Raw genomic sequence first — 57,671 nt, forward strand, 5'->3', positions numbered from 1 at the left:
GGGAGTGGGGCGCCCTCACGGCAGGAGGGCCCCCTCAGGGGCGCGGGGAACTGCGCGACAAGCCACGGTGGCGGCGCACCCAACCGGCAAGGGGAGCCCCCCACACGGGGAGCGGGCACCCAACCGGCAAGGGGAGCCCGCGCACGGGGAGCGGGCACCCAACCGGCAAGGGGAGCCCGCGCACCGGGGAGTGGGTACCCCCGCACGGGGAGGGGCGCCGGGGGGCGCGAGGGCACCCTGGGGGCGGCTGAGCCCAGCGGAGCGTCACGCGGACATGGGGCGCTGCATCTTCACGGACTGCAGCATCCCTATGGCCACGAAATTCGCGAACATCGACGATCCCCCGTAAGAGACAAAGGGCAAGGGAATCCCCGTCACCGGCATGATCCCCAGCGTCATCCCGATGTTCTCGAACGACTGGAAGGCGAACCACGCGACGACCCCCGCCGCCACGATCGTGCCGTACAGATCCGTGGCGTTGCGGGCGATCGTGCAGGCTCGCCAGAGGATCAGCCCGATCAGGGCGACGATGAACGCCGCGCCGACGAACCCGAGTTCCTCGCCCGCCACGGAGAAGACGAAGTCCGTCTGCTGCTCGGGCACGAACTGACCGGTGGTCTGGCTGCCGTGGAACAGGCCCTTGCCGAGCAGCCCGCCGGAGCCGATCGCGATCCGCGCCTGGCTGGTGTTGTAACCGACCCCGGAGGGGTCCAGCGCGGGGTTGGCGAACGCCGCGAACCGGTCGATCTGGTACTTGTCGAGGATGCCGAGCTGCCAGACCAGGATGGAGCCGACGATCCCGGTGCCGATCAGCCCGAACACCCAGCGGCTGGACGCACCCGAGGCGAGCAGCACCCCGAGCACGATCGCGCCGAGCACCATCACCGAGCCGAGGTCCGGCATCAGCAGGATGATCACCACCGGCAGCGCGGCCAGCGCGAGCGACTGCGTCACCCGGCGGTGGTCGGGATGCACCTGATCCCCGGCGTCCACCCGGGCGGACAGCACCATCGCCATGCCGATGATGATGGAGATCTTCACGAACTCCGACGGCTGCACCGAGAACCCGCCGCCGATGATGATCCAGGAGTGCGCACCGTTGACGGTCGAGCCGAGCGGGCTGAGCACCGCGAGGATGCCGAGGATCGACAGCGCGTAGAAGAACGGCACGATGGTGCGCATCCGGTGGTGCCCTATGGCCATCGCACCGATGCACAGCGCCAGCCCGATCCCGGCGTTCATCACATGGCGGATCAGGAAGTAGTACTGGTCGCCGTGGGTGAGGCCGGTACGGTTGCGGGTCGCCGAGTAGACCAGCAGCGAGCCGATGAAGCACAGCAGCAGCGTGGCGAAGAACAGCAGCCAGTCCATCCGGCGCACCACGGAGTCCCGGGCGAAGAGCTTGCCCAGGGCGGAGCGTTCCGGGGTGAAGCGCCGGACCGAGTAGGTGTTCGCGCTCATCACGTGTACTTCCTGCCGTACAGCAGCTTCTCGGTGCGGGTCGGGGTGAGCGCGGCCAGTTCGGGGACGGGGGCGCCGCCCTGCGGTCCGGCCGGGCTGTTCGCGAACTGGTCGGTGGCGCTGGTCACGAAGGCCGCCTGCTGGGCACTGACCGCCGCGCCGTCCGCGGAGAACTTCGGCAGCGCGGTGACCGGCTTGGGCATGATGCCCTTCTTGGGGTCGATCTTCTGGCCGTCCTTCTGGATGCCGTACATCGCCTCGTAGATCCGGCGGACCGCCTCACCGGAACCGCCGGAACCGGTACCGCCCTGGGAGATCGTCATGACGATCGTGTAGTCCTTGGTGTACGTGTCGAACCAGGACGTGGACTGCTTGCCGGAGACCTCGGCCGTACCGGTCTTGGCGTGCAGCGGGATCGTGTCCTGCGGCCAGCCCTGGAACTTCCAGTCGGCGGTGCCCTCGGTGACCACGCCGGCCAGTGCCTGGTTGATGTACTTCAGCGTGGACTTGCTGTCGGGCAGCTTGCCGACCGCCTTCGGCTTGATCGGCGTGACCGTCTTGCCGTCGGGGCTTATCACGGCCTTGGCGATGGTCGGCTGGTACAGCGTGCCGCCGTTGCCGAGGGCCGCGTAGATCCGCGCCATCTGCACCGGGGTGACGAGCGTGTCGCCCTGGCCGATCGCGTAGTTGACCGAGTCACCGGCGCGCAGCACGTAGCCGTCGGGGCAGTTCTCGATCGCGATGGCTACCGCCAGCGACGGGTTCTTGTCGTTCTTGTGCTTCTTGGCCGTCGCGCACCAGTCGTCCTTGTTCTCCTCCCAGAAGTCCTTCTTCCACTGGCGGTCCGGGACCCGGCCGGTGACCTCACCGGGGATGTCGATCCCGGTCTTCGCGCCGAGGCCGAAGTCGTGGGCGGTCGTGTAGAACCAGTCCTTGGGGTGCTTGGGGTCGGTCCCGCCGTCCTTCTTCCACTGGTCGTAGGAGATCCCGTAGAAGACGGTGTCGCAGGAGACCTCCAGGGCGCGGGCCAGCGAGATGGGGCCGTAGCTCTCGTTCTCGTCGTTGTGGAAGACCTGGGAGCCGATGTTGAACGACGAGGAGCAGTCGTACGGGCCGTCCTCGGTGTAGCCGGCCCGGATCGCGGCGGAGGTGGAGACCACCTTGAAGGTGGAGCCCGGCGCCGACTCGCCCTGGATGGCGCGGTTGAGCAGCGGGTAGTTGGACTTCGCGTCGGTGAGTGCCTTGTAGTCCTTCGCGGAGATGCCGCCGACCCACTCGTTCGGGTCATAGGTGGGCTCGCTCGCCATGGCGACTATCTGACCCGTGTGGTTGTCCATCACCACCGCGGCGCCGGAGTCCGCCTTGAAGTTCTCGTGCGTGACCGGGTCGTACGTCGTGCGGGCGGCCTTCATCGCCGCGTCGAGTTCCTTCTCGGTCACCGCCTGCACCTTGGAGTCGATGCTGGTGACGAGGTTGTCGCCGGGGGTGGCCGGGGTGTCGCCGGCCTTGCCGATCACCCGGCCGAGGTTGTCGACCTGGTACGTGGTGACGCCGGCCTTGCCACGCAACTCATCGTCGTAGGTGGCCTCCAGACCGGACCGGCCGACCTGGTCGGAGCGCAGCAGCGGGTTGCTGGTCTTCTCGGAGGCGGCGACCTCCTTGTCGGTGACCGGGGAGAGGTAGCCGAGCACCTGGGCGGCGTTGGCCTTGTCCGGGCTGGGGTAGGTGCGCACCGCGGTGGGTTCGGCGGTGATACCCGGGAAGTCCTCGCGGCGCTCCATGATCTGCAGCGCCTGCTGGGTGGTGGCCTTGTCCGTGATCGGGATCGGCTGGTACGGCGAACCGTTCCAGCACGGGCGCGGCGTGTGCGCGTCGCAGAGGCGCACCTTGTCCATCACGTCCTGCGGCTTCATGCCGAGGACCGCGGCCAGCCGGGTGAGGACGGCGGTGCCGCCGTCCGACTGCTGGAGGAGGTCGGTGCGGCTGGCGGAGACCACCAGCAGGGTCTCGTTGTCGGCGATCGGCACGCCCCGGTCGTCGAGGATCGAGCCGCGCACGGCCGGGGTGACGACCTGCTGGATGTGGTTGCTGTTCGCCTTGGCGTCGTACTCCTGGCCGTTGCGGATCTGGAGGTACCACAGCCGGCCGCCGAGGGTCAGCAGCAGCGAGAAGACCAGCACCTGGAGGATGACCAGCCGGATGGTGACCCGGCTGGTCCGCCCGGTTTCAGGGATGTTGCTCATCTATTCGCTCTCCCGCATCGCCTGCGGCATGGGGGCGCCCCCATCTCCGCGCGCCCGGCCCGGAGCCGCGCGCTTCGTCGTCGTCTGCGGCCCGGGGGCCTGGTGTGCGCCGCGCGCCGTCATCGCCGCGCCCCCCTGGCCAGCACGCCGCTGAACTTGGCCCGGCCGAACAGGCCGCGCTGCGGGGTGATGCCACCGCCCACGCCCGCCTTGGGACGGGTCCTGCCGCGCGGCCGGAACCGACCGCCCGACCGGCCGCCACCGGACCGCCCGCCGCCGAAGCCGCCACCGAACCCGCCCGCGGCGTCGTCGGCGAGCGGGTCGCGGTCGAACCGTCGGGCCAGCGCCATGACGAGCGGAACCACGAAGGGTGCCAGCAGCAGGTCGTAGAGCGTCGCGGTGAACACCAGCTTGGCCAGGCCGACATGGGCCCCGGCGGTGTCGCCGACCAGGCTGCCGACGCCCGCGTACAGCAGCGTGGTGGCGATAGCGGCGCCGATGACCACCAGCATCGGGCCCGCGGCGGTGCGCAGTTGGCCGCTGTCGGGCTTGGCGAGGCCGGCTGCGTAGCCGATCACGCACAGCACCAGGGCGTAGCGGCCGACCGCGTGGTCGGCGGGGGGCGCGAGGTCGGCGAGCAGTCCGGCGAAGAAGCCGATCAGGCAGCCGCCGACGTGGCCGTAGGTGAGGGCCAGGCCGAGCACCGTCAGCAGCAGCAGGTCGGGGACCGCGCCGGGCAGGTGCAGCCGGGCCAGCACGCTGACCTGGGCGACCAGGGCGACCACCACCAGGACGGTGGAGAGCACGATCCGGTTCAGGCGCATGGGCTCAGCCCCCGCTGGTGTAGGTCGGGTTGGGCTGCTCGGTGCCCGGAGGGAGCGCGGTGCCGGTGCTGGTGTCGGACCCGGGGGTGTCGCCCGGCGACGGGGTGTTCGTCGGCTTGGGCTTCGTCGGGGGCGGCGGGGTGGTGGGCCGCGGCGGCAGCACGCTGTCGCGCGGATCGGTGCGCGGCCCGACCACGACCACGCCCACCACGTCCAGCCGGGTGAAGCCGACGTAGGGCTGCACCTCGACGGTCTTGGTGAGGTTGCCCGCCGACGGTTCGACGCTGACCACCTTGCCGACCGGGACACCTGGCACGAACGGCTTGTCCGCCTCCGAGCCGAAGGTGACCACCCGGTCGCCCTTGTGCACGTCGGCCTTGCCGTCGAGGAGTTGGACCCGCATCGGCCGGTTGCCCTGGCCGGTGGCGAAGCCGATCTCCTGGGTCTTCTCCAGCCGGGTGCCGACGGTGAAGTCCGGGTCGTTGGCCAGCAGCACCGTGGAGGTGGAGCGGCCGACGGTGGTGACCCGGCCGACGAGCCCGTCGCCGTTGATGACGGTCATGTCGCGCTTGAGGCCGTCACCGCTGCCGGCGTCGATGGTGACCGTCCAGGAGAAGCCCTGGGCGGCTCCTATCGCGATGACCTGGGCGCCCTTGACGGTGTACTGCCCCGCGCCGGCGACCTTGAGGAGCTTGTCCAGCTCCTTGGCGCGGGTGCGGGTGGTGTCGTTGCTGCCGAGTTGCTGCTTGAGAGCGGCGTTCTCGCGTTGCAGCCGCTTGATGGTGCTGCTGTCGTGGCCGGAGTCCCGGACCGCGTCGACGGCGTTGCCGACCGGGTCGACGACACCGGACACCGCGTTCTCCACCGGACCGAAGGCGGACTGGGCCGCCTGTCGCGGCCGGTCGAGCGGTGAGTTCTCGCCGCCGCGGATGTCGACGGTGATGAGCGCGAGCGCCACCACCACCAGCAGTACCAGCAGCAGCCGGCTCTCCTTTGTGTCCCTCACGGCCGCCAGTCCGTGCCTTCCTCATCGGACCCGCCGCCGCCGGGGCCGCGGCCGGTCAGAACTACTGTGCTGGATTGCGCCCGCATCCGTGGCCGCGGTGGATACCGCGCCTCCGGCGCTGGGGGCGGTTCAACTCTGCGTCATCTGCGGGGGGCCGCGTCGAGGACCTGCTGCAGCGCCTCGAACTCCTCCACGCACTTGCCCGCGCCGAGCGCCACGCAGTCCAGCGGGGACTCGGCGATGTGGATCGGCATGCCCGTCTCGTGGCGCAGCCGCTCGTCCAGGCCGCGCAGCAGCGCGCCGCCACCGGCCAGCACGATGCCGCGGTCCATGATGTCGCCCGACAGTTCGGGCGGGCACTTGTCGAGCGTGGTCTTCACCGCGTCGACGATCGCGTTCACCGGTTCCTCGATGGCCTTGCGGACCTCGGCCGCGGAGATCACCACGGTCTTGGGGAGCCCGCTCACCAGGTCGCGGCCGCGGATCTCGGTGTGCTCGTCGTCCTTCTCCGCGGCGAACGCGGAGCCGATGGTCAGCTTGATCTGCTCGGCGGTGCGCTCACCGAGCAGCAGGCTGTACTCCTTCTTGATGTGCTGGATGATCGCGTTGTCCAGCTCGTCGCCGGCCACCCGGATGGACTGGGCGGTGACGATGCCGCCGAGGCTGATCACCGCGACCTCGGTGGTGCCGCCGCCGATGTCGACCACCATGTTGCCGGTGGCCTCGTGCACCGGCAGCCCGGCGCCGATCGCGGCCGCCATCGGCTCCTCGATGATGTGCACGGTACGGGCACCGGCCTGGGTGGCGGCCTCGATCACGGCGCGGCGCTCCACGCCGGTGATACCGGACGGCACGCACACCACGACCCGCGGGCGGACCATGTAGCGGCGGCGGTGGATCTTGAGGATGAAGTAGCGGAGCATGCGCTCGGTGATCTCGAAGTCGGCGATGACGCCGTCCTTCAGGGGTCGCACCGCGACGATGTTGCCGGGGGTGCGGCCGATCATCTTCTTCGCCTCGGCGCCGACCGCCAGGATGCCACCGGTGTTGGTGTTGACCGCGACGACCGACGGCTCGTTCAGGACGATCCCGCGGCCCCTGACGTACACCAGCGTGTTGGCGGTCCCGAGGTCGACAGCCATGTCACGGCCGATGAACGACATGTTGTTCGCCATGTGGATACGTCTGGCCTTCCCGAGCGTGGGCGGAGGTTCCATCGTAGTCGCGCCGGGCTGGGCGCGGTGTCGGGGTTCCGACGCCATTGTCATCAGAACACACAGCGGACCTCAGTAATGGTGACGCCGTGTCGGAGTGTTTGGTTCCCGTTCGGCCCCGGTACCTGCCGGAACGGGCAAGGCCGGAGCGGCGGTCGGACCGTGTCCGCACCGACCCCCGGGACCTTACGCGCCGCCGCGGCGTTACGCCAAGGAGGGGAAGAAGAGCTTGATCTCGCGCTGCGCGGACTCCTCGGAGTCCGAGGCGTGCACCAGGTTCTCACGCGTGATGGTGCCGAAGTCCCCCCGGATGGAGCCGGGTGCGGCCGCGATCGGGTCGGTCGGGCCGGCCAGTGCGCGCACTCCCTCGATCACCCGCTCGCCCTCGACGACCAGGGCGACGGCCGGGCCGGACGCCATGAACTCCACCAGCGCCTCGTAGAACGGCCGTCCGACGTGCTCGGCATAGTGCTGCTCCAGGATGGCGCGGTCCAGCGTGCGCAACTCCAGTGCGCTGATGGTCCAACCGGCCTTGCGCTCGATCCGGCCCAGGATCTCGCCGACCAGGCCGCGGCGTACGGCGTCCGGCTTGAGGAGGACAAGGGTGCGCTGGGACACGGGGCGACTCCTGATGCGTATGACAAGCGAATGTGACGACGAGCCTACAAGGCGCGTGCGGGTCGGTTGTCAGGCGGCTTGCGCGGCATGCCGGGCTCTGATCTCGTCGACCTTGCGACCGAAGTGGATCGACGCCCACCACAGGGCGGCGAAGATCACGCCGAGCACGAACATCGTACCGACCACGAAGCCGCTGGCGATCAGCCCGACCTGCAGCGCCCAGCCGATGACGACCGCGCCCGGGCGGCTGAGCACCCCGCACAGCAGGATGCACAGCGCCATCGCGATACCGCACACCGTCCACACGGTGCCCATCGACAGGTCGGGATGCTTCATCGCGACCAGCCCGGCGAAGCCGATGACGAAGAACTCGCCGATCAGCGTGCTCGAACACAGGGTCCGCATGCCCGGGCCCCCTTCCCTCTCGCTCTCGTGTACGTCCGCATCCCCGCTCGCATCCCGCCGCCCGCCTACCTGCGGGCCAGCAGCAGCCGGGCCTGCCCGACGGTGATGACCGAACCGGTGACCAGCACCCCGGCGCCGGAGTACTCGCCCTCCTCCTCCGCGAGGGTGACCGCCGCCTCCAGCGCGTCGTCGAGCCGCGGCTCGACCTGCACCCGGTCCTCGCCGAACACCTCGACGGCCAGGGCCGCCAGCGCGTCGACGTCCATCGCCCGCGAGGTGGAGTTGCGGGTGACCACGATCTCCGCGAAGACCGGCTCGAACGCCTCCAGCAGGCCGCGCACGTCCTTGTCGCCGCTCGGGCCGACCACGCCGACCAGGTGGCTGAAGCCGAACACCTCGCTGATCGCGGCCGCGGTGACCTGCGCGCCGGCCGGGTTGTGCGCCGCGTCCAGCACGACGGTCGGGCTGCGGCGCACCACCTCCAGCCGGCCGGGCGAGGTGACCGCCGCGAACGCGCCGCGCACGGTGTCCAGATCGAGGGTGCGCTGGTGCACGCTGCCGACGCCGAAGAACGCCTCCACCGCGGCCAGCGCGAGGGACGCGTTGCGCGCCTGGTGCTCGCCGTGCAGCGGGAGGAAGACCTGGTCGTACTCGCCGCCGAGGCCGCGCAGGGTCAGCATCTGCCCGCCGACGGCCACTTCGCGGTGCAGCACGCCGAACTCGGCGCCCTCGCGGGCGACGGTCGCCTCCACCTCCACCGCGCGGCGCAGCAGTTCCCGCGCCGCGTCCGGCGGCTGCTGGGCGAGGACCGCGGTGGCGCCCTTCTTGATGATGCCGCCCTTCTCCACGGCGATCTCGCCCGGGGTGGAGCCGAGCCGGTCGGTGTGGTCCAGCGCGATCGGGGTGACCACGGCGACGGAGCCGTCCACCACGTTGGTGGCGTCCCAACTGCCGCCCATCCCGACCTCGACCACCGCCACGTCGACGGGCGCGTCCGCGAAGGCGGCGTACGCCATGCCCGTGAGCACCTCGAAGAAGGACATCCGGTGCGGCTGGCTGTCGTCGATCATGCCGATGTACGGCAGGATGTCGCGGTAGATCTCGATGAAGCGCTCGGCGGGGATCGGGGTCCCGTCCAGGCTGATCCGCTCGGTCACCGACTGCACATGCGGGCTGGTGTAGCGGCCGGTGCGCAGTTCGAAGGCGAGCAGCAGCCGCTCGATCATCCGCGCGGTGGAGGTCTTCCCGTTGGTGCCGGTGATGTGGATCGCCGGGTAGGAGCGCTGCGGCTGGCCGAGCACGTCCATCAGTGCGGCCATGCGCTCCAAGGAGGGGTCGAGCTTCGTCTCGGGCCAGCGGCCCATCAGCTCGTCCTCGACCTCGCGCAGCCGCTGGTCCAGTTCGGGGTCTTCCGGCCGGGACGGCACGTCGTCCTCGGGGGCGGGCGGGGTGACCTGGGCGCGCAGCGTACGGCTGCCGGCCTCGATGACCGCCATGTCCGCCTCGCGCGGCCCGTCGCCGTCCCCGCTGTCGTCGAACCTGTCGTCGCCGTCGGAGGTGTCCCCGTCGACGGCGTCGCCGGCGAAGCCGTCGTCCGGGAAGTCGTCGTCCTGCCGGTGCTCGCTCACGGCGTCCAGTCTACGGAACGGGCCCGGGCCTCTCGGCCCGGGCCCGTGCCGCGGCAGGCGGCGGGTCGCGCGGGGTCAGCCGGCCGGCAGCGCGGCCAGCTGGGCGGTGATCCGGGCGATGTCCTCGTCGGCGGCGGCCAGCCGGGTGCGGATGCCCTCGACCACCTTCTCGGGGGCCTTGCCGAGGAACGAGTCGTTCCCCAGCTTGCGCTCGGCCTGCTGCTTCTCCTTCTCCGCGGCGGCGAGGTCCTTGGCGAGCCGCTTGCGCTCGGCGGCCACGTCGATCGCGCCGGACAGGTCCAGGGCGACCCGCGCGCTGCCCACCGGGAGCGTCGCGGTGGCGTGGAAGCCCTCGCCGGCCGGCTGGAGCCGCAGGAGCTGCCGGATGGCGTCCTCGTGCGGCGGCAGCAGGGTGCCGGCCAGGGTCAGCTCGGCCGGGACCCGCTGGCCGGGCTGCAGTCCCTGGTCGTTGCGGAACCGGCGGACCTCGGTGACGAGCCGCTGGACCTCGGCGATCTCCGCCTCCGCGGCGGCGTCCCGGAAGCCGCTGTCGCGCGGCCAGTCCGCGGTGACCACGGTCTCCTTGCCGGTGAGGGTGGTCCACAGCGTCTCGGTGACGAACGGCACGATCGGGTGCAGCAGCCGCAGCGTGACGTCCAGCACCTCACCGAGCACCCGCCCGGAGACCCTGGCCGGATCACCGCCCTTGAGGAAGGTGGTCTTGGACAGCTCGACGTACCAGTCGAAGACCTCGTCCCACGCGAAGTGGTAGAGCCCGTCGGAGAGTTTCGCGAACTGGTAGTCGTCGTAGAACGCGTCGACCTCCGCGACGACCGTGTTCAGCCGGGACAGCACCCAGCGGTCGGTCGCGGACATCTCCTCGGGTGCCGGCAGCGGACCCTCGACGGTGGCGCCGTTCATCAGGGCGAACCGCGTCGCGTTCCACACCTTGTTGGCGAAGTTGCGGGAGGCCTGGACCCAGTCCTCGCCGATCGGCACGTCCGCGCCGGGGTTGGCGCCGCGGGCCAGGGTGAAGCGGACCGCGTCCGAGCCGTAGGCGTTCATCCAGTCCAGCGGGTCCACCGAGTTGGGGTTGGACTTGGACATCTTCTTGCCGAACTCGTCGCGGACCAGGCCGGTCAGCGCGATGGTGTGGAACGGCGCGACGCCGTCCATCGCGTAGAGGCCGAACATCATCATCCGGGCGACCCAGAAGAAGATGATGTCGTGGCCGGTGAGCAGGACGTCGGTCGGGTAGAACTTCGCCAGGTCCGGGGTCTGCTCGGGCCAGCCCAGGGTGGAGAAGGGCCACAGGCCGGAGGAGAACCAGGTGTCCAGGACGTCGGAGTCCTGGGTCCAGCCCTCGGCGGCCGGGGGCGGCTGCTCGTCGGGACCGACGCAGACCTGCTCGCCGTTCGGCCCGTACCAGACCGGGATGCGGTGGCCCCACCACAGCTGCCGCGAGATGCACCAGTCGTGCATGTTGTCGACCCAGTCGAAGTACCGCTTCTCCATCTCCTGCGGGTGGATGCGGACCCGGCCGTCGCGAACCGCGTCGCCGGCCGCGCGGGCCAGCGGCTCGACCTTGACCCACCACTGGAGCGACAGCCGCGGCTCGATGGTGGTCTTGCAGCGCGAGCAGTGGCCGACGGAGTGGACGTAGGGACGCTTCTCGGCCACGATCCGGCCCTGCTCGCGCAGCGCCTCGACGATCGCCGACCGCGCCTCGAAGCGGTCCAGACCCTGGAACGGGCCCGGGGCGGTGATCACCGCGCGCTCGTCCATGACGGTCAGCGACTCGAGGTTGTGCCGGCGGCCGATCGCGAAGTCGTTCGGATCGTGGGCCGGGGTGACCTTGACCGCGCCGGTGCCGAACTCGGGGTCGACGTGCTCGTCGGCGACCACCGGGATGGTCCGGTCGGTGAGCGGCAGCTTGATCCGCCGGCCGACCAGATGGGCGTACCGCGCGTCGTCGGGGTGGACCGCGACCGCGGTGTCGCCGAGCATCGTCTCGACCCGGGTGGTGGCGACCACGACGGTGTCGTCGCCCTCGCCGTAGCGCAGGGAGACCAGCTCGCCGTCGTCGTCCTGGTAGTCCACCTCGATGTCGGAGATGGCGGTCATGCAGCGCGGGCACCAGTTGATGATCCGCTCGGCGCGGTAGATCAACTCGTCGTCGTAGAGCTTCTTGAAGATGGTCTGGACGGCCTTGGACAGGCCCTCGTCCATGGTGAAGCGCTCGCGGGACCAGTCGACGCCGTCGCCGAGCCGGCGCATCTGACCGAGGATGCGGCCGCCGTACTCCTCCTTCCACCGCCAGGTGCGCGCGACGAACTCCTCGCGGCCCACGTCCTGCCGGGACTTGCCCTCCTCGGCGAGCTGCTGCTCCACCTTGTTCTGCGTGGCGATGCCCGCGTGGTCCATGCCGGGCAGCCACAGCGCTTCGTACCCCTGCATGCGCTTGCGGCGGGTGAGGGCGTCCATCAGCGTGTGCTGGAAGGCGTGGCCGAGGTGGAGGGTTCCCGTGACGTTCGGCGGCGGGATGACGATGGTGTACGGCGGCTTGTCGCTCTTGGCGTCGGCCTCGAAGTAGCCGCGCTCCACCCACCGCTCGTACAGCGGCCCCTCTACCTCGGCCGGCGTGTACTGGGTCGGCAGATGGGGGTCGCTGTGCTGCCCGCTGTCGGGGCGCGGATGAGTGTTGTCGGTCACGATGCCGATTCTAGTGGGCCCGCGGCTTTGCTCCCGACTGCTTATCCACAGGGCCTCCACAGGGCGGTCCGGGGCGGTCCGCGGACTTCGTACCGAATCGGTCGCGGGCGCCAGGGGCCGCGCGAACGCGGGGTGCGGGAGGATGAGCGCAATCGTCAACGGAGGGGACGAACCATGAGCTACAACGAGCCGCCGCCGAACCCGTACGGCAACCAACCCCAGGGTGGCGGCTACGGCCAGCCCCAGCCCGGCCCGCCGCAGCAGGGCGGCTACGGGCAGCCCCCGCAGCAGGGCGGTTACGGCCAGCCCCAGGCGCAGCCCGGCTACGGCTACCCCCAGCAGGCCCCGCCGCCCACCCCGCCGTACGGCGGCCAGGCACCCCAGCAGCCCGCGTACGGCCAGCAGCCCGGCTACGGCCAGCAACCGCCCTACGGCCAGATACCGCAGCAGCCCGGCTACGGCTACCCGCAGCCCCCGCAAGGCGGGAACGGCAAGCGCAACGGCCTCATCATCGGCATCGTCGTCGCGGTGATCGCGGTCGGCGCCGGCGTCTACTTCGCCACCAGCGGCGGCAGCGGCAACTCCTCCTCCCTGCACGACGACGGCAAGAAGTACACGCTCACCACCCCCGACACCGTCGCGGGCGAGTACCAGAAGAACGACGACTTCTCCGACGACTCGGCCTTCGAGGACGACAACATCACCAAGCTGGAGGCGCTCGGCGTCAGCAGCCCGAAGCAGGCCGGCGCCGGATACCTCAAGGGCGACGAGAGCAGCGGGAACGTGCTGGACTTCGGCGGTGTCCACGGCACCGTCAAGGACCCGGCCAAGGCGCTCGACGGGACCTTCGAGATGCTCGACAAGGGCACCCAGGAGGACGCCGAGAAGGGCACCAAGGTCGAGGTCGTCGGCAGCCCCCAGACGGTACACCCGACCGGGATGAAGACCGACGCCCTGATGAAGTGCCAGCGGGTCAACGAGACCGAGGTGGACTCCGGTCAGACCATCACCATCCACACCACCGTGTGCGTGTGGGCGGACTACAGCACCGTCGGGTACATCATCCCGATCGACCTCGCCTCGGCGATCAGTGGCGGCGGCACGGCCCCGGCCCTGAACGACGCCGCGAACCTGACGGCCAAGGTGCGCAACGACGTCGAGGTCCCCGCCTGAGTCGAGGTCCCCGCCCAGAGCGCTCCGCCACCACCCGCCGGGGGCGCAACCGGTCCTGAACCAGGCCGTCATGACGACACCTGTTACGGATCGGTTGCGCCCCCGGGGTCGGGAAGGGGCACGCCATCCGGGAGGATGGGCGGACTCGTTAACGGAGGGGACGAACCATGAGCTACAACCAGCCGCCGCCGAACCCGTACGGCAACCAACCCCAGGGTGGCGGCTACGGCCAACCGCAGCCCGGCCCGCCGCCGCAGGGCGGCTACGGCCAGCCCCCGCAGCAGGGCGGCTACGGGCAACCGCAGCAAGGCGGTTACGGCCAGCCGCAGGCCCAGCCCGGCTACGGCTACCCCCAGCAGGCCCCGCCCCCCGCCCCGCCGTACGGCGGCCAGGCACCTCAACAGCCCGCGTACGGCCAGCAGCCCGGCTACGGCCAGCAACCGCCCTACGGCCAGGTGCCCCAGCAGCAGGGCTACGGCTACCCGCAGCCGCCGCAGGGCGGGAACGGCAAGCGGAACGGCCTCATCATCGGCGTGGTCGTGGCCCTGGTCGCGGTCGGCGCAGGCGTCTTCTTCGCCACCAAGGGCGGCGGCAGCAGCTCGTCGTCGCTGCACGACGACGGCAAGAAGTACACGCTCACCACCCCCGACACCGTCGCCGGCAGCTACACCAAGAGCAACGACTCGGGCAGCGACGGCTTCGACGACGACGACCTCACGAAGATCAAGGCGCTGGGCGTCAGCGACCCGACGCAGGTCAGCGCCGCCTACACGAAGGGCAGTTCGGCCCTGGCCAGCCAGCTGCTGGAGTTCTCCGGTGTCTACGGCACCGTCAAGGACCCCAACAAGGTCGTCGACGGCATGTTCGCGATGCTGAAGCAGGGCACCGAGGAGGACAAGAAGGACGGCACGAAGGTCGAGACCTCGGGCAGCCCGCAGTCCGTCAAGCCCGCAGGCATGAAGAGCGACGCGATCATGAAGTGCCAGACGATCAAGGAGACCGGCCAGGATTCCGGCCAGACCGTCACCATCAACACGACGGTCTGCGTGTGGGCCGACTACAGCACGGTCGCCTACATCCTGCCCGTCGACACCGCCGCTGCCGTCGCCGGCGGCGGCAGCGCCCCGTCCATCAGCGACGCGGCCGACCTGACGAGCAAGGTCCGCAACGACGTCGAGGTGGAGGCCTCCTAGCCGCACCTGCGACGCGCACACCACGAAGGGGGGCACCCCGGTCGAAGAACCGGGGTGCCCCCTTCGTGTGCCGCGTCGCCAACCCCGCGGGGCCGGCGGTTGTTACGCGCTCTTCTGCTCGCCCTGGCCCGCGATGCGCGGGTCGCGCGGCACGAGGGTCGGGTTGACGTTGGAGTGCACGACGTCGGCGGTGACGACGACGCGGGCGACGTCCTGACGGGACGGCACCTCGTACATCACCGACATCAGCACCTCCTCCATGATGGCGCGCAGGCCGCGGGCGCCGGTCTGCCGCAGGATCGCCTGGTCGGCGATGGCCTCCAGCGCGCCGCGCTCGAACTCCAGCTCCACGCCGTCGAGTTCAAAGAGCTTCTGGTACTGCTTGACCAGGGCGTTGCGCGGCTCGACGAGGATCTGGAGCAGCGCCTCGCGGTCGAGGTTGTGCACGTTGGTGATCACCGGCAGGCGGCCGATGAACTCGGGGATCATGCCGAACTTCACCAGGTCCTCCGGCATGATCTCGGAGAACTGGTCGGCCATGTTCAGCTCGCGCTTGGAGCGGATGGTCGCGCCGAAGCCGATGCCCTTGGCGCCCGCCCGGGCCTCGATGATCTTCTCCAGACCAGCGAAGGCGCCGCCCACGATGAACAGCACGTTCGTGGTGTCGATCTGGATGAACTCCTGGTGCGGGTGCTTGCGGCCGCCCTGCGGCGGCACGGAGGCGGTGGTGCCCTCCAGGATCTTCAGCAGCGCCTGCTGGACGCCCTCGCCGGAGACGTCGCGGGTGATCGACGGGTTCTCGCTCTTGCGGGCGACCTTGTCGATCTCGTCGATGTAGATGATGCCGGTCTCGGCCTTCTTGACGTCGTAGTCCGCCGCCTGGATCAGCTTCAGCAGGATGTTCTCGACGTCCTCGCCGACGTATCCCGCCTCGGTAAGGGCGGTGGCGTCGGCGATGGCGAACGGCACGTTCAGCATGCGAGCGAGGGTCTGCGCGAGCAGCGTCTTGCCGGAGCCGGTCGGGCCGAGCAGCAGGATGTTGGACTTCGCCAGCTCGATGGCGTCGTCGTGGCCGGGACGACCGCTCTCACCGGCCTGGACCCGCTTGTAGTGGTTGTACACCGCGACCGACAGGGCCTTCTTGGCCGGCGCCTGCCCGACGACGTAGCTCTCCAGGAACTCGTAGATCTCCCGCGGCTTGGGCAGGTCCTCCCAGCGCACCTCGGAGGACTCGGCGAGCTCCTCCTCGATGATCTCGTTGCAGAGGTCGATGCACTCGTCGCAGATGTAGACACCGGGACCTGCGATGAGCTTCTTCACCTGCTTCTGGCTCTTTCCGCAGAACGAGCACTTCAGCAGGTCTCCGCCGTCACCGATGCGTGCCACGAGGTCTTTCCCCTTCGCCTGGGCTCCGCCGACCTTCAACGGGGCCTGGTGCTTCTCTCATCGACGGTACCTTGCCGCGCCCTCCGTGTGGGCCCCCCTGGACGTACTCGCGATCCGAGTACCCGCCGGGTCCCGCACGGAGAGCGCAGCTTACCCGTCCTTCAGACGCCCACGGACGTCTTGCGGGTGGACACGATCTGGTCGACCAGCCCGTAGGCCAGCGACTCCTCCGCGGTGAGGATCTTGTCGCGCTCGATGTCGTCGCGGATCTGCTCGATCGGCGTGGTGGAGTGCTTGGCGAGCATCTCCTCCAGCTGCTGGCGCATCCGGATGATCTCGTTGGCCGCGATCTCCAGGTCGGAGACCTGGCCGCGGCCGGTCTCGCTGTACGGCTGGTGGATGAGCACCCGCGCGTTGGGCAGCGCCATCCGCTTGCCGGGGCTGCCGGCCGCGAGCAGCACGGCCGCCGCGGAGGCCGCCTGGCCCATGCAGACCGTCTGGATGTCGGGCTTCACGAACTGCATCGTGTCGTAGATCGCGGTCAGCGCCGTGAAGGAGCCGCCGGGGCTGTTGATGTAGACCGAGATGTCCCGGTCGGGGTCCATCGACTCCAGGCACAGCAGCTGCGCCATGACGTCGTTGGCGGAGGCGTCGTCGATCTGCACGCCGAGGAAGATCACGCGCTCCTCGAAGAGCTTCGCGTACGGGTCGTACTCGCGCACGCCCTGCGAGGTGCGCTCGACGAAGCGCGGGATGACATAGCGGGCCTCCGCGCCGAACAGGCCGGGCCGCTCGGCCGCGGTGCGCTCGTAGAGGCCGCTGCCGGGGAAGTTCAAGGGGTTCACGTCCACCCTCTCCAGGTGATGAGGTGCGTCGAGATGTCGGGGGCCGGGCGGGCGCGGCCGGTGCGCCGGCCCTGCCGGGCGGGCGCGGCCGATGCCACCGGTGCGGCCTGCCTCAGGAGGCGGGCGCCGCGCCGGTGCCGCCGCCGCCGGGGACGTGCGCGGCGGAGAGCATCACGCCGTCCACCAGGCCGTACTCCCGCGCCTCCTCTGCGGAGAACCAGCGGTCGCGGTCGGAGTCCTTGGTGATCTGCTCGAAGCTCTGCCCGGAGTGCTCGGCGATCAGCTCGGCCATCCGGCGCTTGGTGTGCAGCAGCTGCTCGGCCTGGATCTTGATGTCGGTGGCCGAGCCGCCGAGGCCCGCGGAGGGCTGGTGCATCAGGATGCGGGTGTTCGGCAGCGCGAACCGCTTGCCGGGGGTGCCCGCGGTGAGCAGGAACTGGCCCATCGAGGCGGCCATGCCCATCGCGATGGTGACCACGTCGTTCTTGATGAACTGCATCGTGTCGTAGATCGCCATGCCGGCGGTCACGGAGCCGCCGGGGCTGTTGATGTAAAGGAAGATGTCCTTGTCGGGCTCAGCCGCGAGGAGAAGAAGCTGCGCGGTGATCCTGTTGGCGATGTCGTCGTCGACCGCCTGGCCGAGGAAGATGATCCGCTCGCCGAGCAGTCGGTTGTAGACCTGGTCGCCGAGACCGCCCGGGCTCGGCTCGCCGGCGGCGGTAGGCATCGGAGTCGTCACGTATCCACCTGCTCGTTGTCAGACGGTCGAAGTGGCCGTCACGGTCTTCGTCCGGGCGGGAGCGGCGCTGACTCGAGCCGCCACCCCTGCCCTCCTACTTGTGGACCCTAACGCGCAGGTGGGGCCCAGCAATCCCCTACGCGGGACTGTTCGCTGTGAGCGCATGACGGCCGGGGAGCGTTTGGGTCGGCCCGGCCTGGGCCGGCGTGGCCGCCAGGGGCCGCGGCCACCCGGATCGGGGGCGCGGAAGCGCGAAAGGGGCGCGGGGAACGGCGCGCGCGGCCACCAGGGCACGGGACCCCGCCACCGCCCCGGAGGGCGGCTGCGGTCGTGCTCGGGGCACCACCGGCCGGAGCCGGTCGCGCGCGGGGTTCCCCGCGCCCCTTCGGGGCGCTCCGGTCAGGCCTTGTCGGACTGCTCGGTGCTCTCCGGGGTCTCGTCCGCCGCGTCATCGGCGTCCGTGCCGGCATCGGCGTCGGAGGCCGCCTCGACGGTCTCGGCGTCCTCGTCCTCCTCGTCGGACAGGTCGACCTCCTCGCCGTTGCTGTCGGTGACCTTGACGGCCTCGACGACGACGGCCAGCGCCTTGCCGCGGGCGACCTCGCCGACCAGCACCTGCACCTGGTTGTTCTCGACGACGGCCTGCGCGAACTGGTCGGGCGACATGCCCGAGCTCTGGGCGCGGCGCATGAGGTGCTCGGTGAGCTCCTCCTGGTTGACCGAGAGCTTCTCGCTCTTGACCAGCTCGTCCAGGATGAACTGGGTCTTGATGCCCTTGGTCGCCTGGGCCGAGACCTCCGCGTCGTACTCCTCGCGGGTCTTGCCCTCGCGCTCCAGGTAGGTGTCCCAGGTCAGGCCCAGCGCCGGGAACTGGTGGTGCTCCAGGTTGTGGGTGCGGGTCTCGATCTCGCTCTCGAGCAGCTTCTCCGGGATCGGCACCTCGGTCAGCTCGATGAGGGCGTCGAGGACCTTCTCCTGGGCCTGGGTGGCCTGGTCGTAGGTCTTGATCCGCTCAAGGCGCTTGCGGGAGTCGGCCCGCAGCTCCTCCAGGGTGTCGAACTCGGAGGCGAGCTGCGCGAACTCGTCGTCCAGCTCGGGCAGTTCGCGGGCCTGGACGTCGGTGACGTCGACCTTGACCTCGGCCTCCTCGCCGGCGCCGGTGCCACCGCTGAGCGAGGAGGTGAAGGTGGCGGTGCCGCCCTTCTCCAGGCCGGTGACGGCCTCGTCGATGCCGTCGAGGAGCTGGCCCGAGCCGATGGTGTAGCTGACGCCGGTGGCGACGCCGTCCTCCAGCACCTTGCCGTCGACCGACGCCTGGAGGTCGACCACGACCACGTCGCCCTCGGCGGCGGCACGCTCGACCGGGGTGGTGGTCGCGAAGCGGTCGCGCAGCTGCTCCAGCGAGGTGTCGACGTCCTCCTCGGGCACCTCGATGGCGTCCACGGTGACCTCGATGCCGGAGTAGTCCGGGATCTCGATGGTCGGCCGGATCTCGACCTCGGCGGTGAACTTCAGTTCGTCACCGTCATTGAACTCGGTGATGTCCACGTCGGGCTGGCCGAGCACGCTGTCGGAGAGTTCACCCTCGGTGACCGCCTCCGTGTAGAACTTCGGCAGCGCCTCATTGATCGCCTCTTCGAGGACCGCGCCACGGCCGAACCGCTGGTCGATGACGCGCGCAGGGATCTTGCCCTTGCGGAAGCCCGGCACCGTGACCTGCTGGTTGATCTTCTTGTACGCCGCGTCGAGGCTGGGCTTGAGCTCCTCGAAGGGCACCTCGACAGTGAGTCGAACCCGGGTCGGGTTCAGAGTCTCGACGGCGCTCTTCACGGTTGGGTCTCCTTGGGGGCTTTACGTTGATGGGGGCCACTCACTTGCGCGCGGGCGGTGCCGCGCGTCGGGTCGCCGACCGCCCATCCTACCGGTAGTGCCAAACGCCCCGGACGGGGTCGATCCGATCCGCCGCGACATCGCGGCCCTCTCGCCGCGCTGCCGCGCTGTCGCCACGTAACTGCTGGTCGGGGTGGCCGGATTCGAACCGACGGCCTTCCGCTCCCAAAGCGGACGCGCTACCAAGCTGCGCCACACCCCGCTGGTGCGACACGTAGAGTACATGCCCCCGTACGCGCGGGCAGCCGGTATTGCGCCCGCCACCGAGCCGGTTCGACCGACTACCATGCGGTGTGCCAGAATCTTGGCGTCGCGGGCGTAGCTCAATGGTAGAGCCCTAGTCTTCCAAACTAGCTACGCGGGTTCGATTCCCGTCGCCCGCTCTGCGTGTACCCACGGCCCAGGTGGCGGACCTCCCCCGCACCCCGGGCCGCGGTCGTTTCCGGCCCTGGTCCGGTCGTCCGTACCCGCCGCGTGCCCGATGCCCCGGGGTCCGAAATCGCTCCCGATCGGGACGGCGGTTCCGGCACCATGCCCAGGTGGAATGCGAAGGATCCCGTCCCGTCGCCCCGCGCCTGCTGCTCGCCGAGAGCCTGGGGTGGTTCGCGCTGGACCGGCCCGTCCTCATCCCGGCGGGTGCCGTTTCTGGACCGAGCCCGACGCTCTCGTGATCGAGTCCCCCGGCGGCCGGCAGCGCCGCTTCCCGGGCACCGTGTACCGCTGACGGGCGGCGCTTCGCACCACCCGCACCGGGTCGGACCGGCGAGCCGCGCATCGCGTGCCTCCGTGCGCCGTCTGCGTGCCCTGGAGGGGGAGTACGGTGCCGGGGATGGCGTGGGGGACGAGGGGGCGGGCCGGATGTGGCATGACGTGGCGGGGCTGTTGGTGGGGGTCGGGATGGCCGGCGGGGCGGCGCTGAGTTCGGGGCAGGGGCTCGCGCGGTCGTACCGGCGGCCGCGGTGCGGGCGGTGGGCCGGGGTGGCCGCCGGGGTGGGGATCGCGGGCAGCGGGGCGGCCGGCTTGGCCCATGGCCCCGACGCCGCCTTCGTGGCCGCCTTCGCGCTGCTGGGCCTGGGCCTGGTGCTCTACGTCGCCGCCGGGCCGTACACCCGCTTCGGCCGCCGTGCCCGGGCCGCCCGCGCGGCGAGGCGCTGGCGGCCGCGGGCCTAGACGGGCGCAGGGTGGCTCAGAAGCCGTGCGGGAGCCAGGGGGCGGGGGCGGTGCGGAAGGCGTCGCAGGTCTCGGCCAGGGCGCCCGGGCGCAGTTCGCGGACCAGGCCGGCGCCGGCCATCGCGCGCAGGGTGGGGCCGCCGAGGTAGGCGGCGCCCAACTCCTTGACGTCCAAGGCGAGATCGGCCGGGTCGTCGGTGCGCTCGCAGGTCGCGCCCTTCGCGTCGCCGGTCAGCCGCCAACGCCCCGCGTTCCAGGGGCAGAACGCGTCGGCGACGTCGAGGACCACATCGACCGGAACGGAGTACGCGCGGGCCGCCAGCGCCGGGCCGACGTCGACCAGGCGCAGGTGGAGGCCGTCGAGGAAGCCGAGTTCGCAGCGCCGCTGGTCGGCGACGAGGTGCAGCAGCGGATCGTCGATCGCGAGGTTGTCGAAGGCCACGGCGGCGGTGAGGTCGATCGAGGCGAGGTAGCGCCACAGCGCCGCGTACGTCACCGGGTCGAGGGCCCCGATGTTCCTCAGGTTGACGGTGCTGGCGGGCCCGCCCGGGCCGGACGTGCGGGCGACGGCGTAGCGGGCGTAGCCGCGTACCTCCCCGCCGGTCTCGGCCAGCACGCACAGCAGCGGCCCGGAGCCGCCCCGCGTGGCGGGCGCGTCCAGGATCGGCCCCTTCTCCCAACCGGGCTGCCGCGCGAGCATCCCCGCCCGGCCCGGCACCAGGCGGGCGTAGACGGCCTCGCAGGCGGCGAGCACGTCGGGGTCGGCGACGTCCACCAGCCGCAGCCGGATCCCGTCGGCGCCGTCGGGGACGGTGAAGCCGGCCCTCGCGGAGTCGACCCTGCCGTGCATCTCCTGGGTGGCGACGCCGTATCCGAAGCGGCCGTAGATCGCCGGCTCCGAGGCGGTGAGGACCGCGACGGACTCGCCGCCCTCGTGCAGGCTGTCGAGCTGGCGCCGCATCATCGAGGTCAGGATGCCGCGGCGGGTGTGGGTGGGTTGGACGGTGACCATCGTCACGCCGGCCACGGGGAGCAGGTCGCCGCCGGGGACCGTCATCCGGAACGAGTGGAGCCCGGCGGAGCCGACCAGCTCGTCGCCGTCCCAGGCCGAGGTGATGCGGTCGAACTCGATCACGCCGCGCCACATGGCGCGCTCCTCGACGGCCTCGCCGTTGGAGTGGAAGGCGCGTATCACCATGTCGAAGAACGGGTCCCACTGATCCGGACCGATGCCGCGCAGTTCGATGGTCATGCCCCCTGCCTACCAGGCAGGCACCGGGCGCGGCGAACACATTTCCGCGGTCCGGCGCCCGCCGCTCGTCAGGGCGGCAACCCGCGCGCCGGGCGCGCGCCCCGCACAAGCTCACAGGCCATCCGGCCTGCACGGCACGGCAATCGGTGGGTAGGGTCGCCGGGACATGGTTAACGAGACGGCAAAGGGAGAGCTCGGGCTCCGGTGGCGCAGAAGGCTGCACCGGGCCCGGTTGACCGTGCGCCGTTCCGCGGTCGACTACTTCAGGGGCGACGCCTCGGAGTGGGCCGGACTGGCGGCGGTGGCGGTGGCGATCCCGGCGGTCGCGTACGCCTCGGTGAACGTGCCGGTGTGGTGCCCGCCGGAGGCGCTGGTGCTGCCGATCCTGGCGGGCGGGCTGCTGCTGCGCCCGGCGAGCCTGCTGCTGCTGTACGCGGGCTCGGCGATGGCGCTGGTGGTGGAGTCGGCGGTGCTCGGGCCGTACCGCGGGGGCGCGGGCCGGGTGACGCCGGGCACGGTGCTGCTGGTCACCGCGGTCGCCCTGGTCGGGCTGATCATCGCGCAGTTCAGAGCCCGGGTCGGGGTGCCCTGGCGGCGTGGCCACAGCATGCTCTTCGACCTGCGCGAGCGGATCCGGGTGCAGAGCAGGCTGCCGCGGCTGCCGGGCGGCTGGCACGCGGAGATGGCGCTGCGGCCGGCCGGCGGGCAGTCCTTCTCCGGCGACTTCGTGGTGGCCACCCGCAGTTCGGACGGCCGGATGCTGGAAGCGGTGCTCACCGACGTGTCGGGCAAGGGCATGGACGCGGCGTCCCGCTCGCTGCTGCTGTCGGGGGCGTTCGGCGGGCTGCTCGGCTCGCTGCCGTCGCACGCCTTCCTCGGCGCCGCGAACGGCTACCTCCTGCGGCAGAACTGGGAGGAGGGCTTCGCCACGTCGGTGCACCTGGTGCTCGATCTGGAGAGCGGCGACTACGAGTTGCTGTCGGCGGGGCACCTGCCCGGGGTCCAACTGCACGCGGGTACGGGCCGTTGGGAGGAGATGGCGGCCGAAGGGCCCCTGCTGGGGGTGTACGACGGTGCCGAGTTCCACGGCGTGAAGGGCACGTTGAACTCCGGTGATGTGCTGATGCTCTTCACCGACGGCCTGGTGGAGACCCCGGACCGGGAGATCGCCGAGGGTATGGACCGCCTGATCGGCGAGGCGGACCGGCTGGTGGCCGGCGGATTCCGCGGCTCCGCCTGGCGGTTGATCGAGGCGGTGGCCAAAGACGTCAACGACGACCGGGCGTTGCTGGTGGTGTGCAGGGACTAGCCCCCGGGAATGGGACTATGGGTCCGACACGTCTCCCGTGTCCGTGGGCGATGGCACCATGGGAACGGGCGAGGCGGGGGCGGCGGCGCGGTCCCCGGACCGGCAAGGGCTTACCGAAAGAGGAAGTGATCCACCGTGGTTATCTCCCTGTCTGCCGCACTGCTGCTCGCGATCGTGCTGGTCGTGATGATCCGTTCGAAGACCATAAAGGTCGGTCCGGCGATCGTGGCCGCGCTGTTCGGCTTCTTCCTGGCATCGACGAACATGGCCCCGGACATCAACCGTTTCCTCAACTCAGTGGCCGACACCATCAACCAGATAAAGCTCTGACGCGCGCAGTGCCTGCGGGGCGGCCCGCAGGACCCTGTCCAGGGTCTGCCCGGCGTCCTCGCCCTCGGGGGTGGCCAGCAGCGAGGCGAGCAGCGCGATCCGGGCCTGGGAGGGGCGCAGGGTGCCCGCCAGACGGGCTCCCGCGGCGGCCAGGTCGACCGCTCCGCCGCCCGTGTAGAGGGGCGCCACGGCACCCGCGGCGACGCGGGTGCTGATCAGTACCAGGACACCGTCGGCGACGGCTTCCCGTACGGCGTCGGCGACTTCGGGGTTCGCGTTGCCCGCGCCGGTGCCGGCCACCACGAGGCCGCGGGCGCCGGCCGCGAGGGCGGCGTTCAGCAACACCGCATCGCCGTCGCTGTGGTGGGCCAGGATGTCCACCCGGGGGCCGACCGCGTCGGCCGGCGGCATCGGCAGCGGGACCGGGCGCGGGCGCCGGCGGCCCCAGCTCACCCGGCCGAACTCCAGGCGGCCGAGCGGCAGTCCGTCCGGGTCGCCGAAGGCGTGGGCGTCCACGGTGTGCTTCTTGACGGTGCCGCGGGCTGCGTACACCTGGCCGCCGAAGACGATCACGGCGCCGATGTCGCGGCCGGAGGCGGCGGTCAGCAGCGCGTCGTAGAGGTTGCCGGCCGCGTCGCCGTCCTCGGCGTCGAGTGGCTTCTGCGCGCCGGTGAGGACGACCGGGCGGCGGTCGTCGTGGAAGAGGTCGAGGAAGAACGCCGTCTCCTCCAGGGTGTCGGTGCCGTGGGTGACCACGACGCCGACCACGTCGGGGTCGGCCAGCGCCTCGTGCACGGCCCGCAGCAGCTGCAGCTGGTGCGCCGTGGTGAGCCGCGAGCTGTTGACGGTGAACAGGTCCACCACGCTCACGTCCACCCCTTCGGGTACCGCGCCCGCGGCGAGCACTTCCTGTCCCGCGGCCTCGGCCGCGTATCCGTCGCCCTGCCAGCGGCTGGCGATGGTTCCCCCGGTGCTGATGACCACGACGTGACGCACGATGCGCAGCCTCCCTGGTACTGAAGTCGCGCCTCCCCGGGCGCACGGCATTCCCCAGCACAATGATATGCGCGTAGACCTGCCATATGATTGCTAATACCGATCAGCGTTCCGTCGTTTCGTGGTAGGAATCCCCCTCATGGACGCCATCGACAGAAGCATCTTGCGCGAGCTGCAGGCCGACGGCCGGCTGACCAACCAGGAACTGGCCCAGCGGGTGGGCCTGACCCCCTCGCCCTGCCTGCGCCGGGTGCGGCAACTGGAGGACGACGGGGTGATCCAGACCTACCGCGCGGTGGTCGAACCGGCCGCGGTCGGCCGGGGCTTCGAGGTGTTCGCCTCGGTCGAGGTGCACCGCGACCGCGACTCGGTCGCCGCGTTCGAGGCCGAGGTGCAGTCGACGCCCGACGTGGTGGAGGCCTACCGGCTCTACGGGGCGCCCGGCTGCCTGCTGCGCATCGCGGTGGCCGACTCCGACGCCTACGAGCGGTTCTGGACCGACAAGCTGATCGCGCTGCCCGGGGTCTCCGACGTGAACTCGCAGATGATCATGAAGCGGATCAAGTCGCCGCAGGGCATCCCCGTCGACTGACCCGCCACCCGGGAGGTACGGGGCCCGTACGGGGAGAGGTTCAGCCCGCGGCGGCGGGAACCGGCGGCTGGCAGCCCGGGCACCAGAACAGGTTGCGGTTCGCCAGCGGCCGGGTGCGGACCTGCGTGCCGCAGACCAGGCAGGGCTGCCCGGTCCGGCGGTACACGTAGACCTCGCCGCCGTGGTCGTCGCGGCGCGGCGGGCGGCCCATCGCCTCCGGCTCGTGCTCGGGGCGCACCGTGTCGATCCGGTTGGTGCGCACCCCCTCGCGCATGAGCGCCACCAGGTCGGCCCAGATCGCGTCCCACACCCTGCGAGGCAGTTCCCTGCCGGGCAGGAACGGGTCGACCCCGTGCCGGAAGAGGACCTCCGCGCGGTACACGTTGCCGACGCCGGCGAGCACCTTCTGGTCCATCAGCAGCGCCGCGACGGAGATCCGGGAACGGGAGATCCGGGCGTAGGCGCGGTCGGGGTCGTCGCCGGCCCGCAGCGGGTCCGGGCCGAGCCGGTCATGGATCGCCTGCTTCTCACCGCCGGTGATCAGCTGGCAGGCGGCCGGGCCGCGCAGGTTCATGGCGTGCTCGCCGTGCCGGCCGCCGACCAGGCGCAGCCGGACGGTGTCGGTCACCGGGTCGTCGAAGCCGACCTTCCCTATCAGCCCGAGGTGGACGTGCACCCAGCCGAGTTCCCCGAAGCCGAGGAACAGGTGCTTGCCGTGCGCGTCCACGGTGTCGAGCACGGCGCCGTCCAGCAGCGCCGCGCTGTCGGCGAACTTGCCCTGCGGGCTGGCGGCCCGGGTCGGCCGTCCGGCGAAACGCTCACGGCAGTCCTGGGCCAGCCGGTGGATCGTGTGGCCTTCGGGCATCGGCTGCGGGGTCAGTCCTGGTGCGGGTGGTGGGCGGGGATCGGCGGGAGGTCGCCGGTCGCCTCGTACGCGTCCAGCATGTCGATACGGCGCTGGTGGCGCTCCTCCTGCGAGTACGGCGTCGCGAGGAAGACCTCGGCGAACTTGAGGGCTTCGTCGGCGGTGTGCATCCGGGCGCCGATGCTCAGCACGTTGGCGTTGTTGTGCTGGCGGGCGAGGGTGGCGGTCTCCTCGCTCCAGGCGAGTGCGGCGCGGACGCCCTTGACCTTGTTCGCGGCGATCTGCTCGCCGTTGCCGGAGCCGCCGATCACGATGCCGAGGGTGCCGGGGTCGGCGACCGTGCGGGTCGCCGCGCGCAGGCAGAAGGGGGGGTAGTCGTCGACCGCGTCGTAGATGTGCGGGCCGCAGTCGACGGCCTCGTGGCCGTTCGCCGCGAGCCATTCGACGAGGCGGTTCTTGAGTTCGAAGCCCGCATGGTCCGAGCCGAGGTAGACGCGCATACGTTCATTCTTCCACCCCCTCCCCCCGCCCACCTCACGACCCAGCGGGTCCCCGCCGGGGGCACCCTCGCGTCCGCGGTGCCCTCGCGAGCAGCGGCGCCCCATCCCCGTCCCGGGGGCTCCCTTGCGGGAAGGGGGTGCCCATCCCCCGGGCGGGGGTGCCCTTGCGGGAAGGGGGCCGCCCACCCCCCGGGCGGGGGTGCCCTTGCGGGAAGGGGCAACCATCAGGGGCGCGGGGAACGGCGCGAGCAACCGGCCACCGGCCGGTGGTCCGGCGACACCGCCGCAGGGGCTGGGTCCACGGGCCCCCGGCTACGCCGTCGTGGTTGGCCGCGCAGTTCCCCGCGCCCCTGTGGGGCACCCTCGTGCGTGAGGGCACCCCAGCCCCGGGCGGGGGGCACACCGACGGGGAAACGTCCACCACCAAGGGGCGCGGGGAACGGCGCGAGCAACCGGCCACCGGCCGGTGGTCCGGCGACACCGCCGCGGGGGCTGGGCCCGCGGGCCCCCGGCTACGCCGTCGTGGTTGGCCGCGCAGTTCCCCGCGCCCCCTGCAAAGCACCCTCAGCCCGCAAGGGCACCCCCCCGGGGGGCGGGTTAGTGGGTGAGGTGGCGCCAGGCCGTGGGGAGAGCCGTCATCGCGAAGGCCGCCTTGATCGCGTCGCCGAGCAGGTAGGGCCGCAGGCCGACCCGAACCGCGTCCGCGGCGGAAAGGTGCGCGGAGTACGCGAGGTAGGGCACACCGACGGCGTAGACGAGCGCCGATCCGAGCACCATCACGCCCGCGGTACGCAGCACCGTACGATCGCCACCGCGCCGCGCGAGGGAGCCGACGACCGTCGCGGCGAGCAGCATCCCGAGGATGTAGCCGAACGTCGGCATCGACCACCCGGAGGACCCCCCGGCGAAACATGGCAGCCCGGCCGCGCCCGCCGCCGCGTACAGCCCGAGGGAGGCGAACCCGCGCCGTGCCCCGAGCGCGGTGCCGACCAGCAGCGCCGCGAAGGTCTGCCCGGTGACGGGCACGGGCGAGCCGGGCACCGGCACCGAGAGCTGGGCTGCCAGACCCGTGAGCACCGCGCCGCCGACGACGAGCGAGGCGTCCCGCAGCCGGACCCGGTGGACGGAGGAGGCGGGCAGCAGATCGGCGAGTACGGTGCCGGGGGCCGAGGGAGCGGCGGTGCTCATGGGTGACTCCGCGAAGGGTGCGAGGGCGGTCGGGACACGGCGACGCTAGCGCAGCCCCCGCAGCCCGCTCATCGTCGGACCTCGACAAAGCGCGGCGGCCCGCCTTGGAGGCTTTACCCGCGGCCCGGGAACGGCGCCACTCCCCCACCACCCGTGCCCCGTACGGCGTTTCGGCAGCTCGCGTGAGACATCTCACGCCAGGGGAAGCGGCGGGTGCGCGGACGGGGCGACCTGTACCAGGCCGCCCCGTCCGCACGCCGAGCTGTCAGGTTCCACCAAGGGCCCGCCCGCTCACGCGGACTGGAGCAGGTCCCACCGGTTGCCGTACAGGTCGCGGAAGACCGCCACCGTGCCGTACGGCTCGTGCCGCGGCGGCTCCTCGAACTCGACTCCCTCCGCGGTCATCCGGGCGTGGTCGCGGGCGAAGTCGTCGGTGGACAGGAAGAACCCGACCCGGCCGCCGGTCTGGTCGCCGATCCGCGCGGCCTGCCCGGGGTTCGCGGCGCGGGCCAGCAGCAGCGCCGACTCCCGGGCGCCCGGCGGCGCGACGACCACCCAGCGGGTGCCGTCACCGCGCGGGCTGTCCTCGCGCAACTCGAAGCCGAGCGCGCGGGTGTAGAAGTCGACGGCCTCGTCGTAGTCGCGTACGACGAGGGCGGTCAGGGCGAGATGGGGCATGGCGGGACCGTCACTCCTGGTCTGCTCTGCTCGTCGGCTAGTCGAAGATGGGGCCCTGGGTACGGGTGCGCTTGATCTCGTAGAAGCCGGGGATCGAGGCGACCATCAGGGTGCCGTCCCACAGCTTCGCGGCCTCCTCGCCCTTGGGGGCGGGGGTGACGACCGGGCCGAAGAAGGCGATCTGCGAGCCGTCGGCGCCGGGGACGGCGATGACGGGGGTGCCGACCTCCTGGCCGACCTTGTCGATGCCCTCCTTGTGGGAGGCGCGCAACTGCGTGTCGTACCGGTCGGAGTCGGCGAGGTCGGCGAGGTCGGCGGGCAGGCCGACCTCCTCCAGCGCCTCGACGATGGTCTCGCGGGTCTTCGGCTTGGCCTGGTTGTGGAAGCGGGTGCCGAGGGCGGTGTACAGCGGGCCGACGACCTCGTCGCCGTGCAGTTCCTGGGCGGCGATGACGACCCGGACCGGGCCCCACGCGTCGCGCAGGAAGGTGGCGTACTGCTCCGGGAGGGTGTCGAGCTTGTCCTCATTGAGCACGGCGAGGCTCATCACGTGCCACCGCACCTGGACCGGGCGGACCTTCTCGACCTCCAGCATCCAGCGGGAGGTCATCCACGCCCAGGGGCACAGCGGGTCGAACCAGAAGTCGGCGGGGGTCGCCTCCGACGGGGTGACGGAGGTGGCGTTCTCGGGGACGGTCGCGGTCACTGCGGGCTCCTCGTTCACAACATCGTGTCAGGGACGGGCGGTCGGCCGGTGGCCCACCGCACCGTGACGGGGAACGCCCGGCGCACCCCGGAGCATTCCCCGCTGCCGCCCGGAAGGGCCCGTGGGAGGATGCCAGGGCGCCGCGATCCGGCGCGCCCACCAGGCATCATGCCAAGACAGAGGAGCCGCCCGTGCCCGGCGAGAACCTGAGCCGTGAGGAGGCCCGCGAGCGGGCCGCGATCCTGTCCGTGGAGCGGTACGACGTGGCGCTGGACGTCCGTTCCGCCCTCGGGCCCGCCACCGCGGGCGAGCCGCGCACCTTCCGGTCGACCACGGTGATCGACTTCCGCTGCACGCGGCCGGGCGCGTCGACCTTCGCGGACCTGATCGCGCCGGCGGTGACCTCGGTACGGCTCAACGGCCGGGAGCTGGACCCGGCGGCGGTCTTCGACGGCTCCCGGATCGCACTGGACGGGCTGGCCGAGCGCAACACCCTGGTGGTGGACTCGCGGTGCGCCTTCAGCCGAACCGGCGAGGGCCTGCACCGCTTCGAGGACCCCGAGGACGGCGAGGTCTACCTCTACACGCAGTACGAACCGGCTGACGCGCGCCGGGTGTTCGCGAACTTCGAGCAGCCGGACCTGAAGGCGCCCTTCTCCTTCCGGGTGACCGCGCCCGAGGGCTGGACGGTACTGAGCAACGGCGCGGCGGACGGTGAGCCGGTACCGGCCGAAGGAGGCGGCGCCACGGTCGCGTTCGTGCCGACCCAGCCGATCTCGACGTACATCACGGCGGTCGTCGCGGGCCCGTACCACGTGGAGCACGACCACTACGCGCGCACCCACCCGGACGGCGCGGTGCTGGACATCCCGCTGTCCGCGCTGTGCCGCCGCTCGCTGGCCCGGCACTTCGACGCCGACGCGATCTTCGACGTGACCAAGCGCGGGCTGGACTTCTTCCACGAGAGCTTCGACTACCCGTACCCGTTCGGGAAGTACGACCAGGCGTTCGTGCCCGAGTACAACCTGGGCGCGATGGAGAACCCCGGATTGGTCACGTTCCAGGAGGAGTTCGTCTTCCGCGGCAAGGTGACGCGGACGTCGTACGAGCGCCGGGCGAACGTCATCCTGCACGAGATGGCCCACATGTGGTTCGGCGACCTCGTGACGATGCGCTGGTGGGACGACCTGTGGCTGAAGGAGTCCTTCGCGGACTTCATGGGCGCCTTCGCGCAGGTGGAGGCGACGCAGTTCACCGAGGGGTGGATCACCTTCGCCAACCGCCGCAAGTCGTGGGCCTACCGGGCCGACCAACTGCCCTCCACCCACCCGGTGGTGGCGGACATCCCGGACCTGGAGGCGGCGAAGCTCAACTTCGACGGGATCACGTACTCCAAGGGCGCCTCGGTGCTCAAGCAACTCGTGGCGTACGTGGGCCGGGAGGCGTTCCTTGAGGCCGCCCGGCGGTACTTCAAGCGCAACGCGTACGGCAACACCACGCTCGCGGACCTGCTGACGGTGCTGGCGGAGACCTCCGGCCGGGACATGGCCGCATGGTCCGCGGCGTGGTTGGAGACGGCGGGCGTCAACTCGCTGACGCCGCAGGTGATGTGTGACGCGCAGGACCGGATCACCGAGCTGTCGGTGGCGCAGACCGCGGACGAGTCGCACCCGCGGCTGCGGCCGCACCGGGTCGCGGTGGGACTGTACCGGCGCACCACCGAGGGCACGCTGGAGCGGTACGCGCGGGCCGAGACCGACGTGGCGGGGCCGTCGACGGTGGTGGCGGAACTGGCCGGGCAGCCGCGGCCGGACCTGGTGCTGGTCAACGACGACGACCTGACGTACGCCAAGACCCGCTTCGACGAGGTGTCGCTGGCCACGTTGCGCGAGCGGCTGGGCGAGCTGGCCGATCCGCTGGCGCGGGCGCTGGCCTGGTCGGCGGTGTGGAACCTGACCCGGGACGCGCTGATGCCGGCCCGCGACTACCTGGACCTGATGCTGCGCTTCGCCGGGCAGGAGAGCGACATCGGCGTCCTGCAGTCGCTGCACCTCCAGGCGCGCACCGCGCTGGTGCACTACGTGGCCCCCGAGGCGCGGGACGAGGCCGGCACCGCGCTGGCCGAGGGCGCGCTGCACGAGCTGCGCCGGGCCGAGCCGGACAGCGGCCACCAGCTGGCGTGGGCACGGTTCTTCGCCACGGTCGCGTCGTCGGCGGCGGATCTGCAACTGCTGCAGGGGCTGCTGGACGGCTCCGCGAAGATCGACGGGCTGGACGTCGACCAGGAGCTGCGCTGGGCGTTCCTGGAGACGCTCGCGGCCGAGGGCGTGGCCGGGGAGGACGTGGTCAGGGCCGAACGGGCCCGGGACGACACGGCGTCCGGCAACCGGCACGAGGTGCGCTGCCTGGCGGCGCGGCCGGACCCGGCGGTGAAGGCGGCCGCGTGGGCGGCCGTGGTCGAGTCCGACGCGCTGTCCAACGCGCTGACGGAGGCGACGATCGCGGGCTTCGCGCAGCCGGGGCAGCGGGAGTTGGGCGAGGCGTACGTGGCGCCGTACTTCGCCGCGATCGAGGGGGTGTGGGCGGCGCGGTCCATCGAGATCGCGATGAATGTGGTGCGGGGGCTGTATCCGGCGCTCCAGGAGGGGGCGATGGCGCTGGCGGCGACCGATGAGTGGCTCTCCGAGCGGGCAGGTGCGGCACCTGCGTTGCGGCGGCTCGTGCTCGAGGGTCGCGACGACCTTGCGCGGGCGGTGCGGGCCCAACAACGCGACGCGCTGCGCTAGGCCCCGCCGAGAGAAGGGCACCCTTCTCCCCGCTGCCCACGGTGCCCTCGCGAGCAGCGGCGCCCCTCCCCCGGGGCGGGGGGTGCCCTCGCGGGCGACGGCGCCCCTTCCCGCTTACCAGCGCACCCTCGCGGCCGAGCCGCACCCTCCCCCGTCCGGGGGCGCCCTCGCGGGCGAGCGGCACCCTTTCCCCGTCCCAGGGTGCCCTTTCGGGCAAGCGGCACCACCTCCCCGGAGCGGGGTGCCCTCACGGGTTAGGGTGCGCCCTCCCCTGGGGGCGGGGTGCCCTCGCGGGCGACGGCAACCACCGAGGGGCGCGGGGAACTGCGCGCTCAGCCGGCGCGGCGCAGCCGGGGGCCCGCGGGCCCAGCCCCCGCGGCGGTGTCGCCGGACCACCGGCCGGTGGCCGGTTGCTCGCGCAGTTCCCCGCGCCCCTGATTGGCACCCTCCACCCGCAAGGGCACCCCGGCCCCGGGAAGGGCCGAACCGTCGCCCACCAGGGCACCCCGCCACGGGGAAGGGGCACCCTCTGCCCGCAAGGGCAACCCGGCCCCGGGAAGAGGCGAACCGTCGCCCACCAGGGCACCCCGCCACGGGGAAGGGGCACCGTCCGCCCGCAAGGGCACCGCGGTGGCGGGGAGGGGGCGGGGACAGCCGCAAGGGCACCCCGGGGCGGCTTGACGGGGACCGATTCTCGGCAGGGTGGGGGTGGGACTTTAGCCCGGCGTTGTCCGGGTTTGTCGACGGACGCGTAACAACGGTTAGTGACCACCCTCCCCACGGGAAACACTCGGCCATGAACGCGAACGACCTCACCCCCCACGCCCCGGACCACATCGACGACTGCGACGAGACGGTCCTGACCGTCCGCCGCCTGCGCGAACTCGGCCTGAGCGCCGCGGAAATCGCCGCGCGGTGCCGCCCCGGCGGCAACTGGCAGCAGATCCTCCCGCAGGTGTGCCTGCTGCACTCCGGACCCCCCAGCAGCGAGGAGCGGGTGCGCGCCGCGCTGCTGTACGCCGGGCGGGAACCGGACGCGCACGGCCCGGTCGGCGGCGGCCGCGAGGCGATGGTGACCGGCCTGGCCGCACTCGCGCTGTACCGCTTCTCCGCCGTCCCCCCGCTGATCGGCCTGCCGGCGATCGACGTCCTGGTGCCCTGGCAGCGCAGGCTGCGCGACGCCGGCGAGGTGCGGGTGCACCGCGCCCGCGAACTCCCCCTGGCGCGGAACGTCTCGGGGCTGCCCTGCGCGCCGGTGCCGCGCGCGGTCGCCGACGCGGTCGCCGAACTCGGGGACACCGACGCCGTACGCGCGCTGCTGACCGAGGCCGTACGGTCCGGGCACTGCGAGGGTGCGGCGGTGCTGCGCGAGCTGTCCCGGGCCGGACTGCTGGACCGCCCGCAGGTGCGGCGCGCGGTGGACGTGCTGCGCGCGGAGGACCGCGCGATGGCCGAGCAGCGCCTGTACGTGATGGTGCACTGCCACCAACTGCCCGACCCCGTCTGGAACGTCGACCTCCGGCTGCCGGGCGGGCCGCCGTTGGGCGGGGTCGACGCGTTCTGGCCGGAGCACGGCGTCGCCGTCTGCCTCGACCCGGCCGACGACGCGCTGTGGCCGCACTGCGCCCGGCAGCGCGAGCACCTGGAAGCGCTGGGCGTGACGGTGGTGTTCGTGTCCCCCGTGAAGCTGCGGGACGCGATGGAGCAGCAGGCGGCGGTGATCAGGACGGCGCTGATCGCGTCCTGCGACCGGGAGCCGGCCGCCTACCTGGTGGTCACCCCGCGCTGAGCCGACCGCGTACTCACCGCTTCCTCAGCAGCAGTTCCGCGTTGCGGTCGTCCGCCTTGCCGGTGGTCGAGGAGATGTCGGCCCCGGGCGCGTTGAAGGCCAACTCCCGGTAGAGGGAGGCCAGTCCGGTGGTGGACAGGTCGTGATAGTCGGTCCGGTGCGGGGCGGCGGACTCGATCAGCGTGGTGATCAGTGACAGCGTCCCGTCGTGGTTGTCCACGATCTCGATGACCCGGGCGAGCTGCGGATAGTCCACGTGGGAGGCGGTGTTGACCTCCCAGAAGGTGCCGCGCGGGTCGATCCGGTTGTGGTGGCTGTGCCCGTTGATCCAGGCCAGCACGTTCGGGTGCTTCTTCAGCAGCGCGGTCAACTCGTCGCCGCTGTGCCGCTTCTCCTTCGGGCGGGCCGGGTCCGCACGCAGGTTGGTCATGCTGTGGCTGGGGTGGTGGCTGAAGACGAGGATGTGCTGGTCACTGTGGGCGTCCAGGGTGCGTCCCAGCCAGGCGAGTTGCTCGGAGCCGATCGAGCCGAGGAACGCGCCGCCCCGGTCGGTGGTGTCCAGGCTGATGCCGAGCACGCCCTCGGCGACCGGGAAGCTGTAGTACATGTGATCGGCGTCCACGCCCTCGGCGGCGTACCCGTGGCCGACCGGGCCGGCCCCCGTACGGCGCGGGTCGAGGTGCGCGGCCAGGTACTCCTGCGGGGTGAAGGGTGCCCGGCGGGCGTCGGGGGTGACGGTGCGCGCGGTGCGGGCGTAGCGCTGGAGGACGCCGCGGACCAGCGTGCCGTCCGGGTCCTGCTGCGCGGACACCGCCTTGTACACGCGCATCATGTCGGCGTGCGGGACCTGCTCCAGCTTGCGGTCGCCGACGGCGGTCTGCGCGGCGAACGAGCCGTGCGGGCCCGACCGGTAGGCGCCGCTGAACAGGGCGTCGTGGTTGCCGACCGTGGAGTACCAGGGGATGGTCAGGCCCGGCGCGGTGAGCGGGCGCATCGCCGCGGACAGGTAGCCGGGCAGGTGCGGGAAGCCGAGCTTCTTGTCGGCGTCGGTACGGGCGCTCTCCGGCTGCCAGAACAGCGGCAGCCCGGAGTTCTGGATGCCCTCGAACGCCTGCGGGTCACCGGTGTTGGGGTCGATCCGGCCGCCGCTCATCGCGGTGAGGAACCAGTCGAGTTCCACGGTCGAGTTGTTGTCGGTGTTGTCGCCGGTGGTGATCGCGAAGGAGAGCGGGTGACCGGTGACCGGGCCGCCGCGCAGGCTGTTCACCCGGTCGATCAGCGAGAGCGTGCTCAGCACGGACAGCGCCTCGTGCGGGCGCCAGTCGTGCGGGCCGTGCTCGCGCATCCACTCCATCCGCAGCGGCGACTGCACGTCCATCACGTGCAGGTCGGTGAGCTGGACGAACGCGGCGACCACGGTGCGGCGGTCGGCGCGGCCCGGGTGCGCGGGGGCCAGGTCGGCGCGGACCACGCGCTTCCAGCCCGGGCCGTCCGTCAGCCGCCGGAAGGGGCCCTTGCCGGTCGGCGTCGCCACCGAGTGCAGGGTGGTGCCGACGGTGGTCGGAACGGCCGGTGCCGGAGGCGTCGTGGTGGCGGGCGCGCTGGTCGCGGTGCGCGGCGCGGGTACGGACGGCGCCGTGGTCGGCCGGGCGCTGGCCCGGTCGGAGCCGGGGCCGAACACCCATGCGGTGGCGCCTCCCGCCGCCGCGAGGCCGGCTCCGGAGGCGATCAGCAGGGTACGGCGGTCGAGAGGGGAGGGGATCCGGGCGGGCTCGGGTGCGGGCATGACGTTCCCCCGTGGGGAGGCTGAGGCGTACGAGCGGCCCCGGGCGTGGGGCACCCACGGGGATGGTTGGCAGCCGAAGTGACGTACGCCGTAACGCGGCACGAACGCGGAATGCCCATCTCCGGGCGTGAATGTCCGTTTCCGCGATGGCCATCCGGCGGACACTTGCGGCTACGCGCCGTTACGGTTCCGGTCGTTGCCAGGCCTCCCGCCGGGTACGGCTCGCCGTTACGGTTCCGGTCGTACCCCGGCCTCCCACCGGTGGAGTGCTGCGCGCGCAGTTCCCCGCGCCCCCGGTGGTGCGGGTGCTTCCGCGGAAGGGGGCGCGGGGCTACTCGGGTGGGGCCGTTGCCACCGGGGCGCGGAGGAGGGCGCGGGTGGGGAGGGCCGTGGCGGTCAGGGTCAGGAGCAGCGCGCCGCCGGCGATGCCGAAGAAGGTGGCTGGGGGGACATAGGGCGCGGAGCCGGTGAGGCCGCGGGCGATGGGGACCAGGGTGATCCAGGCGATGCCCCCGCCGATGAGCAGCCCGCTCACCGCGACGACCAGGGCCTCCCAGCGGAGCATCCCCCGCACCTGCCGCCGCGTCGTGCCGGCCAGCCGGAGCAGCGCGACCTCGCGGCGGCGGTCGAGGACCGTCATGACCAGGGTGTTGGCGGCGGCGACGGCCGCGAACCCGCCGAGCACGGCGGCCATCACCCGGTTCGCCCACGCGTTGAGTTCCAGGTCCTTGTCCGCCTGCACGCGGTAACCGGCACGGTCGGTGACCGTCTGCCCGGGCACTCCGAGGCCGGCCAACTCCCTTTGCACGGCGGACCGGTCGGCGCCAGGTGCGTCGCGCACGAGTACCTGCGCGTCGTACGCCGTTCCCGCGTGGGCGGCGACCGCGTCACGCGGCATGAGCAACTGACCCAGGCCCAGGCCGCGTTGATACACGGCGACGACCTTGGAACGTACCTGCGTGCCGTCGCCGAGCCAGAGCGACAGGTGGCCGCCGACCTTCACGTGGGCGGTCGCGGCCAGCAGCGTGTCGACGGCGACCGTACGGCCGTCATGGGTGAGGCCGGCCAACGACCCGCTCCGCACGCCGAGTCGGAGCACCTGGGGCAAGGCAGCGGCGTCGCCCGAGACGCCGATGAGGTTCGCGGATTCCAGCGAGCCGCTCGCACGGAAGAGGGCTCCGGTGCGCAGCACGCCGACCGCGGTGTCCACGCCGTGCAGGGCGGCGGCGCGGCCGGTGGCGGAGGCGGGCAGCCCGGCGCCGTCGGAGCCGACCACCTGATCGGCGACGACGCCCTCGCGGATCTGCCGGGACGAGGTGTGCGTGATCGAGCCCTGCATGCACAGCAGGGTGCCGCAGAAAGCGGTGACCAGCGCGATCGGGGTGATCGCGGCCGCCAACCGGCGTGCGGCGGCACGGGTGTTGGCGGCGGCCAGCATCCCCGAGACGCTCCCCGACGCCCGCAGCGGCAGCCCCAGCACCGCCGAGGCGAGCCATGCCACCACCGGGCCGAGGAAGGCCACTCCGGCCATCAGGCTGAACACGACGCCGAGCGCGACCGAGGCGGCCTCGTCGCCGGTGGCGTGTGCGGCGACCTCGGCCAGCACGCAGCCGCCGGCGACCGCGGCGACGCCCAGCACCGTACGCACCACGCCGGGCCTGCGGCGTTCCACGGCGGCCTCGCCCATCGCCTCGCTGGGCCGGGCCTTGGACGGGCGCCGGGCGGCGAGGTAGCCGGCCAGCAGCGACCCGAGCAGGCCCGCGCCGACCGCCGCGGCCATCGGGATCCAGCCGACGGCGGCCGTCACGCCGTGCGGTACCGCGCCCTTGTGCACGAGCTGGCGCAGCCACCAGCGGGCGAGTTCGATGCCGGGCCAGATACCGGCGGCGCCGGCGAGCGGGGCGACCAGCAGCGCCTCGGTGGCGACGGTCCTGCGGATCTGCCGGGGGGTGGCGCCGACCGCGCGCAGCAGCGCGATCTCCCGCGCCCGCTGGCCGACGGCGAGGGCGACGGTGCCCATCACCACGAACACCGCGGTGGCCGCGGCGATCCCGCCGAAGGAGCCGCCGAGCGCGACCAGCGTCTCCTTGGCCGCGGCGAGTCGGGGCTGCTCCGCCTCGCCGCGGCCGTCGCCGGTGCGGACCTTCGCGTGGCCGCCCACCGCGAGGCGCGCCTGGTCCGCCAGCGCGTCCGTGCCGGTGCCCGGTGCCGGGAAGACCGCGATGGCGTCGGCGCGCCCGGGGTGGCCCGACAGCGCGCCCGCGGCGGCGTCGGCGAAATACGCGGTCGGCCCGGCGGCGGAACCGGCGGGGACCAGGCCGGAGACCCGGTACGCGCCGGTCCGCCCGGGCGCGGTGAGGGTGAGGGTGTCCCCGACGGCGACGTGCGCCGCGCGGGCGGTGCCCGCGTCGAGCACGACCTCGCCGGCGCGGGGCGCGGCGGGTGCGCCGGTGGCGTGGCCGCCGGGCGGCTGGGCGATCAGGTGGGCGGACCAGTCGCGGCCGGTGAGCTGCGGCAGGTGCGCGGCCCCCACCGGGAAGGCGATGTCGGGCACCGCCGCGGCCACGCCGGGCCGGGCCGCGATCCGGGCGGCGAGGGCGGTGGCGAGCCGGGGCTGGTCGGTGAGCGGTTCGGACTCGGTGTCGCGGTCGTCGCCGTGCCCGGTGGTGATGTGGGCCTGCGGATCGGCCGCGACCACGACCGGCACGTGCGCGTAGCGCGCCGGCGGCACGTGTGCGGTCAGGCCGGTCTGGAGCAGCGTGCCGCACGCGGTGACCACGGCGGCCGCGAAGAGCAGCGCGACGAACGTACCCACGAAGGACGCGGGCCTGAAGCGCACGGAGGCACGGGCCAGGCCGTTCATGCCGCCCGCCCCTCCCGGACCGCCGCGGTACGCGCGGCCGGTCCCTCGGAGGTGCGGCGCGCGAGGGCCACCATCCGGTCGGCGACGGCCGCCGGGTCGGGGGCGACCAGCTCACCGGCGAGGTTCCCGTCGGCGAGGAAGAGCACCCGGTCGGCGTACGAGGCGGCGACCGGATCATGGGTCACCATCACCACGGTCGCCGCCGGGCCGAAACCGTCCGCCCCACCGCGGTCGACGGCCTCCCGCAGCATCGCCAGGACGTCCCGGGCGGTGCCGGTGTCGAGCGCGCCGGTCGGCTCGTCCGCGAAGATCACCTCCGGGCCGGTCACCAGCGCGCGGGCGATCGCCACCCGCTGCTGCTGGCCGCCGGACAGTTGCCCGGGCCGGCGCCTGCCGTAGCCCTCCAGGCCGACCCGCGCCAGCATCGCCGCCGCCCGGCGCCGGTCCGGGCGCTGCCCGGCCAGGCGCTGCGGCAGCAGGACGTTCTGCTGGACGGTCAGCGACGGCAGCAGGTTGAACGACTGGAAGACGAAGCCGATCCGGCTGCGGCGCAGCCGGGTCAGCCGGTTCTCGCTCAGTCCGGTGATCTCCTCGCCGCCCAGCAGCACGGAGCCGCCGGACGGCCGGTCCAGGCCCGCCGCACACTGCAGGAACGTGCTCTTGCCGGAGCCGGAGGGCCCCATGACCGCGGTGAAGGTGCCGCGCGGCAACGCCAGGTCGATGCCGCGCAGCGCGTGCACCGCCGCGTCGCCCCGGCCGTAGGTCCGTCGCACGCCGCGCAGTTCGACTGCGGGGGCCGTGCTCGTCATCGGGCTCGCTCCGTGTTCGTCCACGGTTCGACGTTAGGAATCGCGGGCCGCGCGAACCATGGCGCTCCCCGGCGTCCCCTTGGTGGGGTTGTCCCCACCCGGTTCCGGCCCGTGCGGTGCGCACCCCCGGCACCGGAGGGCGCCGGTCCCCGCCGGGTGCGCGGGCCGGGAGGGGGTAGGAGCAGGGCACCCCGGGGTAGGGGTGTGTGCACCCACTGTGAGGACGGAGGCCCGATGGACCGGGTTCGGCTGGCCGGGTTGTACGGCGTGGACGTGACGTACCGCCCGACCGCGGATACGGAGGTGCCCGTCCCGGAGGAGACGATCGTGGCCGTGCTGGCCGCGCTCGGGGTGGACGCGAGCACGCCGCGCTCGGTCAAGGACGCGCTGGCGGCGTACGACCAGCGCGCGGCGCACCGGCTGCTGGACCCGTGCACGGTGCTGCGGGCCGGCCACGGCACCCTCGACGCGCTGCGGGCCCGGCTGCCGCGGGACACCCGGCTGACCGTGTCGACCCGCTCCGGCGAGCCGCTGACCACCGCCCCGGGTGAGCCCGGCCGCTACGTGCTGCGGGCCGTCACGCCCGACGGGCGCACCGCGAGCGGCGACCTGGTCGTGGCGCCGGCGCGGCTGCCGGGCCCGCCGGAACGCACCTTCGGCTTCATGGCACAGCTGTACTCGACGCTCTCGTCGCGTTCCTGGGGCATGGGCGACCTCGCCGACCTCGCCGACCTCGCCGCCTGGTCGGGCCGCACCCTGGGTGCGGGCTTCGTGCAGATCAACCCGCTGCACGCGGCCGTGCCCGGCCGCCCCACCGACCCCTCGCCGTACCGCCCGTCCTCGCGGCGCTTCCCGGACCCGGTCTACCTGCGGGTGGAGGAGATCCCGGAGTACGCCTACCTGCCGGCGGACCTGCGCGAGCAGGCCGCGCGGCTGCTGCGCGGGGCCGCCGCGCTGCGCGACGAGGTGCTGCTGAAGGACGCGTTGATCGACCGGGACGCGGTGTGGGACCTGAAGTCGAAGGCGCTGGAAATGCTGCGCACGGTGCGGCTGAGCCCGGGCCGGCGCGCCGCGTACGCCGACTTCCTCGCCGAGCAGGGCCAGGCGCTGGACGACCACGCCACCTGGTCGGCGCTGGCCGAGCTGCACGGACCGGACTGGCACGCCTGGCCGGCGGGCCTGCGCGACCCGCGCTCGCCGCAGGTGGCACGGGCGCGTAGCGACCTGATGGAGCGGGTGGACTTCCACTCGTGGCTGACCTGGCTGACCGACAGCCAGCTCGGGGCGGCGCAGCAGGCCGCGCGGGACGCGGGGATGCCGGTCGGCGTGGTGCACGACCTGGCGGTGGGCGTGCACCCGGCCGGCTCGGACGCCTGGTCGATGCAGGACGTGCTGGCCGCGGGCATCTCGGTGGGGGCGCCGCCGGACGCCTTCAACTCCCGTGGCCAGGACTGGGGTCTGCCGCCCTGGCGGCCGGACGCGCTCGCGGCGACCGGCTACGCGCCGTACCGCGACCTGATCGCGCGGATGCTGCGGCACGCCGGCGGGCTGCGGATCGATCACGTGATGGGCCTGTTCCGGCTGTGGTGGGTGCCGCAGGGCCGCCCGCCGACGGACGGCACGTACGTCAGGTACGACGCGGACGCGATGCTCGGCCTGCTGGCGCTGGAGGCGTACGAGGCGGGCGCGGTGGTGATCGGCGAGGACCTCGGCACCGTCGAGGCAGGCGTGCGGGAGGAGATGGCCGACCGCGGGGTGCTGGGCACCTCGGTGCTGTGGTTCGAGCGGGACTACTCCGGGGCCGATCCGGACCGCCGGCCGCTGCCGCCGTCGGCGTGGCGGGAGGCCTGCCTGGCGACGGCGACCACGCACGACCTGCCGAGCACCGCGGCCCGGCTGACCGGCGAGCACGTGGTGCTGCGGCACCGGCTGCGGCTGCTGACCCGGCCGCTGGTGCAGGAGCAGGCGGAGGACGCGGCGGAGGTCGCGGAGTGGATCGCGCTGCTCAGCCGGCTCGGGATGCTGCCGGAGGGCGCGGCGGACGAGGAGGCGGTGGTCAAGGCCGTGCACCGGTTCCTGGCGGCGACCCCTGCGCGGATGATCGGGATCTGGCTGCCGGACGCGGTCGGCGACCGGCGCCCGCAGAACCTGCCCGGCACGTCGACGGAGTACCCGAACTGGCGGTTGCCGGTCGCCGGAGCGGACGGCCGGCCGCTCACGCTGGAGCAACTGGCCGCGTCGTCGCGGCTGCACGCGCTGGCCGACGAGGTCCGCCGGGCGCTGGCGACGCGTCCGACGCGCCCGTAGGGCACCCCGGGCGCGCGGCCCGAAGACGTGGTCACTACATTGAGCGTGTGGACAACAAGCTCACCAAGAAGGTCGTGCGTGCCGGGGTCGTCACCACCGGTACGACGCTGCTGCTGCTGATGTCGTCTCCCGCCTTCGCGCTGCAGCGCAATGACGGTGACGACCCGGGATCGGGTCTCAGCGTGCTCCAGACGCTCGGCCTGTTCGTGGCCATCCCGCTGGTGCTGTTCGGCGTCATCGCCGGCCTGGTCATCGTGACGGACAAGTCCCGCAAGCAGCAGGAACACTGAGCCGGGCGGCTTCGGCCGTCCCCGCCGTGCAGCCCCCGCCCGCGCCAGGCGCGTCCGGGGGCTCAGTGCTGCCCGGAGGGGGCTGAAGCGCGGCCCGGAGCGGGGGCACGGCTCCGTCCGAAGGGGCACTGTCCTGGCCGGGATCCGTACCGGCCGGGCTCCGTACCGGCCCTCGGGCACACCGGGCGCGCGGGTCAGCGCCGGCCCGGACCTCCGGCGGCGCCGCGTGACGGCCCCGGGCCGCCCGCCTGTTCGGACTCCGTCGACGCGAGCAACTGCCGCAGCAGGTCCGCCAGCAGGTCCGCCTGGTCCGCGTCCATGCCCTCGAGCGCGGCCTGTTGCACCGCCACTCCGGCCACGAGGGCCTCGTCGATGACCGCGAGGCCGCGCGGGGTGAGCGTCACCCGAAGGCCCCTGCGGTCACCCGGGTCGGGGGCCCTCTCCAGCAGCCCGGCCTGCTCCAGCTTGTCCAGCCGCCCGGTCATCCCGCCGGTGGTCAGCATCAGCGTCGCGGACAGCTGCCGGGGCGAGAGGGTGTACGGCTCCCCCGAGCGCCGCAGCGTGGAGAGCACGTCGAACTCGCCGCGGCCGATGCCGAACCGGCGGTACTCCTTCTCCATCCGGTCGCCCATCACCCGGGCCAGCCGGTAGATCCGGCCGAACACGGCCATCGCCCGCGTGTCCAGCTCCGGGCGCTCGCGGTTCCACTGGCCGGTGATCGCGTCGACAGCGTCGCTTCCCATGATCCGAGTATCGGCCGCGGGGTCGGTCGAAGGCAAGAAAGTAGCTTGAAGGTAAGTCGCTTGACTCTGATTAGCTTGCTGCTAAGCTACTTTCCAACGACCTACTTGCGGGGGGTTCCGATGCAGCGCAGCAGCACACCGACGGACGCAGCACGGCGGGGGCGGCAGGCCCGTGGCGGGCGGGGCATACCCGGCGAGCGCGCGATGCTCACCGCGATGGGCGTCGACGCGGTCGGCTCCGGGATGTACGTCCCCTTCAGCCTGGTCTTCTTCCACCACATCACCGGGCTGTCGTTCACCGTGGTCGGCGCGGTCCTCACGGCGGTCGGGCTGGTGGGGATGGCCGCGCTGCCGCTCGCCGGCACCGCCGTCGACCGCTACGGCGCCCGCCGGGTCCAGCTCCTCCTCTACGGCGTGCGCGGCACCGGCTTCGCGCTCTACCCGTTCGCGACCACGCTGCCCGCCTTCGCCGCCGTCGCCCTCTTCACCGCGTTCGGCGACCGCGCGTTCCCCGCGGTGCAACAGTCGTGGATCGGCGAGGTGGCCGCCGGCGTCGACCGGGACCGGCTCCAGGCCGCCTCGCGCGCGCTGCGCAACGGCGGGCTCGGCGCGGGCGCGCTGCTCGCCTCACTGGCCATCTCGCTGGCGGGCGGCAGCGGCTTCACGATCGCCGCGTGGCTGAACGCGGCGAGTTTCGGGCTGGCCGCGCTCCTCGTACGGGGGATCCGACCGGCGGGTGCGGTGAACGGGTCGGCGACGGGCGCCGGGAAGTCGGCGTCCGGGCAGGCGCAGGGCGGGCAGGCGCAGAGCGGGCGGGCGCCGGGCGGGGTCGCGGGCCGGAGCGCGGCGCGCGGGTGCCGCGGCGCTGCCCAGCAGGCGGCAAGCGGCTACCGGACGGTGCTGCGCGACCGGGCCTTCCTCGGCCTGACCGGCGCCAACCTGCTGACCGCGCTGGGGTATTCGGCACTGCCGGTGATGTTCCCGCTCTTCATCGTCGGGCGGCTGGGACTGCCGCAGGCGCTGACCGGGGCGGCGTTCACGCTGAACACGGTGCTGTGCGCGGTGGGCGGGGTGGCGGTGGCCGGGATCGTACGGCGCCGCGGTGCCCGGCGGACCCGGGCGGCGGCGCTGGGCGCGGTGCTCTTCGCGTCCGCGTTCGCCGGGCTGGCGCTGCTCGGCACGGTCCGGCCGCACGCCGGATGGGTGCTGCCGGTGGGGCTGTTCGCGCTGGTCGTCCTCTACACGCTGGGCGAGACCGTGCACAGCCCGTCGTCCGGCACGCTCGCGGTGGCCGCCGCGCCGAGCGCCCTGCGCGGCCGCTACATGGCCACCTACCAGCTGTCCTGGTCGCTGGCGAGCACGCTCGCGCCCTCGCTCTTCACCGCGCTGAACGCCGCCGACCCGCGACTGCCGTGGCTGCTGCTGACCGGTACCGCGCTGTCGGCCGCGGCGCTGCTGGTGCGGCTGGAGAAGCGGCTCCCCGCCGACGCGGTACGGCTCACCTCCCCCGCCCCGGTGGCGGCGTCGGTCCCTTCGGCGGTGCTCACGCCGGCGCCGGCCTCCTCCGCGCAGGCGCCGGGCCCCACGGATCGCGAGGGGGCTCCCGTGGGCACGCCGGCCCGGACCGCCTGAGCGCCCCGGTCCGCGGCCCGCGCCGCGCACTCCGCAACTCCGCCGGCTCCGTCAGCTCCGCCAACTCCGCCGACTCCGCAAGGTCCGCCAACTCCATGCGAGGAGAACGCCGATGACCCGCACCGCGCACTTCGACCACCTCGGCACCACGGCACTGACCGCGCTCGCCCCGATCTCCTGGGGGTCCACCTACCTGGTCACCACGCAGTGGCTGCCGCCGGACCGGCCGCTGTTCGCCGGGCTGATGCGGGCGCTGCCCGCGGGGCTGCTGCTGGTCGCCGCCGGAAGGAAGCTGCCGCACGGCGCGTGGTGGGGGAAGGCGTTCGTGCTGGGCGCGCTGAACATCGGTGCGTTCTTCCCGCTGCTGTTCCTCGCGGCCTACCGGCTGCCGGGCGGGGTCGCGGCCGTGGTGGGCGCGGTGGGGCCGCTGTTGGTGGCGGGCCTGTCGGCGGGGCTGCTGCGGGAACGGCCCGGCCGGCGGGCGGTCGCGGCCGCGCTGCTCGGCGCGTTCGGGGTGAGCCTGGTGGTCCTGGGGCCGGGCGCGGGTCTGGACGCCACCGGGGTACTGGCCGGGCTCGGTGGGGCCGCGGCGATGGCGGCGGGGACGGTGCTCACCAAGCGCTGGGGCCGCCCCGACGGCGTGGGACCGCTGGTCCTCACCGGCTGGCAGCTCAGCGCCGGCGGCCTGCTCATCGCGCCGGTCGCCCTGCTCGTCGAGGGCCCGCCGCCCGCCCTCGACACCCCCAACGTGCTCGGCTACGGCTACCTCGCCCTGGTCAACACCGCGCTGGCGTACGCCCTGTGGTTCCGCGGCATCGCACGTATGCCGGTCACCTCGGTGAGCGTGCTGGCCTTCCTGAGCACGCTGTCGGCCGCGGTCATCGGGTGGCTCGCGCTCGGCCAGGCCCTCGGTGCGCTGCAACTGGCGGGCATGGCCGTCGCCGTGGCCGGCACCCTGCTGGGCCAGCGACCCGCCACGCGGACGGGCCGGACCGCCGGGCAGCCCAGCCGGCCGAACCCGCCGGAACCGCGCACCCGGACCGCGCCGGCCGCCCCCACCGCCCGGGTCGCCCCGCACGGCCGCGCCTGACACCGCGTCACTTCCCCGCGAACGCAGCGGTGCCCCGGTCCGTGAGGACCGGGGCACCACTGTCGGATTGCGCCGGGCGCGAGGTGGCAGCCGCCTTACGAGGCGTCGGCCGCCCGCTGCGCGGCCTCGTCGGCGGCGCGCGCCTTCAGGGCCCGCTCGACGCCCGCGCGGGCCTCCACCACGAGACGGCGCAGCGCCGGCACCGGCTCCGCCGACGCCAGCCAGGCGTCGGTGGCGTCCAGGGTGTCCTGCGAGATCTGGAGGGCCGGGTAGAGGCCGACCACGACCTGCTGGGCCATCTCGTAACTGCGCGAGTCCCACACGCCCTTCACCGAGGCGAAGTACTTCTCCGTGTAGGGCGCGAGCAGTTCGCGCTGGTCGCTCTGGACGAAGCCGCCGATGACGGCCTCCTGCACCGCGTTGGGCAGCTTGTCGTCGTCCACCACCGACGCCCACACCGCGGCCTTGTTCGCCGCGTCGGGGCGGGCGGCGCGGGCCGCGGCGGCGTGCTGCTCGCCGGCGGAGGTGGGGTCGCGGACCAGCTCGGCGTCGATCGCGTCGTCGCCGGCCCGGCCGGTCGCGGCCAGCCGGGTCAGCAGCGCCCAGCGCAGATCGGTGTCGACGGCCAGGCCCTCGTAGCCGTGGCTGCCGTCGAGCAGGCCCTGGAGGATGTCGAGCTGCTCGGGGGTGCGGGCCGTGGACGCGAACGCGCGGGCCCAGGCCAGCTGGTGGTCGCTGCCGGGCGCGGCCGCCACGAGGTGGTCGAGGGTCGCCTGCGTCCAGCGGGCCACACCGGTCTCGCGCCAGGCCGGCGCGGCGTAGGCGTCCAGGGCCAGCTTGACCTGGCGGTGCAGGGACTGCACCACGCCGATGTCGCTCTCCTTGCCGATGCCGTGCAGCACCAGCTCCAGGTAGTCGCGGGCGGGCAGCTCGCCGTCCCGGGTCATGTCCCAGGAGGAGGCCCACACCAGCGCGCGGGGCAGCGACTCGGTGAAGTCGCCGAGGTGGTCGCGGACCACGGCGAGGGACTGCTCGTCGAGCCTGATCTTGGCGTACGACAGGTCGTCGTCGTTGAGCAGCACGACGTCGGGGCGGGCCTGGCCGACCAGTTCGGGCACGTCGGTGAGCGCGCCGTCGACGTCGAGCTCGATCCGGCGGGTGCGGACCAGGACGCCGTCCTTGAGGTCGTAGGCGCCGATGGCGATGCGGTGCGGGCGCAGCACCGGCACGCCCTTGGCGCCCTGGGGCAGCTCCGGCGCCTCCTGGCGGACCGCGAAGGCGGTGACGGTGCCGTCGGCGCCGACCTCGATCTCCGGCCGCAGCACGTTGATCCCCGCGGTCTCCAGCCACGCCTTGGACCAGGACTTCAGGTCACGCCCGGAGGTCTCCTCCAGCGCGCCGAGCAGGTCGGCCAGCCGGGTGTTGCCCCACGCGTGGCGCTTGAAGTACTGCTGCACGCCGGCGAAGAACTCGTCCATGCCGACGTAGGCGACGAGCTGCTTGAGGACCGAGGCACCCTTGGCGTACGTGATGCCGTCGAAGTTGACCAGGACGTCTTCCAGGTCGTTGATCTCCGCCATGATCGGGTGGGTGGAGGGCAGCTGGTCCTGCCGGTAGGCCCAGGTCTTCATGCTGTTGGCGAAGGTGGTCCACGAGTGCGGCCACTTCGAGCCGGGGGCGTGGGCCTGGCAGGCGATGGAGGTGTAGGTGGCGAACGACTCGTTGAGCCACAGGTCGTTCCACCACTCCATGGTGACCAGGTCGCCGAACCACATGTGCGCCAGCTCGTGCAGGATCGTCTCGGCGCGCAGCTCGTAGGCCGAGTCGGTGACCTTGGAACGGAAGACGTACTGGTCGCGGATGGTGACCGCCCCGGCGTTCTCCATCGCGCCCGCGTTGAACTCCGGGACGAAGAGCTGGTCGTACTTGGCGAACGGGTACGGGTGGGCGAACTTCTCCTCGAACCAGTCGAAGCCCTGCCGGGTGACCGCGAAGATCTCGTCGGCGTCCAGGTGCTCCACGAGCGAGGGCCGGCAGTAGACGCCGAGCGGCACGCTGCGGCCGCCCTCGCCCTCCCAGGTGCTGTGCACCGAGGCGTACGGACCCACGATGAGCGCCGTGACGTACGACGAGATGCGGGGGGTGGGCTCCAGGACCCACACGCCGTCGGCGGGCGGCTCGGGGGTCGGGGAGTTGGACACGACGGTCCAGCCGGCCGGCGCCTTCACGGTGAAGGCGAAGGTGGCCTTGAGGTCGGGCTGCTCGAAGCTGGCGAAGACCCGGCGCGCGTCGGGGACCTCGAACTGCGTGTACAGATATGCCTGCTTGTCGACCGGGTCGACGAAGCGGTGCAGGCCCTCACCGGTGTTGGTGTAGGCGCAGTCGGCGACCACCCGCAGCTCGCTGGGGCCGGCCGGCAGCGCGTCGAGCGCGATCCGGGAGTCGGCGAAGACCTGTGCCGGGTCGAGCGGCGCTCCGTTGAGCACCACCTCGTGGACCTCGGGGGCGACCAGGTCGATGAAGGTCGAGCCCGCCTCCCTCGCCTCGAACCGCACGGTGGTCACCGAACGGAACGTCCCTCCGTCCTGGGCGCCGCGCAGGTCCAGCTCGATGTCGTACGCGTCCACGGCGAGCAGGCGCGCACGCTCCTGCGCCTCCACACGCGTGAGGTTCGTACCAGCCACGACGGCCCTCTCCTTCGCTACCGAACTCGTCGACCGGACCGGATCGATCCGGATATCGCATACCCGTGTCCCGCTCACCGGATCTTCCCCGGTGGCACGCCCATCCTTGCATGCCCCGGCGTTCACCAGCGGAGCCCCTGTGGATAACTCCCGGTACGGTTTTCCGCCCGCCCGGGGCGGGCTCCCGGCCCTCGCCCGACCCCGTCCCGGAACCGTCCCGGCTCCCCTGCGACTCTGCCCCGGACGGGTCCTGACACGCCTCAGCGGTCCGCGAAGACCGGCCGCAGCACCGCCAGCAGCCGCTCGGCGTAGTGCGCCTGGTCGCGCGCGAGGTGCGGGTACTCCCGGCGGAAGTGCTCCCAGCCCGGTCCCTCGGTGGCCTCCACGACCTGGTCGAAGGTGATCGGATGGGCGCTGTCGTGGCTCACCCGGTACGTCTCCTGGATCACCTCGTACGGCGGCCGGTGGCGCTCGCCGAGCAGCACCGCGTCGTAGAGGTCCTTGCCCTGCGGGTGCATGTCGCAGAGGAGCCAGACCAGTTTCCAGGCGAAGGAGACCTCGGGGCTCGCCGCCCGGAGCAGGGCGCCCGGCGAGCCGGCGGAGAGGGCGACCCGGATCCGCCGGGGCCGCTCGGGCAGTTCCTCGCCGAAGACGAAGTCGAGCTGGACCAGCCCGCCCGGCAGTTCGGGAAGTCCCGGCGACGCCGGTACCGACCAGGGCAGCACCATCCGGCGCCCCGGCACGCGATCGTAGGCCCAGATGTACTCGGAGTCCGCCCGGTCGGCCAGGATCACCGGCCCGCCGGGCCGCTCCCCCGCCACCCGCTGCGCGTCCGCCGCGATGCCGAGCAGCATCGGCTCCGTCCGCGCGTCGTCGATCCGCCAGTCGACCGGCGTCACCACGAAGTCCAGGTCGCCCGGCTCGCGCGCGTCCCGGCCGAGCCAGCCGGACAGCAGCGCGCTGCCGCGCAGCACCAGGGAGTCGGCCCACCCGCCGCGCTCGATCGCGACGAGCACGGCGTCCAGCGCGGCACGCCGGGCCGTCCGCCAGCGGTCGGCGAGAGCGGGATCCCCGAACCGCGGGTCCGAGACGCGGAAGGCCAGGGAGAAGTGGAGCAGGGCCGGGTCGAAGGCGGGTTCCGCCCGCGTCACGGGCGCTCCGCCCGCCGGACCGCCGCCGATGCCGGTGCCTGTGGCAGTGCCGGTGCCGGTGCCTTGGCCCGGGCCGAGCCGCGGAAGCCCCACCTGTCCCGGGCCGACCGCAGCGTACGCGGCCAGGAACGTACGGGGCAGCTCGGTCCCGCGCCGCCGGGCCTCCTCCGGGGGTTCGCTCCTGCTGCCCGGGCCGCCACCGGGGAACTCCTCCCACGGTTTCGTGTACCACCCGTCGTTCGCCTCGTTGCCCGCCCCGCCGTTCACTTCGTCGCCCACCCCGCCGTTCACCCCGTCGTCCACGACGCCTCCTTGATGCCGCCATCGCCCGCCCCGCGGGCCTCCTCCGGCGCCGGGCCGGACGCCGGCGCCGCCATCCACCCGTCGTCCACCGAGAGATCGCTGTCGAGAAGGACGAACTCCCGCTCCACGGCGAGGACCTCGTCACCGTCCGCGTCGATGTCCGCGAGCAGCGCGGCCAGCCGGCCGCCGGCCGTCCACGCGCCCACCGCGTGGCAGCGCTGGGTGACGAAGCGTTCGTGCCGTCCGGTGAGCGGGTCCCGGAGCCTGCGGGCGTTCCACGACAGGTGCGCGCCGTGCGGGACCGCCGTCGCGAGCAGCCGCTCGCGGTCGAAGTCCGCGGGCAGTGCGAGCTTCACATGGTGCTCGAAGTACGTGCCGGCGCCGGCTTCCGCGGCCGCCTCGTCCTCCTGCGGCGCCTCCGGGGCCCAGGGAACCGTCTCGGTCTTCACCCGCACCGGCCGGAACCCCGCCTCCCTGGCCCGCCGTTCCAGTGCGAAGGCGGCGTCCTGGTGCTCGCGCAGCCCGGTGCCGGATGATCCGAGGGTCAGCATCGGCTGCGACGGCATCCGGCCGCGGGCCAGCACGATGTGCGTCAGCTTGGCGGCGTTCCCGGCCGCCCAGGCGGTCAGACGGTCCAGCTCGCGGGCGTCCTGGCAGGCGACAGTGATGTGCGTTTCGTACGGATGCGTCGACACGCGTCCGATGGTGCCAAACGGCCGGTGGGGCGTTCATCCCAATATCCGATCGGCGTTCCCCACAAGGGCGTTGACAGGCGTGGCGGCGAAGTGGTGGGGTCGCGTTTCAGCTTCGGCAGCGGCTGCGGCCAAGGCATCGGCCGCGGCCTCGGCATCGGGTGCGCTGGAGGAAGTCGTGCGAAGGGGTTCGGCCGTCGCGGTCGTGGCCACGGTGGTGGGCGGATTACTGGGTCCGGTGCCGGCGTGGGCCGACGCCCCGGCGAGCCCCGCGACCGGGCCGGCCGGCCCCGCCAGTGCGAGCGCGGACACCGGCAGCCGTCAGGGCACGGCCGTCCCGGCGGTGTGGCCGAAGCCGCAGTCGATCACCGCTGCGGGTGAATTCGCCCCGGTCGGCGGGCAGCACGTCACGCTCGTCTCCGACCCCGGCGCGGACCCGTACGCGCTGGACGTCGTCGAGGACGCGCTCACGGCGGCCGGAGCGGCGAGGATCGTGCGGGCGGCGGCGCCCGGCCCCGGAGGCGGTGAGGCCGCCTCACCCGGCGGCACCGGCACGAACGGCCTGACGGTGTACGTCGGGACCGATGCCGCGAGCGCCCCGCTCGCCCGCCTCAGGGCGCCGGCCGCCGCGGACCTGCCCAGCGGCGGCTACCGGCTGGCGGTCGGCGGACGTACCGTCGCGATGGCGGGCGTCGGCGACGACGGACTCTTCCACGCGGCCCAGACGCTCCGCCAGTTGACGGTGACACGGGGCGGCACGCGCGGCTTCGCCGGGGTGGTGGTGCGCGACTGGCCGAACGCCCCGGTGCGCGGCGTGGCGGAGAGCTACTACGGGGTGCCCTGGACGCAGGCGCAGCGCCTCGACCAACTGGACTTCCTCGCCCGCACCAAGCAGAACCGCTACCTCTACGCGCCGGGCGACGACCCGTACCGGCAGGCGCAGTGGAAGGAGCCCTACCCGGCGGCGCAGCGCGCCGACTTCAGGGCGCTGGCGCGGCGCGCGGCCCAGGATCACGTGATGCTCCAGTGGGCGGTGGCGCCCGGGCAGGCCATGTGCTTCTCCTCCCCGGACGACCAACGGGCACTGGAGAAGAAGCTGGACGCGATGTGGGCGCTTGGCTTCCGGGCCTTCCAGCTGCAGTTCCAGGACGTCAGCTACAGCGAGTGGCACTGCGCCGCCGACACGGCGAGGTTCGGGTCGGGCCCGGACGCGGCGGCCCGCGCGCAGGCCCAGCTGACCAACACGGTGGCGGCCTACCTGTGGTCCCGCCACGGAACGACGGCGCGGGGCGGCCCGGAGGTGTCGCTGCTGCCGACCGAGTACTACCAGGACGGCGCGACCCCGTACCGCACCGCTCTGGCGGCGGCACTCGACCCGGACGTCGAGGTCGCCTGGACCGGCGTGGGGGTACTGCCGCAGCAGATCACCGGCGCCCAGGTGGCCAAGGCGAAGAGCGCGCTGCGCCACCCGCTGCTGACCGTCGACAACTACCCGGTCAACGACTTCGCGCCCAAGCGGCTGTTCCTCGGCCCGTACACCGGCCGCCAGCCGGCACTGGCCACCGTCTCCGCCGGGCTGCTGACCAGCGGCATGCAGCAGCCGGCCGCGTCCCGCATCCCGCTGTTCACGGCGGCGGACTTCGCCTGGAATCCGGGGGGTTACGACCCCCGGACGTCGTGGCAGGCCGGCATCGACGACCTGGCGGGCGGCGACCAGAAGGCAGAGGCGGCGCTGACCGCCCTGGCGTCGGACGAGGAGTCCTCCGCGCTCGGCGGCACCGACGGCGCCTACCTCGACCCGCTGGTGAAGGCGTTCTGGACGGCGCTGGACGGCCCGCCCGGCAACGGCGCCGCCCTCGACGCCGCAGCGGCGGGACTGCGTGCCGCGTTCGGCGTCCTGCGCACCGCCCCGCAGACCCTGGACGGCCTGGCCGGCGGCACGTTCGGCGACGAGGTACGGCCCTGGCTGGACCGGATGGCGGCGTACGGCGCCGCGGGCCAGGCCGCGGTCGACATGCTGCTGGCGCAGGCCCGGGGCGACGGCGCCGCGGCCTGGCGGTCCCGGCAGGAACTGGACGGGGAGCTGGCCGCGCTCGACCAGGGCACCGTGAAGGTGGCCGGGCAGACCGTCGACGCGTTCCTCGACCAGGCGGTGGACCGGGCGGACGCCTGGACCGGGCTGCGGGCGGACGGCCGGACCGCTACCACCACCATGGCCTCCGGGCGCGGCAGCGACCCGTCGGCGATGGTCGACGGGAAGGACGGCACGTCCTGGTCGAGTGCCGCCGCGCCGCAACCGGACGACGCGGTCGGGGTGGACCTGGGCGGGTCGATGCCGATCGGCGCGGTGCGGATCACGATGGGTGACGGCAGCGGCTCGGACGATTTCCTGCACGACGCGGTGCTGGAGGTCTCCGACGGTTCCGACCCCGGTTCCGGCCCGGGCTCCGGCTCCGGCTCCGGCTCCGGCTCCGGCTGGCGGAAGATCGGCACGTACCACGACCAGCCGGTGATCACCGCGACGTTGCCGCCCGGCACCCGGGCCCGGCAGGTGCGGCTGCGTGCGACGGCGCCCCAGACCGGCGCGGTGACCGTGCGCGAGTTCGACGTGGCGGGGACCGGGCAGCCGGCGCCCACTGCGACGGGCGGCCCGCATGCGGCGGCCGTGCTGGACGGCGACCTGACGACGGGGGCCGGGCCCGGCCCGCTGACCGTCGACCTCGGCGGGGCGCGGCTGCTGGACACCGTCACGGTGGTGACGGGACCGCCCGCCGCACCCGCGGCGCCGGTGGAGCCGCCGCCGGGGCCGCCCGACTCCGGATGGGCGACCGTCGCCCCGGACCCGCGGCCGAAGCCGAAGCCGGCACAGGTCTCCGTGCAGGTACGGCAGCCGGGGGGCGCGTGGCGGACGATCGGCTCGGTACGGCAGGGCGGGTGGGCCGAACTGCCCGCCGGGGTGCTCGCCGACGCCGTGCGCCTGTCCGACGGCAACGGTGTGCGCGAGGTCGTGCCGTGGTTCGCGGGGGCGCCCAAGGTGGCGATCGACCGGCCGACGGCCGATGCGGAGGCGGGCGGGCCGGCTGTCACCGTGACGGCCGAGGTCTCCTCCGGCCTGCCCCGGGACACCACGCTGGCCGTCGTCCGGAGCAGCGGCGGCAAGTCCCCGGTGGTCCTCAGCGCGGCACGATCCACGCCGCTGCGGCGCGGCTCCACCACCGCGGTGCCCCTGCGGCTGAGCGTCCCCGCGGGCACCGCCCCGGGCTCCTACGCCGTGCCGGTGCGCTTCACCGTGTCCGGCCGCACCGTCGAACGCACCCTGACCGTCCGCACGCACCCGCGCACCACCGGACCCGACCTGGTACCCGGCTCCACGGCCACCTCCTCGGCGAACGAGACCCCCGACTTCCCGCCCTCCTACGTGGCCGACGGCAACCCCTCCACCCGGTGGTCCTCCCCCGTGGACGCCGCCTCCTGGGTGCAGGTGCGCCTGCCCGCCCCGGCACGGGTCGGCAAGGTGGTCCTGCACTGGGAGGACGCCTACGCGGCCGCCTACCGCATCCAGACCTCCACCGACGGCGTCACCTGGCACACCGCCGCCACGGTCACCGACGGTTCCGGCGGCACCGAGGGCGTCTGGCTCGACTCCCCCACCCCGACCCGCTACCTGCGCATGCAGGGAGTCCGCCGCGCCACCAAGTACGGCTACTCCCTCTACGCGATCGAGGCATACGCAACCGCCGACTGACCCCACCGGCCCCGTCCGCCCCGGTGCCGGACGTCACTGCCCGGGTGCCCCCCAGGTGAAGCCGTCCGGGTCGGTGAAGGGGGTGGCGTCGGTGGTGATCGTGAGGCCGTGCGGGCCGGTGCCCTCCGGGGGGACGCCCGCGTCCTTGGCGAGGGCCTTGCGGCCGTAGAGAGCGAGTTTGAGGGGGCTGCCCGGGGTGGCGAACTCGACGTACTTGCGGCCGAAGCTCTTCCCGACCGCGAGGCCGTGCTCGACGTAGAACGCCTTGCTCGCCAGCACGTCCTCGACCCCGAGCAGGAGCACCACCTCGTCGACCTCCCGGGTGGCCGGGCCCTTGTCCTTGCGGGCCGAGGTCGCGACCTTCCACAGCGCGCCGTCGGGGGTGCGGACGACGCCGCCCCACCCCCACAGCGACTTCGTGACCGGCTTGACCGCCGTGGCGCCCGCGTCGAGGGCGGCGTCCACGAGGGACTTGACGGTGGACGGCTGGGACACGACCAGGGAGAGCGTGAACCCCCGGAAACCGGTGTCGGCGGGCGGTGCCTCCCGCACGTGCACCTGGGTGTCCAGGCCGAAGGCGGAGGTGTAGAAGGTGCGCGCGGCGGTGGGATCGGCCGCGTCCAGGGTGACGGATTCGATGGAAGCCATACGACGACGCTATGCGGGGTCCCTGGACCCGCGCTTCTCGAATCCTGATCGGTTCGGGACCGGAATGCGGAAAGCCCCGGGCCTGCTTCCGGGCCACCCCCGATCGGATCCCGAGCACGCTCCCGGGCACGCCGCACCCGCGGCCGCCCCCGGGCCCGCACAGCGTGCGAGCCGGGGTCGCGGCCGCGGAAATAGCTGAGCCCGGACCTCAGGCTGATATGCCGTCGATCCGGGCCAGGGCGTCATCCGCGCCGAAGGGTTGCAGATATGGCAGCCACCTCGGGTCCCGATGTCCGGTCCCGATGATCCGCCAGGCGAGCCCCGACGGCGGGGCCGGTTGATGGCGCAGCCGCCACCCGAGTTCCGCGACATGGCGGTCCGCCTTGACGTGGTTGCAGCGTCTGCACGCCGCGACCACGTTGTCCCAGGCGTGCTGGCCGCCCCGGCTGCGCGGGATGACGTGGTCGACGCTGGTGGCGGCGGCCCCGCAGTACGCGCACTTGCCGCCGTCGCGGGCGAACAGCGCCCGACGGGTCAGTGGCACCGTGCCCCGGAAGGGGACGCGTACGAACTTGGTGAGTTTCACGACACTCGGCGCGGGCAGCGCCTGGGTCTCGCTGTGCAGGTAGGCGCCGGATTCCTCCAGGCACACGGCCTTGTTGTTGAGCACGAGGATGAGCGCGCGGCGGAGCGGTACGACGCCGAGCGGCTCGTACGACGCGTTCAGTACCAGGACATGCGGCACGGATGCCTCCTTTGGCGCCGGCGGCGCGTGGCTCGCGCCGGGACGATCTGGCCTCAGTGTCTCCGGAATGCGGTGCACCGCGCCACCATGCCCGGGTAACGGACCGAAGGTGTTTTGGACCACACTTCTGCTCCTCCCTCTCCGTCCCTCCAGGGCGGCAACACCGCACCACCCTCCATACATCCCCCGCTCAGGGGGCCTTCGCTCCTCTGAACGTGCAACGAGACGGCATCGTTCGCCCGGCTAGATTGGGAGCCTTCAGTACCCCCGACGGAGGTTCCCGTACGTGTCCAGCGCGACGCCGCAGCCCCAGACCACCGCACCCTTCGCGGACGTGCCGCGTTCGGCGGCACAGGCCAGTAGCTGGGTCGACGACAACTGGGCCGGCTGGCTCAGTTCGGGCCTGCGCATCCTGCTGATCGTCGCCATCGCGGTAGTACTCCGTTCGGTGGTCCGCAAGACCATCAGCCGCCTGATCGAACGCATGAACAGGGGTGCCGAGGCCGCCGCGAACACCGCTCTCGGCGGGCTGCTGGTCAACGCGGAGCGGCGGCGGCAGCGCAGCGAGGCGATCGGCTCGGTGCTGCGCAGCGTGGCGTCGTTCCTGATCCTGGGCACCGCGGCGCTGAGCGTGCTGTCGGTGCTGAAGATCGACCTGGCGCCGCTGCTGGCCAGCGCGGGTGTGGCCGGGGTCGCGATCGGCTTCGGCGCCCGGAACCTGGTCACGGACTTCCTCTCCGGCGTCTTCATGATCCTGGAGGACCAGTACGGCGTCGGCGACGTCATCGACGCCGGGATCGCGTCCGGCACGGTCGTGGAGGTCGGGCTGCGCGTGACGAAACTGCGCGGCGACGGCGGCGAGATCTGGTACATCCGCAACGGTGAGGTGAAGCGGATCGGCAACCTCAGCCAGGGCTGGGCGACCGCCCTGGTCGACGTGCAGGTCGGCGCGGGCGAGGACCTGGACCGGGCCCGCACGGTGATCGCGGAGACGGCGGACGCGATGGCCAAGGAGGCTCCCTGGGACGAGCGGCTGTGGGAGCCGGTGAAGGTGCTCGGTCTGGAGTCGGTCGGCGTGGAGTCGGTGGTCGTCCAGGCCCAGGCCCGCACGATGCCGGGCGAGGCAGCGGGCGTCTCCCGCGAGCTGCGGCTGCGGATCAAGCAGGCGTTCGCCCGGGAGGGGATCGAGATCACCGGGGGTCCCGCGGGCGGGGCGATCCCGCCGCAGTCCGGCGGCGTGGACGGAAGCGACAGCGCCACCTCGTAAGGACCGCCTTCCAGAAGCACGGGCCTTACGAGGTGGCGCGGCCTGCCTGACGGAACAGGCCCTACGGGTTCGACCTCGCCTGCGGGGAGGCGCCGCCGTCCTCCGGTGGGCCCGGCTGGGCACCCCGGGGCGGCGCCCCCTTGGACGAGATCAGGCTCGACGTGATCGTCATCGGATTGTCGGTGAACGCGGTCAGGTACAGCGGGGAGTGCGGCGGGAACTCCCGGTAACCGCCCGGGGGCGTGAGGCGGTACGTGGCGGAGGCGTGGGGGCGCAGGGTGCGCGCCCCGGACTCGATGGTCCACCAGTCGGACGAGCCCTGGCCGTTGCGTGACGCGAAGTGCGGGGTCAGCGCGGTGGAGGCGTTGTTGGTCACCCGGACCGTCACGGACACGAACCCGTGGTGCGCCAGCGCCATCTTCGGCGTGACCTTCATGGTCAGCGGCGGCGAGCTCGCGGCGGCCACGCTCACGCACAGCACCGCCGGGGCCAGCAGCCCCGCCGCCACCGCCGCCTTGGCGCGGCGCCCGCGCAGCCGGGCCGGCAGCCGCGGCTGCCAGGCGCGCGCGAAGGCCGAGCCGGGCACCGTGGCCAGGGCGGCCAGCCACAGCGGGGTGAGCATCAGGAAGTAACCGTCCTGGGAGCGGGTCGCGAAGTAGAACGAGGCCCAGGGCAGGATGGTGATCGCCGGGCCGAGCCGCCGCACGAACAGGCAGGTCGCGGCGAGCAGACCCAGCAGGAGCAGGCTGCTGCCGTACGAGTAGAAGTCGAGCCGGCTGCTGCCGTCGGTGAAGTAGTTCGAGATGTCCACGACGCCCTGCCCGTGCATGATCGCCTTCTGCGTCAGTGGCAGCAGGATGCCGTGCAGCCAGCCGCGCGGGTCCTGGGCGGCGAAGTACGCGTTGAGCACGCCCCAGGACGCCAGCGCGATGCCGGTGTAGCGGGCCGTCACCGCGAGGGCGCCGCGAGGGCCGCGTGCCCCGAGTTCGCCGCGCCGCACCGCGTAGAGCGCGACGAGCAGGAACGGCGTGAAGAACCAGGCGAGTTGCTGCGAGGCGCACGCCGCGCCCAGGCACACCGCGCGCAGCACGCCGTACCGGCCGAGCCGGCCTCCGGCGCCGGTGTCCGTCCAGCGGACCACCACCGGGACGAGCAGGGCGAAGGCGAGCATGGCGGGGTAGCCCTCGCGGGCGTACTGCGGCAGCAGGTCGAAGCCGAGGCACACGGCGGTGGCCGCGGACCGCCACGGGGCGGGCAGCAGCAGCCACAGCAGGACGGTGCCGGCGGCCAGCGCGCCGGTGCTCACCATCGTGGCGGCGGCGGTGCTGTGCACCAGCAGGTGGACGGGAGCGGTGAGCAGCGGGGCCAGCGGCGGGTAGCCGTAGGTGTAGTCGGCGCCGCCGCCCATGGTCTTGGTG

The 57,671-nt window shown here is 72.9% G+C and carries 45 protein-coding genes and 2 tRNA genes (1 of these 47 cut by a window edge); 16 read left to right on the forward strand and 31 right to left on the reverse strand.

The genetic code is table 11. The annotated features are described in order from the left end of the window. Nucleotides 1-264: 264 nt before the first annotated feature. The 9 genes from rodA to C4U44_RS30220 form a co-directional block, all read right to left on the reverse strand. Nucleotides 265-1,461, reverse strand: a complete 1,197-nt coding sequence (gene rodA, locus C4U44_RS30180; protein WP_103889213.1) for a rod shape-determining protein RodA — start codon at nt 1,459-1,461, stop codon at nt 265-267. Next, entirely contained in the window at nt 1,461-3,704 is a 2,244-nt protein-coding gene (mrdA, locus tag C4U44_RS30185; RefSeq protein ID WP_103889214.1) for a penicillin-binding protein 2, read from the reverse strand. Before mrdA ends, rodA begins: the two co-directional genes overlap by 1 nt. Before the next feature lie 119 nt (nt 3,705-3,823). Continuing rightward, nucleotides 3,824-4,528, reverse strand: coding sequence for a rod shape-determining protein MreD (gene mreD, locus C4U44_RS30190; RefSeq protein ID WP_103889215.1), 705 nt, complete (start codon nt 4,526-4,528; stop codon nt 3,824-3,826). Between the two features lie 4 nt (nt 4,529-4,532). Continuing rightward, nucleotides 4,533-5,534: a rod shape-determining protein MreC gene (mreC, locus tag C4U44_RS30195; RefSeq protein WP_103889216.1), complete on the reverse strand. Its 1,002-nt coding sequence runs from the start codon at nt 5,532-5,534 to the stop codon at nt 4,533-4,535. Between the two features lie 140 nt (nt 5,535-5,674). After that, nucleotides 5,675-6,697 (reverse strand): rod shape-determining protein, encoded by a 1,023-nt coding sequence (locus C4U44_RS30200; RefSeq protein WP_103889280.1) that lies wholly within the window; start codon nt 6,695-6,697, stop codon nt 5,675-5,677. A 255-nt stretch (nt 6,698-6,952) separates the two neighbouring features. Beyond that, nucleotides 6,953-7,366: a nucleoside-diphosphate kinase gene (gene ndk, locus C4U44_RS30205; RefSeq protein WP_103889217.1), complete on the reverse strand. Its 414-nt coding sequence runs from the start codon at nt 7,364-7,366 to the stop codon at nt 6,953-6,955. A 69-nt stretch (nt 7,367-7,435) separates the two neighbouring features. Further along, complete coding sequence (locus tag C4U44_RS30210) at nt 7,436-7,771, reverse strand: DUF4233 domain-containing protein (protein WP_103889218.1); 336 nt, start codon at nt 7,769-7,771, stop codon at nt 7,436-7,438. A gap of 65 nt (nt 7,772-7,836) precedes the next feature. Further along, the gene (gene folC / locus C4U44_RS30215; RefSeq protein ID WP_235032464.1) at nt 7,837-9,399 is read right to left on the reverse strand and encodes a bifunctional tetrahydrofolate synthase/dihydrofolate synthase; all 1,563 of its coding nucleotides are present in this window, start codon (nt 9,397-9,399) and stop codon (nt 7,837-7,839) included. A 75-nt stretch (nt 9,400-9,474) separates the two neighbouring features. Further along, nucleotides 9,475-12,111: a valine--tRNA ligase gene (locus C4U44_RS30220; RefSeq protein ID WP_103889219.1), complete on the reverse strand. Its 2,637-nt coding sequence runs from the start codon at nt 12,109-12,111 to the stop codon at nt 9,475-9,477. A gap of 174 nt (nt 12,112-12,285) precedes the next feature. Between C4U44_RS30220 and C4U44_RS30225 the strand changes: the two genes are divergently transcribed. Continuing rightward, a complete protein-coding gene (locus C4U44_RS30225; protein ID WP_103889220.1) occupies nt 12,286-13,284 on the forward strand; it encodes a DUF5336 domain-containing protein in 999 nt (332 codons plus the stop codon). A 167-nt stretch (nt 13,285-13,451) separates the two neighbouring features. Further along, complete coding sequence (locus C4U44_RS30230) at nt 13,452-14,477, forward strand: hypothetical protein (RefSeq protein ID WP_103889221.1); 1,026 nt, start codon at nt 13,452-13,454, stop codon at nt 14,475-14,477. Nucleotides 14,478-14,579: 102 nt separating this feature from the next. Here C4U44_RS30230 and clpX read toward each other — a convergent pair whose 3' ends face one another. From clpX to C4U44_RS30255, 5 genes are all read right to left on the reverse strand, one after another. Next, a complete protein-coding gene (clpX, locus tag C4U44_RS30235; RefSeq protein WP_103889282.1) occupies nt 14,580-15,863 on the reverse strand; it encodes an ATP-dependent Clp protease ATP-binding subunit ClpX in 1,284 nt (427 codons plus the stop codon). Nucleotides 15,864-16,024: 161 nt separating this feature from the next. Next, nucleotides 16,025-16,708: an ATP-dependent Clp protease proteolytic subunit gene (locus C4U44_RS30240; RefSeq protein ID WP_407642914.1), complete on the reverse strand. Its 684-nt coding sequence runs from the start codon at nt 16,706-16,708 to the stop codon at nt 16,025-16,027. 112 nt (nt 16,709-16,820) lie between these two features. Next, the gene (locus tag C4U44_RS30245; RefSeq protein ID WP_103889222.1) at nt 16,821-17,435 is read right to left on the reverse strand and encodes an ATP-dependent Clp protease proteolytic subunit; all 615 of its coding nucleotides are present in this window, start codon (nt 17,433-17,435) and stop codon (nt 16,821-16,823) included. A 411-nt stretch (nt 17,436-17,846) separates the two neighbouring features. Next, nucleotides 17,847-19,277 carry a trigger factor gene (gene tig / locus C4U44_RS30250; protein ID WP_103889223.1) on the reverse strand — a complete coding sequence of 477 codons (1,431 nt, stop codon included), beginning with the start codon at nt 19,275-19,277 and terminating at the stop codon, nt 17,847-17,849. A 185-nt stretch (nt 19,278-19,462) separates the two neighbouring features. Continuing rightward, a tRNA-Pro gene (locus C4U44_RS30255) sits at nt 19,463-19,539 on the reverse strand. 110 nt (nt 19,540-19,649) lie between these two features. Here C4U44_RS30255 and C4U44_RS30260 point away from each other — a divergent pair. The 3 genes from C4U44_RS30260 (at nt 19,650) to C4U44_RS30265 (ending at nt 20,507) form a co-directional block, all read left to right on the forward strand. Next, nucleotides 19,650-19,720: transfer RNA gene (locus C4U44_RS30260), tRNA-Gly, on the forward strand. 156 nt (nt 19,721-19,876) lie between these two features. Further along, nucleotides 19,877-20,008: a hypothetical protein gene (locus C4U44_RS43330; RefSeq protein ID WP_265737352.1), complete on the forward strand. Its 132-nt coding sequence runs from the start codon at nt 19,877-19,879 to the stop codon at nt 20,006-20,008. Nucleotides 20,009-20,123: 115 nt separating this feature from the next. Next, on the forward strand, nt 20,124-20,507 hold the full coding sequence (locus C4U44_RS30265; RefSeq protein WP_160145144.1) for a hypothetical protein: 384 nt from the start codon (nt 20,124-20,126) through the stop codon (nt 20,505-20,507). Nucleotides 20,508-20,523: 16 nt separating this feature from the next. On the opposite strand, the gene C4U44_RS30270 is transcribed toward C4U44_RS30265, so the two are convergent. Then, nucleotides 20,524-21,759: a GNAT family N-acetyltransferase gene (locus tag C4U44_RS30270; protein ID WP_103889225.1), complete on the reverse strand. Its 1,236-nt coding sequence runs from the start codon at nt 21,757-21,759 to the stop codon at nt 20,524-20,526. Nucleotides 21,760-21,925: 166 nt separating this feature from the next. Between C4U44_RS30270 and C4U44_RS30275 the strand changes: the two genes are divergently transcribed. Continuing rightward, nucleotides 21,926-23,068, forward strand: coding sequence for a PP2C family protein-serine/threonine phosphatase (locus C4U44_RS30275; RefSeq protein ID WP_103889226.1), 1,143 nt, complete (start codon nt 21,926-21,928; stop codon nt 23,066-23,068). 135 nt (nt 23,069-23,203) lie between these two features. Beyond that, nucleotides 23,204-23,398, forward strand: a complete 195-nt coding sequence (locus C4U44_RS30280; RefSeq protein ID WP_103889227.1) for a hypothetical protein — start codon at nt 23,204-23,206, stop codon at nt 23,396-23,398. On the opposite strand, the gene C4U44_RS30285 is transcribed toward C4U44_RS30280, so the two are convergent. Next, a complete protein-coding gene (locus tag C4U44_RS30285; protein ID WP_103889228.1) occupies nt 23,363-24,394 on the reverse strand; it encodes an asparaginase in 1,032 nt (343 codons plus the stop codon). The two genes, C4U44_RS30280 and C4U44_RS30285, sit on opposite strands and share 36 nt — an antisense overlap. 139 nt (nt 24,395-24,533) lie before the next feature. Here C4U44_RS30285 and C4U44_RS30290 point away from each other — a divergent pair, with 139 nt between their 5' ends. Further along, complete coding sequence (locus C4U44_RS30290; protein WP_103889229.1) at nt 24,534-24,986, forward strand: Lrp/AsnC family transcriptional regulator; 453 nt, start codon at nt 24,534-24,536, stop codon at nt 24,984-24,986. A gap of 40 nt (nt 24,987-25,026) precedes the next feature. On the opposite strand, the gene C4U44_RS30295 is transcribed toward C4U44_RS30290, so the two are convergent. From C4U44_RS30295 to C4U44_RS30315, 5 genes are all read right to left on the reverse strand, one after another. Beyond that, complete coding sequence (locus C4U44_RS30295) at nt 25,027-25,851, reverse strand: Fpg/Nei family DNA glycosylase (RefSeq protein WP_103889230.1); 825 nt, start codon at nt 25,849-25,851, stop codon at nt 25,027-25,029. A gap of 11 nt (nt 25,852-25,862) precedes the next feature. Further along, nucleotides 25,863-26,351 (reverse strand): ribose-5-phosphate isomerase, encoded by a 489-nt coding sequence (locus C4U44_RS30300; protein WP_103889231.1) that lies wholly within the window; start codon nt 26,349-26,351, stop codon nt 25,863-25,865. 597 nt (nt 26,352-26,948) lie between these two features. Continuing rightward, a complete protein-coding gene (locus C4U44_RS30305; protein WP_103889232.1) occupies nt 26,949-27,539 on the reverse strand; it encodes a biotin transporter BioY in 591 nt (196 codons plus the stop codon). 291 nt (nt 27,540-27,830) lie between these two features. Continuing rightward, nucleotides 27,831-28,217: a VOC family protein gene (locus C4U44_RS30310; protein ID WP_103889233.1), complete on the reverse strand. Its 387-nt coding sequence runs from the start codon at nt 28,215-28,217 to the stop codon at nt 27,831-27,833. A 37-nt stretch (nt 28,218-28,254) separates the two neighbouring features. Further along, nucleotides 28,255-28,923 carry a mycothiol-dependent nitroreductase Rv2466c family protein gene (locus tag C4U44_RS30315; RefSeq protein WP_103889234.1) on the reverse strand — a complete coding sequence of 223 codons (669 nt, stop codon included), beginning with the start codon at nt 28,921-28,923 and terminating at the stop codon, nt 28,255-28,257. Nucleotides 28,924-29,114: 191 nt separating this feature from the next. On the opposite strand from C4U44_RS30315, the gene pepN (C4U44_RS30320) reads away from it, so the two are divergent. Together pepN (C4U44_RS30320) and C4U44_RS30325 are read left to right on the forward strand one after the other, a co-directional pair. Beyond that, a complete protein-coding gene (pepN, locus tag C4U44_RS30320) occupies nt 29,115-31,709 on the forward strand; it encodes an aminopeptidase N (RefSeq protein ID WP_103889235.1) in 2,595 nt (864 codons plus the stop codon). Between the two features lie 796 nt (nt 31,710-32,505). Next, complete coding sequence (locus tag C4U44_RS30325) at nt 32,506-33,498, forward strand: hypothetical protein (protein WP_103889236.1); 993 nt, start codon at nt 32,506-32,508, stop codon at nt 33,496-33,498. Between the two features lie 13 nt (nt 33,499-33,511). Here the strand turns inward: C4U44_RS30325 and C4U44_RS30330 are convergent, their stop codons facing one another. The 3 genes from C4U44_RS30330 to C4U44_RS30340 form a co-directional block, all read right to left on the reverse strand. Then, nucleotides 33,512-35,284 carry a TIGR03767 family metallophosphoesterase gene (locus C4U44_RS30330; protein WP_103889237.1) on the reverse strand — a complete coding sequence of 591 codons (1,773 nt, stop codon included), beginning with the start codon at nt 35,282-35,284 and terminating at the stop codon, nt 33,512-33,514. Between the two features lie 331 nt (nt 35,285-35,615). Continuing rightward, nucleotides 35,616-38,147, reverse strand: coding sequence for an FtsX-like permease family protein (locus C4U44_RS30335; RefSeq protein WP_103889238.1), 2,532 nt, complete (start codon nt 38,145-38,147; stop codon nt 35,616-35,618). After that, nucleotides 38,144-38,956, reverse strand: coding sequence for an ABC transporter ATP-binding protein (locus C4U44_RS30340; protein WP_103889239.1), 813 nt, complete (start codon nt 38,954-38,956; stop codon nt 38,144-38,146). Before C4U44_RS30340 ends, C4U44_RS30335 begins: the two co-directional genes overlap by 4 nt. Before the next feature lie 234 nt (nt 38,957-39,190). On the opposite strand from C4U44_RS30340, the gene malQ reads away from it, so the two are divergent. Together malQ and C4U44_RS30350 are read left to right on the forward strand one after the other, a co-directional pair. Then, on the forward strand, nt 39,191-41,263 hold the full coding sequence (gene malQ, locus C4U44_RS30345; protein ID WP_103889240.1) for a 4-alpha-glucanotransferase: 2,073 nt from the start codon (nt 39,191-39,193) through the stop codon (nt 41,261-41,263). Nucleotides 41,264-41,310: 47 nt separating this feature from the next. Then, nucleotides 41,311-41,553, forward strand: coding sequence for a hypothetical protein (locus C4U44_RS30350; protein ID WP_103889241.1), 243 nt, complete (start codon nt 41,311-41,313; stop codon nt 41,551-41,553). Between the two features lie 194 nt (nt 41,554-41,747). On the opposite strand, the gene C4U44_RS30355 is transcribed toward C4U44_RS30350, so the two are convergent. Continuing rightward, nucleotides 41,748-42,296 carry a MarR family winged helix-turn-helix transcriptional regulator gene (locus C4U44_RS30355; RefSeq protein ID WP_103889242.1) on the reverse strand — a complete coding sequence of 183 codons (549 nt, stop codon included), beginning with the start codon at nt 42,294-42,296 and terminating at the stop codon, nt 41,748-41,750. A 120-nt stretch (nt 42,297-42,416) separates the two neighbouring features. On the opposite strand from C4U44_RS30355, the gene C4U44_RS30360 reads away from it, so the two are divergent. Further along, on the forward strand, nt 42,417-43,928 hold the full coding sequence (locus tag C4U44_RS30360) for an MFS transporter (protein WP_103889243.1): 1,512 nt from the start codon (nt 42,417-42,419) through the stop codon (nt 43,926-43,928). Between the two features lie 112 nt (nt 43,929-44,040). Next, nucleotides 44,041-45,018, forward strand: a complete 978-nt coding sequence (locus tag C4U44_RS30365; protein ID WP_103889244.1) for an EamA family transporter — start codon at nt 44,041-44,043, stop codon at nt 45,016-45,018. Between the two features lie 95 nt (nt 45,019-45,113). On the opposite strand, the gene pepN (C4U44_RS30370) is transcribed toward C4U44_RS30365, so the two are convergent. The 3 genes from pepN (C4U44_RS30370) to C4U44_RS30380 form a co-directional block, all read right to left on the reverse strand. Continuing rightward, nucleotides 45,114-47,702: an aminopeptidase N gene (gene pepN, locus C4U44_RS30370; RefSeq protein WP_103889245.1), complete on the reverse strand. Its 2,589-nt coding sequence runs from the start codon at nt 47,700-47,702 to the stop codon at nt 45,114-45,116. Nucleotides 47,703-47,962: 260 nt separating this feature from the next. Continuing rightward, nucleotides 47,963-49,156 carry a nucleotidyl transferase AbiEii/AbiGii toxin family protein gene (locus C4U44_RS30375; protein ID WP_160145145.1) on the reverse strand — a complete coding sequence of 398 codons (1,194 nt, stop codon included), beginning with the start codon at nt 49,154-49,156 and terminating at the stop codon, nt 47,963-47,965. Next, the gene (locus C4U44_RS30380; RefSeq protein ID WP_103889247.1) at nt 49,141-49,851 is read right to left on the reverse strand and encodes a hypothetical protein; all 711 of its coding nucleotides are present in this window, start codon (nt 49,849-49,851) and stop codon (nt 49,141-49,143) included. Before C4U44_RS30380 ends, C4U44_RS30375 begins: the two co-directional genes overlap by 16 nt. Before the next feature lie 175 nt (nt 49,852-50,026). Here C4U44_RS30380 and C4U44_RS30385 point away from each other — a divergent pair, with 175 nt between their 5' ends. Beyond that, on the forward strand, nt 50,027-53,593 hold the full coding sequence (locus C4U44_RS30385) for a beta-N-acetylglucosaminidase domain-containing protein (RefSeq protein ID WP_235032465.1): 3,567 nt from the start codon (nt 50,027-50,029) through the stop codon (nt 53,591-53,593). Nucleotides 53,594-53,626: 33 nt separating this feature from the next. On the opposite strand, the gene C4U44_RS30390 is transcribed toward C4U44_RS30385, so the two are convergent. Together C4U44_RS30390 and C4U44_RS30395 are read right to left on the reverse strand one after the other, a co-directional pair. After that, on the reverse strand, nt 53,627-54,241 hold the full coding sequence (locus C4U44_RS30390) for a VOC family protein (RefSeq protein ID WP_103889249.1): 615 nt from the start codon (nt 54,239-54,241) through the stop codon (nt 53,627-53,629). 208 nt (nt 54,242-54,449) lie between these two features. Further along, the gene (locus C4U44_RS30395) at nt 54,450-54,986 is read right to left on the reverse strand and encodes an HNH endonuclease (protein WP_103889250.1); all 537 of its coding nucleotides are present in this window, start codon (nt 54,984-54,986) and stop codon (nt 54,450-54,452) included. 286 nt (nt 54,987-55,272) lie between these two features. Between C4U44_RS30395 and C4U44_RS30400 the strand changes: the two genes are divergently transcribed. Further along, complete coding sequence (locus C4U44_RS30400) at nt 55,273-56,253, forward strand: mechanosensitive ion channel family protein (RefSeq protein ID WP_103889251.1); 981 nt, start codon at nt 55,273-55,275, stop codon at nt 56,251-56,253. A 61-nt stretch (nt 56,254-56,314) separates the two neighbouring features. Here the strand turns inward: C4U44_RS30400 and C4U44_RS30405 are convergent, their stop codons facing one another. Beyond that, on the reverse strand, nt 56,315-57,671 hold the 3' portion of the coding sequence (locus tag C4U44_RS30405; RefSeq protein WP_235032468.1) for a hypothetical protein. The gene runs 344 nt beyond the window's last position; only the last 1,357 of its 1,701 coding nucleotides appear in the window; its start codon lies off the right edge, out of view; it ends in the stop codon at nt 56,315-56,317.

This window comes from Actinacidiphila yanglinensis (assembly GCF_900107965.1).
GTDB lineage: Bacteria > Actinomycetota > Actinomycetes > Streptomycetales > Streptomycetaceae > Actinacidiphila > Actinacidiphila yanglinensis.

Coding starts and splice junctions, on each gene's coding strand:
- C4U44_RS30270 (WP_103889225.1), bottom strand. CDS start 21,759: ATGACCATCGAACTGCGCGGCATCGGTCCGGATCAGTGGGACCCGTTC.
- C4U44_RS30210 (WP_103889218.1), bottom strand. CDS start 7,771: ATGCGGACCCTGTGTTCGAGCACGCTGATCGGCGAGTTCTTCGTCATC.
- C4U44_RS30335 (WP_103889238.1), bottom strand. CDS start 38,147: ATGAACGGCCTGGCCCGTGCCTCCGTGCGCTTCAGGCCCGCGTCCTTC.
- C4U44_RS30230 (WP_103889221.1), top strand. CDS start 13,452: ATGAGCTACAACCAGCCGCCGCCGAACCCGTACGGCAACCAACCCCAG.
- C4U44_RS30295 (WP_103889230.1), bottom strand. CDS start 25,851: ATGCCCGAAGGCCACACGATCCACCGGCTGGCCCAGGACTGCCGTGAG.
- C4U44_RS30360 (WP_103889243.1), top strand. CDS start 42,417: ATGCAGCGCAGCAGCACACCGACGGACGCAGCACGGCGGGGGCGGCAG.
- C4U44_RS30310 (WP_103889233.1), bottom strand. CDS start 28,217: ATGCCCCATCTCGCCCTGACCGCCCTCGTCGTACGCGACTACGACGAG.
- C4U44_RS30365 (WP_103889244.1), top strand. CDS start 44,041: ATGACCCGCACCGCGCACTTCGACCACCTCGGCACCACGGCACTGACC.
- C4U44_RS30390 (WP_103889249.1), bottom strand. CDS start 54,241: ATGGCTTCCATCGAATCCGTCACCCTGGACGCGGCCGATCCCACCGCC.
- C4U44_RS30340 (WP_103889239.1), bottom strand. CDS start 38,956: ATGACGAGCACGGCCCCCGCAGTCGAACTGCGCGGCGTGCGACGGACC.
- mrdA (WP_103889214.1), bottom strand. CDS start 3,704: ATGAGCAACATCCCTGAAACCGGGCGGACCAGCCGGGTCACCATCCGG.
- C4U44_RS30330 (WP_103889237.1), bottom strand. CDS start 35,284: ATGCCCGCACCCGAGCCCGCCCGGATCCCCTCCCCTCTCGACCGCCGT.
- C4U44_RS30245 (WP_103889222.1), bottom strand. CDS start 17,435: ATGCCTACCGCCGCCGGCGAGCCGAGCCCGGGCGGTCTCGGCGACCAG.
- C4U44_RS30305 (WP_103889232.1), bottom strand. CDS start 27,539: ATGAGCACCGCCGCTCCCTCGGCCCCCGGCACCGTACTCGCCGATCTG.
- mreD (WP_103889215.1), bottom strand. CDS start 4,528: ATGCGCCTGAACCGGATCGTGCTCTCCACCGTCCTGGTGGTGGTCGCC.
- C4U44_RS30300 (WP_103889231.1), bottom strand. CDS start 26,351: ATGCGCGTCTACCTCGGCTCGGACCATGCGGGCTTCGAACTCAAGAAC.
- C4U44_RS30275 (WP_103889226.1), top strand. CDS start 21,926: ATGGTTAACGAGACGGCAAAGGGAGAGCTCGGGCTCCGGTGGCGCAGA.
- C4U44_RS30200 (WP_103889280.1), bottom strand. CDS start 6,697: ATGTCGTTCATCGGCCGTGACATGGCTGTCGACCTCGGGACCGCCAAC.
- C4U44_RS30290 (WP_103889229.1), top strand. CDS start 24,534: ATGGACGCCATCGACAGAAGCATCTTGCGCGAGCTGCAGGCCGACGGC.
- rodA (WP_103889213.1), bottom strand. CDS start 1,461: ATGAGCGCGAACACCTACTCGGTCCGGCGCTTCACCCCGGAACGCTCC.
- C4U44_RS30325 (WP_103889236.1), top strand. CDS start 32,506: ATGAACGCGAACGACCTCACCCCCCACGCCCCGGACCACATCGACGAC.
- malQ (WP_103889240.1), top strand. CDS start 39,191: ATGGACCGGGTTCGGCTGGCCGGGTTGTACGGCGTGGACGTGACGTAC.
- C4U44_RS30225 (WP_103889220.1), top strand. CDS start 12,286: ATGAGCTACAACGAGCCGCCGCCGAACCCGTACGGCAACCAACCCCAG.
- C4U44_RS30355 (WP_103889242.1), bottom strand. CDS start 42,296: ATGGGAAGCGACGCTGTCGACGCGATCACCGGCCAGTGGAACCGCGAG.